This window comes from Pseudomonas sp. S3_E10, assembly GCF_054667615.1.
This window is the reverse complement of sequence record NZ_CP162743.1, coordinates 2,053,664-2,110,363: the sequence shown is the minus strand read 5'-3', so window position 1 is coordinate 2,110,363 and position 56,700 is coordinate 2,053,664. Positions and strand designations below refer to the sequence as shown.

Genomic DNA, 56,700 nt, shown 5'->3' with positions numbered 1-56,700 from the left:
GCAAAACAACGCACGTTGTGCCCCGGGCTGTGCGATCTCGATTAAGGATGGTGAACCGCCGATGGATTTCAAAGACTACTACAAGATATTGGGTGTCGAGCCGAGCGCCGATGACAAGGAAATCAAGGCCGCCTATCGCAAGCTCGCGCGCAAATATCACCCGGATGTCAGCAAGGAAAAAGACGCCGAAGCCAAGTTCAAGGACGCGTCCGAAGCCTATGAGGCGCTTAAAAGCGCCGACAAACGCGCCGAGTACGACGAACTGCGCAAGTACGGCCAGCATGGCCAGCCGTTCCAGGGGCCACCGGGCTGGCAGAGCCGTGGCGGCTTTGGCGGCGGCCAGGACGCGGGCGATTTCTCGGACTTTTTCAGTTCGATCTTCGGCTCGCGCGGCGATGCCTTTGGTGGCGGCCAGCGCCGGCCCACCGGGCGTAAAGGCCAGGACGTGGAAATGCAGCTGTCGGTGTTCCTGGAGGAGACGCTGTCCACCGAGTCCAAGCAGGTCACCTTCCAGGTGCCGCAATACGACGCCTCGGGCCGGCACGTCAGCAACACCACCAAGAGCCTGAACGTGAAGATCCCCGCCGGCGTGACCGACGGTGAGCGCATCCGCCTCAAAGCGCAGGGCGCGCCGGGTATCGGTGGCGGGGCCAATGGCGATCTGTACCTGATCATCAAGTTCGCGCCGCACCCCAAGTTCGAAGTGGACGGTGAAAACCTGATCATCGACCTGCCATTGGCGCCGTGGGAATTGGCGTTGGGCACCGAAGTCACCGTGCCCACCCTCACCGGCAAGATCAACCTCAAGGTGCCGGCCGGCAGCCAGAACGGCCAGCGCATGCGTGCCAAGGGCCACGGTTTGCTGAACAAGGCCGGGCAGCGCGGCTACCTGTTTGTGCAACTCAAGGCGGTCATGCCCAAACAGGCCGACGACGAGACCATCGCGCTGTGGCAGGCACTGGCGAAAAAGGCCAACTTCAACCCGCGCGAAAACTTCTAAGCCCCGGTGGCGAGGGAGCACGCTCCCTCGCCACCGGGGTAAGTCAGAACAGGAAGTAACGCTGCGCCATCGGCAGTACGTCAGCCGGTTCACACCACAGCAACACCCCATCCGCCTTGACCTGATACGTCTGTGGGTCGACCTCGATATCCGGCAGGTAATCGTTGTGGATCAGGTCGCTTTTCTGCACGTCGCGACACCCCTTCACCACCGCGATCTGTTTCTTCAAACCCAAGGCTTCCGGCAAGCCGGCCTCCAGTGCGGCCTGGCTGATGAACGTCAGGCTGGTGGCGTGCAGCGAGCTGCCGAAGCTGGCGAACATCGGGCGGTAGTGCACCGGTTGCGGCGTTGGGATCGAGGCATTGGCGTCGCCCATCAGGCTTGAGGCAATCGCGCCGCCCTTGAGGATCAGGGTCGGCTTGATGCCGAAAAACGCCGGGCGCCACAGCACCAGGTCGGCCCACTTGCCCACCTCGATGGAGCCGACGATGTGGCTGATGCCGTGGGTGATCGCCGGGTTGATGGTGTATTTGGCGATGTAGCGCTTGGCGCGGAAGTTGTCGTTACCCGCGCCGTCGCCGGGCAAGGCGCCGCGTTGCTTTTTCATCTTGTCGGCGGTCTGCCAGGTACGCGTGATCACCTCGCCGACGCGGCCCATGGCCTGGCTGTCGGAGCTGATCATCGAGAACGCGCCGAGGTCATGCAGGATATCTTCGGCGGCGATGGTCTCGCGGCGGATGCGGCTTTCGGCGAAGGCCACGTCCTCGGCGATGCTTGGGTCCAGGTGATGGCAGACCATCAACATGTCCAAGTGCTCGTCGATGGTGTTGCGCGTAAACGGTCGCGTTGGGTTGGTTGAGCTGGGCAACACGTTGGGGAAGCCGCAGGCCTTGATGATGTCTGGCGCGTGGCCGCCGCCGGCGCCCTCGGTGTGATAGGTGTGGATGGTGCGCCCCTTGAGCGCGGCGAGGGTGGTTTCGACGAAGCCGGATTCGTTGAGCGTGTCGCTGTGGATCGCCACCTGCACGTCGTACCTGTCGGCGACGCTCAGGCAGTTGTCGATGCTGGCGGGCGTGGTGCCCCAGTCTTCATGCAGCTTCAAGCCGATGGCGCCGGCCTTGACCTGCTCGACCAACGGCTCCGGCAGGCTGGCGTTGCCCTTGCCGGTAAAGCCGATGTTCATCGGGAACGAATCGCTGGCCTGCAGCATGCGCGCCAGGTGCCAGGGGCCCGAGGTGCAGGTGGTGGCGTTGGTACCGGTAGCCGGCCCCGTGCCGCCGCCGATCATGGTGGTCACGCCGCTGGTCAGTGCTTCTTCAATCTGCTGCGGGCAGATGAAATGCACGTGGCTGTCGATGCCGCCGGCGGTGAGGATCATGCCTTCGCCGGCAATCACTTCGGTGCTGGCGCCGATAGCCATGGTCACGCCTGGCTGGATGTCCGGGTTACCGGCTTTGCCGATCGCGTGAATACGCCCGTTTTTCAAGCCGACGTCGGCCTTGACGATGCCCCAGTGGTCGATGATCAGCGCGTTGGTGATCAGGGTGTCGACCACTTCATGGGCAAGCAACTGGCTTTGGCCCTGGCCGTCGCGGATCACCTTGCCGCCACCGAATTTGACTTCTTCGCCGTAGACGGTGAAGTCCTGTTCCACTTCGACGAACAATTCGGTGTCGGCCAGGCGCACCTTGTCACCGACGGTGGGGCCGTACATGTCGGCGTAGGCTTGGCGGCTGATTTTCATAGGGTTGTCCTGAAAAATGTGTGTTGAATATGAGGCCGCTATCGGGGGCTTGCTCCCGATGAGGCCCTAAAGGTCGCCCATGATCCGACCGGCAAACCCAAACACCCGCCGCCCACCACTCAAATCCACCAACTCCACCTCGCGGCTCTGCCCCGGCTCAAACCGCACCGCAGTCCCCGCCGGAATGTTCAAGCGCATGCCCCGGCTGGCGGCACGGTCAAACGTCAGCGCGTCATTGGTTTCGAAAAAATGGTAATGCGAACCCACCTGGATCGGCCGGTCGCCGCTGTTGGCCACGCTCAGGATGATGGTGCGGCGGCCGACGTTGAGTTCGATCTCGCCGGGCTGGATGCGGTATTGGCCAGGAATCATGCAGGTTGCCCCAGGGTCTTGAAGTAGATGGCGGTCGGGCTGTAGCGCCCGTCCGGGCTTTGGCAGTAATCGGGCAGTTCACCGATCTTGGTGTAGCGCAGCGCCTGGTAGAAGGCTTCCGCCGTAGAGCCGGCTTCGGTGTCCAGGTACAGCAGGCCGCGTTTGTGTTGGCGCGCGGCGAGTTCCAGCGCGTGCATCAATTGCTGGCCCAGGCCATGGCGCCGGGCGCTGCTGTGCACCAGCAGTTTTTGCACCTCGGCACGGTTCAGGCCATTGGCTTTCTGGCACAGCGCCAATTGCACGCTGGCCTGCACCTGTTCATCGCGCACCACCACCCACAACAGCAAGCCGGCGTCTTCGATACCGGCTTGCACGCCGCTCAAATAAGCGCGGGCCTGGGCGTCATCGAAGTCAGCCATGAAACCCACCGAGGCGCCATGCTTCACCGCGTCCAGCAACAGTTCGATCAAGCCCTGGCGGTAATGGGCAAAGCTTTCAGCATGGACTCGACGCAGTTGTGCAGCGCTCATCGATCTCACTCCTTGGGCGGTTCGGCGCCCGGGTTCAAGGCCAGTTGCATAAAGGTCAGGTCGAGCCAGCGGCCAAACTTGATGCCCACTCGCGGCATCTGCCCGGTGGTGACGAACCCCAGGCGCTCATGCAGGCGGATCGAGGCCTGGTTGCCGCTTTCGATGGCGGCGACCATCACGTACTTGCCGGCGGCGCGCGCGCGTTCGATCAAGACTTGCATCAGGCGCGGGCCCAGGCCTTTGCCGCGCTGGTCGTTACGCACGTACACCGAGTGCTCGACGCTGTAGCGGAAGCCTTCGAAGGGCCGCCAATCGCCGAACGAGGCGTAGCCGGTGACCTCATCGTTTTCCACCGCCACCAGAATCGGGTAGCCCTGGGCCTGGCGCGCGCTGAACCAGGCCTGGCGGTTGGCCAGGTCCACCGGTTGCTCGTTCCAGATCGCTGTGGTGTTGCACACCGCGTCGTTGTAGATGTCGCGAATGGCGGGAAGGTCCTTTTCGGTTGCATCACGAATCATGGCCGGGCCTCAGGCAATCGGTTGGTGGACGGTGACCAGCTTGGTGCCGTCCGGGAAGGTGGCTTCCACCTGGATATCCGGGATCATTTCCGGGATGCCTTCCATCACCTGTTCGCGGCTGAGCAGGGTGGTGCCGTAGTGCATCAGGTCGGCCACAGTGCGGCCATCGCGGGCACCTTCCATCAGCGCGGCGCTGATGTAGGCGATGGTTTCCGGGTAGTTGAGCTTCACACCGCGCGCCAGGCGACGCTCGGCCACCAGGCCTGCGGTGAAGATCAACAGCTTGTCTTTTTCCCGTGGGGTGAGGTCCATGGTTCAAGGTCCTTTAAATGCATTCTTAAATACAGTGGAGATCAAATGTGGGAGGGGCGGTGCGACGATTCGACTTGCTCCCGATGGCGATGGATCAGTGACAGATTTATTGCATGACACTCAGCTATCGGGAGCACGTCGAATCGTCGCACCGCCCCTCCCACATTTTGATCTTCATGTGCTCCAGATTCGTGGTGCGACGGCTTCGCGCCCAAGTGCCGCCGGACGCAACAGCCGCCATAAATCAATCAACCATCCCCGCGCCAGCAGCGCTTCACCGGCCAGGCAACGCGCCACCAGCAAGCCGGGCAGTTGGGTCAGGTCGCCGCGTACGGCGTTCGGCAGCGCGCGACATTGTTCAAGCAACTGAGCAGGGATGTCGCCGGTGACCAGCAATGTGGCGAACACCGGTTGCCCATCCAGTCCGATCGGTGAGTCGAGCAAGCCATCGCCGCCGACGATGCGCTGGCGTTCATGCCAGAGCAACCGACCGTCGCGGCGGATATCCAAATGGGCTTGAAAATGGCCCAGGTCGAAGCGCTCGCCACTGGCTGGGCGACCCAGGGCGACCACATCCCAGTAGAACAGGCGGGCGTCGCCTTGCAGGTCAATGCGCGTGGTGAGTTCGGCCTGGGCGGCGCTGAATACGATGGTTTCCTGGGGCAGCCATTCCAGCGTGGCGCCCGCTGCGACGCGCAGGTCGAGGTGCTGATACGCAGGGCCCTTGGCGCGATACCACTTGGCTGCGCCGGGGCTGGTCAATTGGGCCCAGGCACCTTCGGCGACATGGGCGCTGATAGCCAGGCGATCCCCGCCGGCAATGCCGCCGGGCGGGTGCACGATGATGTGCTGGCACACCTCGGGGCCTTCGGCATACAGGTGCTTTTGCACGCGCAGCGGGCCGAGGTGGCGGCGCATCACCGGGCGCGTGGTGTCGCCGAAACGCGCGTAGCCGAGTTCCAGCTCGGCGTGCCAGCTGGGGGTGAACAAGGCAGAGGAAACGGGCAGGTTCATGGTTGGGTGCTTATCGTCAGGACGCTACAGATTAGATCGTTACCAGGCCGCGCACACCGTCGCTTTGCATATTTTCGCCACGGCCCTGCTGCACGATTTCACCCCGCGACATCACCAGGTACTGGTCGGCCAGTTCGGCGGCGAAGTCATAGAACTGCTCCACCAACAGAATCGCCATGTCGCCGCGTGCCGCGAGCTGTTTGATCACTGCGCCGATCTCCTTGATCACCGACGGCTGGATGCCTTCGGTGGGTTCGTCGAGGATCAACAGGCGCGGGCGGCTGGCCAGGGCACGGCCGATGGCCAGCTGCTGTTGTTGCCCGCCGGACAAGTCACCGCCGCGCCGATGCTTCATCTGCAGCAGCACCGGGAACAGCTCGTAGATAAACGCCGGCACCTCTTTGGCCTCCGAGCCAGGGAAGCGCGACAGGCCCATCAGCAGGTTTTCTTCTACCGTCAGGCGCCCGAAAATCTCGCGACCCTGGGGCACGTAGGCGATCCCTGCATGCACGCGCTGGTGTGGCTTGAAACCGGTAATGGCGCGACCTTCCCAATTCACCGCGCCCTCTTTGGCCGGCAGCAACCCCATCAGGCACTTGAGCAGGGTGGTCTTGCCCACGCCGTTACGGCCGAGCAGGCAGGTCACTTCGCCGATCTTCACGTCAAACGACAGCCCGCGCAGGATGTGGCTACCGCCGTAGTACTGGTGCAATTTTTCGACTTGCAGCATACCCAAATTCTCCTCAAATCCTTTGTGGAAGGGGGCTGGCAAGCCCCCTTCCAGCAAGTCAGCGGCCGAGGTACACCTCGATCACCCGCTCGTTTTCCTGCACCTGTTCCAGCGACCCCTCGGCCAGCACGCTGCCCTGGTGCAACACCGTCACGTGGTCGGCAATCGAGCCGACAAAGCCCATGTCGTGTTCCACCACCATCAGCGAATGCTTGCCCGCCAGGCGTTTGAACAGCTCGGCGGTGAACTCGGTTTCGGCGTCGGTCATGCCCGCCACCGGTTCATCCAGCAGCAACAGCTGCGGGTCCTGCATCAACAGCATGCCGATTTCCAAAAACTGCTTCTGGCCGTGGGACAGCAGGCCGGCAGGGCGCTGTACCGATGCGGTGAGGCGAATGGTGTCGAGCACTTCTTCGATACGGTCTTTCTGTTCGCCGCTCAGGCGCGCGCGCAGGCTGGCCCACACCGACTTGTCGGTGTTCTGCGCCAGCTCCAGGTTTTCGAACACGCTGAGGGCTTCGAACACCGTGGGCTTCTGGAACTTGCGGCCGATGCCGGCCTGGGCGATCTGCACTTCACTCATGCCGGTGAGGTCCAGGGTTTCGCCGAACCAGGCGTTGCCGTGGCTGGGTCGGGTCTTGCCGGTGATCACGTCCATCAGCGTGGTCTTGCCCGCGCCGTTGGGGCCGATGATGCAGCGCAGTTCGCCGACGCCGATGTACAGGTTGAGGTCGTTGAGCGCCTTGAAACCATCGAAGCTGACGCTGATGTCTTCCAGGGTCAGGATCGTGCCATGGCGCGTGTTGAGGCCCTTGCCTGCAGCCTGGCCGATGCCGATCGCATCACGGCCGCTGCCTGCATCGAAAATAGGTTCAAGCATGACGTTCCTCATTTCTTCAGCAGGCCGATAACGCCCTTGGGCAGGTACAGGGTGACGATGATGAACAACGCCCCGAGGAAGAACAGCCAGTATTCCGGGAAGGCCACGGTGAACCAGCTCTTCATGCCATTGACCACCCCGGCGCCGAGCAAGGGGCCGATCAGCGTGCCGCGCCCGCCCAGGGCCACCCACACGGCGGCTTCGATGGAGTTGGTCGGCGACATTTCGCTGGGGTTGATGATGCCCACCTGCGGCACATACAAAGCCCCGGCCAAGCCGCACAACACGGCGCTCAACACCCACACGAACAGCTTGAAACCACGCGGGTCGTAGCCGCAGAACATCAGGCGGTTCTCGGCATCGCGCAGGGCAGTCAGCACGCGGCCGAACTTGCTTTGCGCCAGGCGCCAGCCGATGTACAGGCTCGCCACCAGCAGCAGCACCGTGGCGGTAAACAGCACGGCGCGCGTACCCGGCTCGGTGATGCCAAAGCCCAGAATGCTGCGAAAGTTGGTAAAGCCGTTATTGCCGCCAAACCCGGTCTCGTTGCGAAAGAACAGCAGCATCCCGGCAAAGGTCAGGGCCTGGGTCATGATCGAGAAATACACGCCCTTGATCCGCGAGCGGAAGGCGAAGAAGCCGAACACCAACGCCAGCAACCCCGGCGCCAATACCACCAGGCACAGGGCCCACAGGAAGTGGTCGGTGCCGGCCCAATACCAGGGCAGTTCGGTCCACGATAAAAACGTCATGAACGCCGGTAACTCACTGCCGGCGGCCTGGCGCATCAGGTACATGCCCATCGCATAACCGCCCAGGGCAAAAAACAGCCCGTGGCCCAGGGACAGCATCCCGGCATAACCCCACACCAGGTCCAGGGCCAGCGCGACGATGGCGTAGCAGAGGATCTTGCCCACCAGCGTCAGGGTGTACGCCGACACGTGCAGCGGGTTTTGCGGCGACAGCAGCGAGCACAACGGCAACGCCAGCAGCAGGATCAGCACGATCACACCGACGGCAATCGTCGCCTTGGGGCCGGCCTTTTGTGCGGCCGTAAGCATCAATGGCTGGTTCATCAGTCGATCACCCGTCCTTTCAGTGCGAAGAGTCCCTGCGGGCGTTTCTGGATAAACAGAATGATCAGCGCGAGGATCAGGATCTTGCCGAGCACGGCTCCGATCTGCGGCTCAAGAATTTTGTTGGCGATGCCCAACCCGAAGGCCGCCGTGACACTGCCGGCCAGTTGGCCGACACCGCCGAGCACCACCACCAGGAACGAGTCGATGATGTAGCTCTGGCCAAGGTCCGGCCCGACGTTGCCGATCTGGCTCAGCGCCACGCCGCCCAGGCCGGCGATGCCGGAGCCGAGGCCAAAGGCGAGCATGTCCACGCGCCCGGTGGGCACGCCGCAGCAGGCGGCCATGTTGCGGTTCTGGGTGACCGCGCGCACGTTCAGGCCCAGGCGGGTCTTGTTCAGCAGCAGCCACGTGAGTACCACCACAAACAACGCAAAGGCGATGATCACGATGCGGTTGTACGGCAGCACCAGGTTGGGCAGCACCTGGATGCCACCGGACAACCATTGCGGGTTGGCCACCTCGACGTTCTGCGCGCCGAACACCAGGCGCACCAGTTGGATCAGCATCAGGCTGATGCCCCAGGTGGCCAGCAGGGTTTCCAGGGGGCGGCCGTACAAATGGCGGATCACCGTGCGTTCCAGCGCCATACCGATGGCGGCGGTGACAAAGAACGCCACCGGCAGCGCGATCAACGGGTAGAACTCGATGGCTGCGGGTACGTAGCGCTGCATCAGTAACTGCACCACGTACGTGGAGTAGGCGCCGAGCATCAGCATCTCGCCGTGGGCCATGTTGATCACGCCGAGCAGTCCGAAGGTGATCGCCAGGCCCAGCGCGGCCAGCAGCAGGATCGACCCCAGGGACATGCCGCTGAACGCCTGGCCGAGGATCTCGCCCATCATCAGTTTGCGTTTGACCTGGGCCAGGCTGGTTTCGGCGGCGGTGTGCACGCCGGCATCGGTTTCGACGCCGGGCGCGAGCAGGGCTTCCAGGCGCGTGCGGGCCAGCGGGTCGCCGGTGCTGCCAAGCAAACGCACGGCGGCCAGGCGCACCACCGGGTCGGGGTCGACCAATTGCAGGTTGGCCAGCGCCAGGCTCAGGGCGGTATGCACGCCTTCATCGGTTTCGGCGGCGACGCGCTGGTCGAGGAATTTGAGCTGCGCCGGTTGTGCGCTTTTTTGCAGGGTTTGCGCGGCGGTCAAACGGACCTTGGGGTCGGCGGCGAGCAGTTGCTGACTGGCTTGCACGTTATCGATCAGGCCGCGCAGGCGGTTGTTCAGGCGCACGGTTTTGGTTTCGCCGTTGAGCGTGAGCTGGCCTTGCTCCAGGGCGTCCACCAGCTCGATGCGTGTCGGGTCGGGGTTGGCGGCCCAATCCTGGAGGAGTTTGGCTTGCTGCGCCGGGTTGGCGGCGAGGAAGTCTTCGGCGTCGCTTGCGTGTACCGCCAAAGGCAGTAACAGCAGCAGTGCCAGGAAATAGCGATGGAGGGCAGCGGGCATAAACAAATGTCCTAGTCGTGCCGGACAGTGTGGGAAGAGGATCGCCCCCTCCCACATTTGGCCTGGGGGGCTTTAGTTGCTCTTCACCGCATAGTCCGGCTTTTTGTCATTGCCAGGGATGTACGGGCTCCACGGCTGCGCGCGGATCGGCTCCTGGGTCTGCCACACCACCGAGAACTGCCCGTCGGCCTGGATCTCGCCGATCATCACCGGCTTGTGCAGGTGGTGGTTGGTCTTGTCCATGGTCAGGGTGAAGCCCGACGGTGCGGCGAAGGTCTGGCCGGCCAGCGCTTCACGCACTTTGTCGACGTCGGTGGACTTGGCTTTCTCGGCCGCCTGCGCCCACATGTGGATGCCCACGTAGGTGGCTTCCATCGGGTCGTTGGTCACGGCTTTGTCGGCGCCCGGCAGGTTGTGTTTCTTGGCGTAGGCCTTCCAGTCGGCGACGAACTTTTTGTTCACCGGGTTCTCCACCGACTGGAAGTAGTTCCAGGCGGCGAGGTTGCCTACCAGCGGCTTGGTGTCGATGCCGCGCAGTTCTTCTTCGCCGACGGAGAAGGCCACCACCGGCACGTCGGTGGCCTTCAAGCCTTGGTTGGCCAGTTCTTTGTAGAACGGCACGTTGGAGTCGCCGTTCACGGTGGAAATCACCGCGGTCTTGCCGCCGGCGGAGAATTTTTTGATGTTGGCGACGATGGTCTGGTAATCGGCGTGGCCGAACGGGGTGTAGACCTCTTCGATGTCTTTATCCGCCACGCCTTTGGAATGCAGGAACGAACGCAGGATCTTGTTGGTGGTGCGCGGGTACACGTAGTCGGTGCCCAACAGGAAGAAACGCTTGGCGCCGCCGCCTTCTTCGCTCATCAGGTATTCCACCGCCGGGATCGCCTGCTGGTTCGGCGCCGCGCCGGTGTAGAACACGTTCGGCGACATCTCTTCGCCTTCGTATTGCACCGGGTAGAACAACAGGCCGTTGAGTTCTTCGAACACCGGCAACACGGATTTGCGCGACACCGAGGTCCAGCAGCCGAACACCACGGCGACTTTATCCTGGGTCAGCAACTGCCGGCCTTTTTCGGCGAACAGCGGCCAGTTGGACGCAGGGTCGACGACTACGGGCTCGAGCATTTTTCCGTTCACGCCACCCTTGGCGTTGATTTCATCGATGGTCATCAACGCCATGTCTTTAAGCGACGTTTCGGAGATGGCCATGGTGCCGGACAGCGAGTGCAGGATGCCGACCTTGATGGTCTCGGCGGCCTGGATAGTCCAGGTCATGCCCATGGCGGCAATGGATGCCGACAAAGTGAAAGCCTTGATCAAGCTGCGACGCTTCATGGTGCGATCTCCGAGTGCCTGAGTGTTGTTGTGGGTCAGATACTGGAGTGATTGCAAAGGCTGTGCCCGCTCGGGCCAGCCCTTGAATCCGGTGCTGCGCACCGCGATGAGCGCCAGACCCTGCACCGATTCGGCGCCTGGATCCGGCGATGGTGCGCAGCGGGCACCGCGCTGGTGCGTTAGCGAGCGATTGGCGTTGCCTGGCTTATGCCTGATCGGTGGCGGGCGCGCGCTGGCCGAAAAAGCGCGCCAACACCAGGCGATCCAATGCCCACACCGCGATCAGCGAGGCGCCCACCAGCGGGAAAATAATCGCCAGGCCGAGCATGATCAGCATCGCGGTTTTCCACTTGGGCAGGTCATGGCGCAACGGCGGAACGCCCAGGCCGCCCTGGGGCCTGCGCTTCCACCAGATCACCACGCCGCTGACGGCGCTGAGCAGAATCATCAGGCAGATCAACAGCACGATCAGTTGGTTGACCCAGCCGAACATCTTGCCCTCGTGCAGCATCACGCCGGTTTCAGTGGCGCGGGCGACAAGGTTGTAGTGCGCCCAACGCACATCGGCCAGGACCTTGCCGGTGTACTGGTCCACATGCAGGGTGGCATCAAAGCGCGGGTCGTCGGCGAACACGGCGATGGTGAACACGCCTTCGGCGGTGGTGGGGAAGGTGATGCTGTAGCCGGGCTCGACTTTGTGCGCGGTGGCCAGGTCCACTACTTGTTGCAGTCGCAGGGTGGGGGCGGCGGGAGCGGAATGCATGGCGCCGTGGTTCATGTGCTCGGCGTGGTCGCCGGACATCGGCATCGGCGTGTTTTCCATGGCCCAGGGCACGGTCTGTTGCGTCGCGGTGTTGAGCACCCGCGCTTGCTGGTCGGACTGCGGCACGTTGTTCCACATGGCGGCTGGAAAGCGGTTCCACAGGTCGGCGTATTGCTTGCCCCACAAGCCGGTCCAGGTCATGCCGCTGAGCAGCATCACCAGCAAAAACGCAGCGCCCCAGAAGCCCGCGACCGCATGCATATCGCGCCAGAACACTCGGCCACGACTGTTAATGCGCGGCCACAATACCCCGGCCGACGACTTGCCGCGCGGCCACCACAGGTACAGGCCGGACACGACGAGCATCACGCCCCAGCCGGCGGCGAGTTCCACCAGGCGGTCGCCGGTGGTGCCGATCATCAGCTCGCCGTGCAGGGCGCGGGCGATGGCTTGCAGGTTGTATTTTGCGTCCTGTTCGCCGAGCACCGTGCCGCGATAGGGGTCGACGAATACGGTGATTTCCCGGCCGCCGTTGTGCATCACGAACTGCGCGCTGCGGGTGGCGTCCACCGGGGGCAGGTACTTGCTGATTGCGCCCTGAGGGTAGGCGGCCTTGGCGCGTTGCAGTTGTTCGTCGGCGCTCAATGTGTGTTCGGCGGCGGGGACGGTCAGCAGGTGGCCGTACATCAACGGGTCGAGTTGGGGTTTGAACAGGTAGATGATGCCGGTGATTGCCAGCAGCACCATGAAGGGGGCGACGAAGAGCCCGGCGTAGAAGTGCCAGCGCCAGGCCAGGTTGTAGAAGGAGATTTTTTGCTTGTTCATCATCGGGCTCCGCAAGGCTTTGAGTTTTTTGTGTCAGGTACACCGTCATCGGGGGCAAGCCCCCTCCCGCATTTGGGAGGTATTCCAATGTGGGAGCTGGCTTGCCGGCGATGCGTTTAGAAGCTCATGTCCACCTTGGTCCAAAGGGTTCGGCCGGGCTCCTTGATGGCCTGCGGATCGCTGGCCGGGTAGCCGAACCCGGCGTTGCCCGCCAGGTTCAGGTGCTCGGCATAGGCTTTGCCGAACAGGTTGTCGACGCCGGTGCTGACCTTGAAGTGTTTATTGAGGCGGTACGCGGCGTTCAGCGAAAACACGCCAAAGCCGCCGCTCTTGTCGTAGTCCTTGCCGACCACATTGCCCTTGTTCGGGTCGATGCGGTGTTGCGCGGCGACCACCCGCCAGAGGGCGCCGGCGCTCCAGTCGTCTTCGCTGTAGGTGAGGCCCAGGCGTGTGTCCAGCGGCGGCATTTGCGGCAGGGGCTTGCCGTCGCTGCTGTTCTTGCCCCAGGCGTAGGCGAGGCTGGCGTCGGCTTTCCAGTGGCGCGTCAGCTTGTATGCCGCACCCAGTTCGCCGCCCATGATGCGCGCGTCGACATTGCGCGCCTGGGAGGTGGTGCCCATCCTGCCGGCCCGGTAGTCGAACAGGATGAAGTCACGCACCTGGCCCACATAGCCCGAGGCCCAGGCTTCGAGGTCGGCGGCTTTGTATTGCGCGCCGAAGTCGAGTTGGGTGGTTTTCTCCGGTTTCACCCCGTCGAAGGCATTCACTGAGCCTGCCGCGCCGGTGTTGGGGGAGAACAGTTCCCAGTAGTCCGGGAACCGTTCGGCGTGGCCCAGGCCGGCGTAGAGCGTGGTGGGGGTGTCGGCCAGGTCGTGCTCGTAACGCATGAAGCCCGAGGGCAGGGTGTCTGCGCGGCTATTGTCGGCGGTCGGGTTTGGGCGGGTGCTCATGCCGGAGCCGAGGGTTTGGCGAAAATCCTTGGCCGAGGCGCGGTCCAGGCGCGCGCCGCTGATCAGGCGGTCGCGGTCGGCGGCGTACCAGGTCAGTTCACCGAACACGCCGTAGTTGTGGAAGTTGGCGTCCTTGGTGCGCGGCAGGTCTTTGTAGGTGTCGATGCCCATGCTGCTGCGTGCGCGGTGTTCATTGGTCTGTGCATCCAGGCCGCTGATCAACTGCAGATCGGCCCAGCGCCAGGTGGCTTTGACCCGCGCGCCGAGGGTGCGACGGTCAACGTTGGAGGCCATGGGCCCGGCCATCATCCCGGTGCCCGAGGGCGTGCGCAGGCTGTAGTTGTCCATCACGTGGTCGGCGTAGTTGTAGTAGACCTGGGCCTCGACCTTGTCCAGCACCTCGCCGATATTCGATTTTTCGAAGCGCAGGCCCAGGCTTTCGCGCAGGAACTGCGAGCCGTCCATGCCGCGCCCGGCGTAGCGTGCTTCGCCATCGCCACGGCCGGCGGTGAGTTCCAGCAGGGTGTCGGCGTCGGGGGTAAAACCCACGGCCACGTCGCCGTTCCATTTGTCGTAGCGTGAGGCGACGGTGTCGTGGTTGCCGTCCTTGTAATCGTCGGCGTGTGCCTGGTTGCCGATCACCCGTACGTAGCCCCGCGGCCCGCCGGCGGCGGCGTCGATGACCTTGTCGAAACGCCCGTTGGAACCGGCCAGCACACTGGCATTGAGCCGCGTGCCCAGCTCGCCGAAGTGTTCCGGCTCGCGCTCGAACAAAATGGTGCCGGCCGAAGCGCCTGGGCCCCAGAGCACGGTTTGCGGGCCCTTGATCACGGTTAGGGTGTCGTAGGTTTCCGGCGAAATGTACGAGGTGGGCGCATCCATGCGGCCGGGGCAGGCGCCGAGCATCATGCTGCCGTTGGTGAGGATGTTCAGGCGCGAGCCGAACATGCCGCGCAGCACCGGGTCGCCATTGGTGCCGCCGTTGCGCACCAGGGCGAAGCCGGGGATGGTCTTGAGGTAGTCGCCGCCATCGCTGGCGGGCACCGGTTGGCGCGGGTCTTTCGGGTCGGTGACCACGGTCAGCGGCGAGCTGGGTGCGATCGCGGTGATCACGGTGGGGCTCAGCTCATGCTCGTCGGCCTGAACCTGTGGCGCCAGGAATGCGCCGCATAAAATGGCGAGCGCAGTGGTACTTCCCAATCGGGTGTCAGCAGAAAACCTGGACATGACAAATTCCATCAATCATTCGTAAACAACACGGCCAGCAGCCTGCGGCTGTCTGTCTAAAGTCGGCCGGGGTGAAGTAACGGTGTCAGACGTTTACGAAACGACGGGCGGCGCACGGCTGCGGGCGCCGGGGAAGATGCTCTGCCGGGCATGGCCCAGGCGCGTGGCGGGGGTGAGGGCATTGGCCGGCGGCGGGGGACCGAGGGCCACGCATGACACGCTGCCGGGCAGGGCGGGGCAACTGAACAGCAGGTCGCAATAACCGCACTTGGCCCAGAGTGCGTGGTGTTCGCTGGGGGCTTTGGGATGATGGGATTCGCCGTGGTCGCCCGGCATCTCCATGGGCATTGCCATAGACATACCGGCGTGATGGTCCATCGGCATCGCTTGGGAAATCAGCGGGCCGATAAAGATCATCAACATGGCAAACAGGCAGACCCAACTGCCGCGCTTCACGCGGTGTGGAGAGAGCCTGGCGCGAGGGGCGCCCATCGAGTGTTGGCCTATTGAGCGTGCTTATGCCCGTGGTTGGCCATCGGCGGCACTTTTTGTACCGAGACTTGCACCTCGACCTTGCCGGCTTTTTCGAAGGTCAGGGTCAACGGAAATTGCTTGCCATCGGCCAACAGGCTGCGGTCTTTGAGGCCCAGCAGCATCACGTGATAAGCCATGGGCGCGAAGGTCAGCTCGCCCTTGGCCGGCACGGCCACGCTGGGCACTTGCTGCATCTTCATTAAATCGCCCTGCATCACATGCTCATGCAATTCGGCTTTCTGCGCCAAGGGCGTCTGAGCACTGAGCAGGCGATCCGGGGTGGCGCCGGTGTTATGAATGACAAAGTACGCCGCAACCGTCGGCGCGTTCGGCGGCAATTCCTGGGACCAGGGGTCGCTGACCAGCAGGTCGCCGGCCTTGTAGTCTTCGGCGTTGGCGGCACTGAACACCGGCAGCAGCAACGCGGCCAGAAGCAGGGAAGATTTAAGCATGGCAGTTCTCCAGAACGGTTCTAAACGCAGTTCACTTGCGAAGAAGCTCAGACCGTTGGAGAGGCGCGGGGGTTGAGGCTCGGCCATTGCTGGCGCGGGGTTGGGGTTTGCAACGAGGGGGGTGGCAGGCTCTGTACCGCGTCGAACCGCGTGACGTACAACTGCGACGCATGCCCCGGCAACGCCACCAAGGGCGCCCCGCCGGAGCAACACCAGCAATGCTGCATGGTGGAATGATCGTCCTGCTGCGGCGCCGGGATTTGCAGCTTGCCCAGGGCAATCGTCTTCAGGCTGGCGCCATTGGAAGAACAGAACCCGCCCCACATCAGCCGCTTGACCGGGTCATCCGTCTGCTGCATCGCACTGGCCATCGGCATGGCAAACGCATTGAACAGCACTGCAAGGCAGGCGATCCAGGCAATTGCAAAGCGTTGACGGGCCATGGCGGACAATCCGTAGGGTTAAAGGAGCAGGCGGGTATTTAGCCTGATCGGTGGGGAGAAGTAAAAAGGGGCGGTGTGGTTTGGTGTCGCAGTGCCATCAGATAGCGGTGGCGCGAAGTCTCAGGCCTAACGCCTTCATGACCTTCATGATAGTCGCGAACTCAGGATTGCCAGTGCTGGAGAGGGCTTTGTATAGACTTTCCCGTCCGAGGCCTGCGTCGCGGGCGATTTGGGTCATGCCTTGGGCGCGGGCGATGTTGTTGAGCGCTGAACGGATCAGCAGGCCGTCACCGGCGTCCTCCTCGAAAGAAGCTTCCAGATACCCCGCAATGTCCTGAGGGGTCGTCAGGTGTTCGGCTATGTCGAAATCGTTAAATTGAGTCATGGGTCACTCCTTTCTCTCAAATTCATCGGCAATTGCTTTAGCGCGCTCAATGTCGCGTTTTTGCGTTGATTTATCGCCACCTGTCAGCAATAGGTAAACCACCTCACCTACACGCTTGAAGTACACACGGTATCCAGGGCCATAGTGGATGCGCATTTCGGATATGCCATTTCCGACGTTTTCGCAGTCTCCAAAATTACCCATTCTTGCGTTATCCAATCTTGTTAGTACGCGTCCATGGGCGGGTTGACTGCGCAACGAATAAAGCCATTCCTGAAACTCATCAGACCTCTTGAAGTGAATCATCTCGGATCGTATTCCTTGGGATACACATTGGCAAGTTGCGACGCGCTGCAAAAGCAGGCATCCCCATCGCGGATGGCTGAGGCGAAACCGCGAGCGGGGAGGTTAGGGCGAGGGCTTTTGGCTGAGCCAGCCAGCTTGTTCAGAAGTGTTTGTAGGGGGATTCGACTTTCGGTGGTGAGGCCCGAGAGTTGGCTGTTCGGTTGGTTCCGAGAGGAATTGCTCGGCGTTGCGCAGACGGCAGCAGTAGCTGGATGACGCAGTTTTGAATGTGGGGGCTTGCTCCCGATAGCGGTGTGAAGTCAGTCAATCAGTGGCTGACACGCCGCCATCGGGAGCAAGCCCCCTCCCACAATGGATCGGTGGTGTTTAAAGAAGGGTGATTGCCTGTAAGGCCGACGCGACCGTTGGGAACTCCCGGTCCACGGTCGCCAACACCGGCCGCTTCAGCACCAGCACCGGCACCCCACGTTCCCGCGCCACTTCCAGCTTGGGCTCGGTGGCGGTGCTGCCGCTGTTCTTGCTGATCAGCACATCAATTGCGCGTCGCTCGAATAACTCGCGCTCGTCCTCGATCAGAAACGGTCCACGTGCGCCTATCACTTCACAGCGCTCATTTCCCGGGTATACCCCCAGCGCCCGTAACGTCCAGAACTGCCCGGGGGGAATTTCGTCGAGGTGCTGCAACGGCTCGCGCCCCAAGGTGAACAGCGGCCGGTTGAACGGTTTCAAGGCCTGGATCAGCCCGGCCCAGTCACTGACCTCACGCCAATCATCGCCCACCTGCGGTTGCCACGCCGGGCGCCGCAGTGCCCAGCAGGGCACGCCACTCAACTGTGCAGCCTCGGCGGCATTGCGGCTGATCTGCGCTGCATACGGATGGGTCGCGTCGAGGATCAGGCTAATGCCCTCATCACGAACGAACTGCGCCAACCCCTCGGCGCCGCCATAACCGCCGACACGCACCTGGCAGGTAAGGTCGGTCGGCACGCGACCGACACCGGCCAGGCTGTAGAGATGTTCCGGGCCCAGCGTGCGGGCAATGGCCAGCGCTTCAGTCACGCCGCCCAGCAGCAGAATCCGTTTCATAGCGGCTTGACCACGTCCAGCAGGGTGATCGGCAGCGCCTGGCGCCAGGTATCAAACTCCCCCAACGGCTGCGCCTGGGCCACGTGGATGCGGGTCAGTTCGCCGCCGTGCTCCGCGCGCCAGTTCATCAAGGTCATTTCGCTTTGCAGGGTCACGGCGTTGGCGACCAACCGCCCGCCGGGGCGCAGGTGGTGCCAGCAGGTGTCGAGTACGCCGTCGCGGGTGACGCCGCCACCGATGAAGATCGCGTCGGGTACCGGCAGGCCCTGCAATGCGTCCGGGGCTTTACCGCGCACCAGATGCAGGCCGGGCACACCGAGGGCGTCACGGTTGTGTTCGATCAGGCCTTGGCGACCTTCGTCGGCTTCAATCGCCAGCGCTCGGCAACTGGGGTGCGTGCGCATCCACTCGATACCGATGGAGCCGCTGCCCGCGCCCACGTCCCACAGCAGTTCGCCGGGCATCGGCGCGAGGCGGGCGAGGGTCATGGCGCGCACATCGCGCTTGGTCAGTTGGCCGTCGTGTTTGAAGGCCGCGTCCGGCAGGCCCGCCAGGCGTGACAACGGTGGTGTGTCGGCAGAGGCGATGCACTCGATGGCGACCAGGTTCAGATCGGCAGTGCTGAGGTGTTGCCAGCTTGCGGCCAGTCCATCGAGGCGCCGCTCGTGCGCGCCGCCCACCTGTTCAAACACCGTCAATCGGCTGGGCCCGAACCCTGCCTCGGTCAATAACGCCGCCATCAACGCAGGGCTGCCACCGTCATTGCTCAGCACTAACAAGCGCACGCCGCTGGCCAGGTGCGCATTGATTGCCGCAAAGGGCCGGGCCACCACGGATAACGTCACCACGTCCTGCAACGGCCAGCCCAAACGCGCGGCTGCCAGGGAAACCGACGACGGTGCCGGTAAAATCAGCAACTCTTCAGCCGCGATCTGCCGCGCCAGACTGGCCCCCACGCCATAGAACATCGGATCTCCGCTGGCCAGCACGCACACCGGTTCGCCACGTTTTGCCAGCACCGGTTCCAGGGAAAACGGGCTCGGCCACAGCTGGCGCTCGCCACGAATGCACACGGGCAACAGGTCCAACTGGCGCTGAGCACCTATAATCCGCGTGGCGCGCAACAGGGCATGCCGGGCATTCCTGCCCAGCCCCTTGAAGCCGTCTTCACCGATGCCTACAACCGTCAGCCAGGGCGACATATCCATTCCTTGAGCGACATCCGACGGGCAGGCTTTTCATGCCGCCGGACAAAGCAGGCATAATACCGCGCCTTTACCCGTGAACCGGTAGCTCCGTGAACCCAACGCCCGCTCTGAATACCTTGCGCCCCTCGGCTTGTCCGGGGTTGCTGCGTATCGTCCAGGCCTTGGACGGCGGCATTTGCCGGATCAAGTTGGCCGGTGGTTCGATCAGCGCCGCCCAGGCCAACGCCGTGGCGGACGCGGCCCAGGCCTATGCCGGTGGGGTGATCGAGGCAACCAACCGCGCCAACCTGCAGATCCGCGGGATCGGCGCCGAGCAGGATGCCTTGATCGCGAGGCTGCTCGCCGCTGGCCTTGGCCCGAACAACGCCGCTGGTGACGATGTACGCAACCTGATGCTCAGCCCCAGCGCCGGTATCGACCCGCAGATGCTGTTCGACACCCGCCCCCTGGCTGGGCAGATCCTTGCCACGCTGGAAAATAATCCGCGTTTTCACGGGTTGTCGGCCAAGTTCGCCGTGCAACTGGATGGCGGCGAGGCCCTGGCGATGCTCGAACATCATCATGACCTGTGGTTGTCGGCATTCGTGCGCGATGGCCAGACGTTGCTCGCGTTTGGCCTGGCGGGTTGCCCGGGCCTGGATGCGCCGCTGGCCGCCGTGCGATTGGACCAGGGGCACGCACTGGTGGTGGCCGTCCTCGAAGCGTTCCTTGCCCTCGCGGCCCCAGAGCAAACCCGCATGCGCCATTTGCCTGTGGATAACGTACTGAGCCACCTGAGCCTGCCTCTGCTGCCGGCAAGCGGTTTCAATCGCCCGGCCAGTGGCGCTTTGTTACACCTTGGGACTTATCCACAGCCTCAACAGAATCAGTTTTATGTCGCCGCCGTCGCGCCCTTGGGCCGCCTCGATTCAACGATGCTCAAGGGCGCCGCACAGCTTGCCGGCGATTACGGGGACGGCACTTTGCGCTTCACCCCTTGGCAGGGCGTGCTGCTGCCCAATGTCGAAAAACCTTACGCCGTGACCGAGCGCCTGGCACAGCTGGGCTTCCTTTGCTCGGCCGACCAGCCCCTGGCGCGCCTGGTCGCCTGCACCGGCTCCAGCGGTTGCGGCAAAGCCTTGGCCGACACCAAGGCCGATGCCATGCAACTGGCCGCGCAGGCACCCGGCGCCGAGGCGCATCTGTCCGGCTGCCCACGTTCCTGCGCCGCCGCGCACACCGCGCCGGTCACCTTGCTGGCAGTGAGCCCTGGCCACTACGACCTCTATTTTCGCGATGCAGCCCAGCCAGGTTTTGGCCGGCTGCACGCGCGCACTCTTTCCATTGAAGCGGCGGGCGCCCTGTTACGCGCTCGTCCACGGAGCAACACCGATGATTGATTACATCCGCGACGGTCAGGAGATCTATCGCAACTCCTTCGCCATTATTCGCGCGGAAGCCAGGTTGGAGCGTATCCCGGCCGACCTGGAAAAACTCGCGGTGCGGGTGATTCATGCGTGCGGCATGGTGGATGCCATCGACGGCCTGCAATTCTCCGCCGGTGCCGGCAAGGCCGGGCGCGACGCGCTGGCCGCCGGCGCGCCGATCTTGTGTGATGCGCGGATGGTTTCCGAGGGCGTGACCCGTGCGCGCCTGCCGGCCAATAACCCGGTGATCTGCACCCTGCGCGACGACAGCGTGCCTGAGTTGGCGCGGGAGTTGGGCAACACCCGTTCCGCTGCCGCCCTGGAGCTGTGGCGCCCGCATTTGGCAGGCAGCGTGGTGGTGATCGGCAATGCGCCGACCGCCTTGTTCTACTTGCTGGAAATGCTCGACGCCGGCGCGCCGAAACCGGCGTTGATCCTTGGCTTCCCGGTGGGTTTCGTCGGTGCTGCCGAATCCAAGGCGATGCTGGCGGCTGATAGCCGTGGCGTGCCGTTCGTGATCATGCAGGGCCGGCTGGGCGGCAGCGCCATGGCCGCCGCCGCGGTCAATGCACTCGCCACGGAGGTCGAATAATGCCCGTGCGCGGACGTTTGATCGGCCTGGGCGTAGGCCCCGGCGACCCGGAACTGATCACCCTCAAGGCCCTGCGCCTGCTGCGTGAATCGCCGGTGGTGGCGTACTTCGTGGCCAAGGGCAAGAAGGGCAATGCATTCGGCATCATCGAGGATCACCTGGTGCCGCAACAGACCCTGATGCCGCTGGTGTACCCGGTGACGACCGAGGCATTGCCGGCGCCGCTGTCGTACGAGCAAGTGATCAGCGATTTCTACGATACCGCCAGCGTCAATGTGGCTGCGCACCTGGATGCCGGGCGCGATGTGGCGGTGATCTGCGAAGGCGATCCATTCTTCTACGGCTCCTACATGTACCTGCACGACCGCTTGGCCGAACGTTACGACGCGCAGGTCATCCCCGGCGTGTGTTCGATGCTCGGTGGCGCCTCTGTGCTGGGCGCGCCGCTGGTGTATCGCAACCAGAGCCTGTCGGTGCTGTCGGGCGTGCTGCCCCATGACGACCTCAAGCGCCGCCTGGCGGATGCCGATGCCGCCGTGATCATGAAACTGGGTCGCAACTTCCCCAAGGTGCGCCAGGTACTGGAAGAACTCGGCCTGGCCGAGCGCGCGTTGTATGTGGAGCGCGCCACCATGGCTAACCAAAAGATCGTGCCGCTGGATCAGGTGGAGCCGATGTCGTCGCCGTATTTCTCGCTGATCATCGTGCCCGGTGAGCGGTGGCAAGGGTGATGACGCCAGCGATTGTCATACTGGGCCAGGGCAGCCTGGCCACGGCGCGCAGGATCCAGCAGCTGTACCCCGGCGCCTTGATCCATGGGCTGGCGGGGCGGGTTGAGGGCGCCGACCAGGCCTACGACGAATTCGGCGCCACCCTGCGCCGGCTGTATCAACACGGCACGCCGCTGATTGCGCTGTGCGCCGCCGGCATCGTGATCCGCACCCTGGCGCCGCTGCTGCTGGAAAAAGGTGACGAGCCCGCCGTGCTCGCCGTGGCCGAAGACGGCAGCGCCGTGGTGCCGCTGCTCGGTGGCCTGGGCGGGGTTAACGTGATGGCGCGGCACATCGGCGCCGCGCTGAATGTCGCCGCGGCGATCACCACCAGTGGCGAGTTGCGTTTCGGCACCTGCCTGCTCAACCCGCCCGCGGGTTATGAGCTGGCGGACCTGGAACTGGGCAAGCGCTTCGTCAGCGACTTGCTGGGCGGCGAAAGCGTACGTATCGAAGGCGCCGCGCCGTGGTTGGATCAAGCGCATCTGCCCCAGGACCCGCAAGCGCGTTTGGCGATCCATGTGAGCAGCGCCGAGCGCGTGCCCGTCGCCAACGAATTGTTGATCTACCCCAAGAATGTAAGCGTGACCTGCAAACCGGGCGCGCGATTGGCCGAGCGTGTGCGTGCTGCGTTGCATGACGCGGGCATTGCCGTGCAATCGCTGGCGTGCCTGCTCGCCAGCGATACGCAGATGGCCGAGGCGACGCTGCATGAAGCGGCCTCGGCATTGGCTGTGCCGCTGCGTTTCGCCAGCGTCAGCCAAGACGCCGACATCGTGATTCACGTTGCCGAGCAACCCCTGGACCTGTTCCAGGTAGGGCGTGCGCGTGGCCGTCTTGCCGTGATCGGCCTGGGCCCTGGCGCGGCCGAGTTGATGGTGCCGGCGGTCAAGGCTGAACTGGCCCGTTGCACCGACGTGCTGGGCTATGAAACCTACGTGCGCATGGCGGGGCCGTTCCGTGACGACCAGGTGCAGCACTGCACCGATAACCGTGAAGAAATGCAGCGTGCGCGCCACGCCTTCGAACTGGCCGCCCAAGGCCGTTCGGTGGTGGTGGTGTCGTCCGGTGACCCTGGCGTATTCGCCATGGCCGCTGCCGTGATCGAAGCGTTGCACGAGTCCGGCGACCCGGCCTGGCATCAGGTCGACCTGGAGATCCTGCCGGGCGTCTCGGCTTCGCTGGCCACCGCCGCCCAGGCAGGTGCGCCGCTGGGGCATGACTTCTGTGTGATGTCGCTGTCGGACAACCTCAAGCCCTGGTCGATCATCGAAAAACGCTTGGACCTTGCCTCCCAGGCCGACCTGGCCCTGGCGTTCTACAACCCGATCTCGCGGTCGCGGCCCTGGCAGTTGGGGCGCGCCCTGGAAATCGTCGCGCTGCACCGCACCCCGCAAACGCCGGTGGTGCTGGGCCGTGATGTCGGGCGCCCAGGCCAGACCTTGCGTGTCACCACGCTGGGGCAACTGACGCCGGAGCAGGTGGACATGCGCACCATGGTGCTGATCGGCTCGTCCACCACCTGCACATTCCCCAGGGCCGGTGGTGGTGAATGGGTCTATACGCCGCGTTGGTACGGCGAAAAACCCGTCGCCTGACGCTGCACGAAAGCTCCGATTGACGCTGGGTAACCACCTGCCGTTATTCGGAGCTTTTTCTTTTTTTATCGAGGAAAACCGCAAGGGCGACGGCTGCCCCCTACGATTGCTGGGCGGCGTTTTCCGGCGCGCTCGCGCAAGCGATGTTTGTGGCCTGGAAAGTCCACCGGGCGCTGGACTAGTGTGCGAGCAAGCCCCATGTGGGGCGCTTGTGGAGAACGAAAATGGAGCGACATCACAAAAGGATCAACAGTACAAAGCGGCGCAAGTTGATTGCCGCCTACACGCTGCCCGGCGCGCGAGGCCAGCAGGTCGTTGCTGAGCCGGTCGACGACGACAGCAATGCAGCGGTGGTCAACAACGGCGTGATTTCATTTGCCGAGGGGCTGTCGGGGATTAACCGCGAGTACATTCGCAAAAGCTACCTGCTGGCCAGCAGCTACGTCAGCGATGTGTTGAACATCCAGCGCGGCGGCCAAGCCTGGTATGACGAATTTATCAAGGTGATGATCAGCCTGGGCTGGCTGCCGGTGCGCAGCCGGTTCGAGCGCGTCTCAAGCACCAGCAAAGGCCTGACGGTACAACTGGCGGCGCTGAACATCATCGCCACGTTATGGGCCTCGACATCGCTGGCCGGGCCGCTGCTGGCCGCGCTGCCGAAGCTGGCCGCTGATGCGTTGGAGGCCTTGAAGCGCCAGCCGGCGTCTTTCGAACTGTTCAAACGCAACAGCACGGTGCACCAGGGCGGTGATTTTGGCTTGGCGTCCTGTGCCGAAACAGACGGGGAATTGATGATGGTGCTGGTGACCTACAGCACCCAGGGAGTGAGCAAACAGGTGGGGCTGCCGTTCCTTGAGTGGGACAGTTCCTCGTTCGAGGCCTTCAGCGGGCAGACCTGCCTGGTGCTCAATACCTCGGTGGTCAACGAAAAAACCATCCGGCTGATGCGCGAGAGCGCGGGCGACAAGGTGCAATTGGCGATCGCCAAGTACCGCATCTAAGGCACCAGATAACCGCGCACGCCGGTGAAGATGATTTGCGCGGCGAGGGCGCACACGAACAGGCCCATCAGCCGGCTGACAATCTGTAAACCCTGGTCACCGAGGATGCGTTCGATACGGTTGGACAGATACAGCACCACGCCGACCGTGAGGCTGGCCAGGGCGATGCTGAGGATGGCGGTGAGTTTGTCATCCCAGTGCGGCTGGCTGACGCCCATCACCAGCAAGGCGCCGATGGTACCGGGGCCGACGGTGAGGGGGATGGTGAGCGGCACGATGGTCACGTCTTGCTGCACGTTGTCGGTCTGCACCGCCGACTTGCCCTGGGCCATGCCCAGGGCAGAGATGAACAACACACTGCCGGCGCCGATGCGGAAGGCATCCACGGTGATGCCGAACACACTGAAAATGACGCGGCCGAACAGGTAGAGCAGCACGCTCGACACCAGGGTCGCCAGCGCCACTTTCCAGGCCAGGCGCCGCCGTTCTTTGCTGGAATAGCCACGGGTCAGGCTGATAAAGCAGGACAGCACGAAGAACGGGCTGTAGAGCACCAGCATCTTCAGGTAAACGCTGAATAACACGTGGAGCATAAGGGCGGCTCGCGGCAGGAGAAGTGTTGGGAGTCTATCAGGCGACACAGATCAAATGTGGGAGGGGGCTTGCTCCCGATAGCGGTATATCAATCCCTAAGTGGTCGGCTGACAGACCGCCATCGGGGCAAGCTCCCTCCCACTGTATTTGCGGTCAGGAGGGTTCGTGCTCGGGGCGTTGTTGGCGCTGCGCCACCCAGAACGCCACCAGTTCGCGCAATTGCGACAACTCCACCGGCTTGGCCATGTGCCCGTCCATGCCGGCCTGGCGCGCGCGTTCCTTATGTTCCGAAAGGATATGCGCCGTGAGCGCCACCACCGGCGTGCGAATGCGTTGATGGCTGACTTCCCAGGCGCGCAATTGCTGGGTGGCCGAGAAGCCATCGAGGATTGGCATTTCACAGTCCATCAACACCAGGTCATAGCGCTGGGCTTTCATTGCCTCCAATGCTTCTTCGCCGTTGCTGGCGGTGTCCGGGTTGAGGTTGAGCTTGCCGAGCATGCCGCGAATCACTTTGGTGGAGATGCTGTTGTCCTCGGCCACCAGGATCTTGAAATCGCTGGGCACGGCCACCTCCGCCGGCGGGCTGAGGACCGCGCGGGGCGGCACGCCGCCTTTGCTGCGTTGGGTCAGTTCATCGGCCAGGGTCGTCTTGAGGGTGTAACCGGCCACCGGCTTGGCGAGGATGCGCTTGATCCCGCTGTTACGCGCGATGATCTTGCTCGGCGCATTGCTGATGCCCGTGAGCATGATCAGCAGGATGTCGTGGTTCAGGCTTGGGTCTTCCTTGATTTTTGCCGCCAGTTGCATGCCGGTCATGCCGGGCATGTTCTGGTCCAGCAGCACCACGTCGAAGTAGTCACGCAGGTGCGCCTTGGTGCGCAGCAAGGCCAGGGCTTCTTTGCCCGAAGGTACCGCGCTGACGTTCAGGCCCCAGGCCGTGCATTGCTGCACCAGCACTTTGCGGCAGGTGTCGTTGTCGTCCACCACCAGTACGCGCGCATCCCTGAGCGGGCCGTCGAGGTCGGAGGTCGGGTGCTCCAGGCGTTCCGGGTCAAGCGGCAGGGTCAGCCACAGGGTGCTGCCCTGATGGCTGCCGCTCTTGATGCCGAACTCACCGTTCATCAACAGGATCAGTTGACGCGCGATGACCAGGCCCAGGTGCCCGCTCAAGCGGGTGGCCGAGAGGAAGTTCTTGCTGTGCAGTTCGCTGTGCAGCAGTGCCTCGCGCTCGGCGGGTTCCATCGGCAGGCCGCTGTCTTGCACGGCAATGCGCAGGCGCGGCTTGGTGCTGCGGTCGTCCAGGGCGACGACGATGAGGACTTCGCCTTCATCGGTTTTTTGCAGGGCGTTTTCCAGCAGGCTCAACAGCGCCTGGCGCAGGCGGGTCGGGTCGCCGCTGATGACGCGCGGCACCTGGGGCTGGATAAAGCTGATCAACTCGACGTTCTGTTGTTCGGCCTTGGCGCGGAAGATGCTCAGGCAGTCGTCGATCAGCGCGTTGAGGTCGAACTGCACGTCGTCCAGCTCGATCTGCCCGGATTCGAGTTTGGAGATGTCGAGGATTTCGTTGATCAGGGTAAGGAGTTCGTTGCCGGCGCTGTGGATGGTCTGCACGTAGTCGCGCTGCTTTACCGACAGCGGGGTGCCCAGCAGCAGTTCGGTCATGCCCAGCACGCCGTTCATGGGGGTGCGGATTTCGTGGCTGATCTTGGCCAGGAACTCGGCCTTTGCGGCGATTTCGGCGTTGCTCGCGGCGAGGTCGCGGCTGAGGCTGAAGCGCGCTTCCACGAGGGCGCGCTGGCGTTCACCCAGGGCCAGGCTCATCAACAGGCCGCTGAGGCAGATAAACGCGAGGAGCGTGACGATCAGCCCCTGTGGCGACACCATCGTAAGGCCCAGCAACGCCGGGAGGATGATCAGCGTGCCGATGTTGAACACCACCATGCCCGCCACGAACAAACGCGCCGGGCCATAGCCTCTCTGCCAGTGATACGCCGAGACAAACAGCATGCTCAGGCCTGCCAGGGCCACCAGCGCATAGGTGATGATGTTCAGCGGCAGGGTGCTGACAAACAACAGCAGCAGGCCGCACAGCACGATAAACAGGATATCGGCCATCAACAGCTTGTTCAGCGGGTGCGGGCCCAGGGGCATGAAGAAGCGGTAGGCGAACATCAGCCCGCACGGCGCGGTCAGCAGCAGCGCCAGGTACGCGCCTGGGGTCTGGATAGCGTGCCAGTTCGGCAGCCATGGGCCCGTTAGGTTGAGCAGCAGCGCCAGGCTGAGCATCAACAGTATTTCGCACGCCGCCAGCCACAGGCTGCTGCGCGAGCGGTGGTAAGCAAAGCGTGAAAGGTTGTGCAGGATCAGCATCAACAGGCAACCGAAGAGCAGGCCGTAGACCAGCGTCTGGGTCTGGTCGGCGGCGGCCAGTACGGCCGGCTCCAGGGTGATATAGGGGCGCAGCTCATGTTCCGAGACCAGGCGCAGGTAGACCTCAAGCGGCTTCTGGCTCTGGGGCATCGGTAGCATGAAGTCGCTGCTGGGTAACGGGCGTTCCGTCTGGGGCTGGCGGGTGCCGGTGTTCTGTTGCTCGATCAGGGTGTCGCCGTCCAGCACGTAGAGGCTCAGGTAGGACAGGTCCGGGGCGAATACCCGCAGCACTTGCTCGTGCTTGCCGGGTTGCAGCTTGAAACGTACCCACAACGCACCGTCCGGTTGCGCGGCGGTAATGCGGTCCAGTTCGATGGGGCTGAATTGGTTGGTGTAGCGCGAGGAACGAATGTCGCTCAGTTGCAGGTCGGCCTGTTCATCAAGCAATACTGCCCAGCCACTGCCTTGCGCGGCGGCCTGGGCCGGGAACAAGCAGAGCAGCGTCAGCAGACTGACAGTGAAACCTATGGCGATCCTGAGCCAGCGCACGGCGAAATCCCTTCGTAGGTTGATGCACGGGTTAACTATGCGCGGGGTGGCCGGTGTACGGCAAGGGCCAGAGGCCCTTGCCTGACCGAACGGATAGCTAGTGACGAGGCTTGCGACGTCTGCGCCTTAGTGCGTTTCGCCACGTTCACGGGCAATGGCGCGGTAACCGATGTCGGTGCGGTAGAAGCAGCCTTTCCAATCGATTTTTGCGGCCAGTTTGTACGCCTGTTGTTGCGCGGCGTCGACACTGGCGCCCATGGCGGTAGCGCACAGCACACGGCCACCGGCGGTTACCACCTTGCCATCCTTGAGCGCGGTGCCCGCATGGAACACTTTGCCTTCCAGCGTAGCCGCCGCATCCAGGCCTTCAATCACATCGCCCTTGGCGTAGTCGGCAGGGTAACCGCCGGCCGCCAGTACGATGCCGACACTCGGGCGTGGGTCCCACTGGGCTTCGACCTTGTCCAGGGCCTGGGCCAGGGCGGCTTCCACCAGTAATACCAGGCTCGATTGCAGGCGCAGCATCACCGGTTGGGTTTCCGGGTCGCCGAAGCGGCAGTTGAACTCGATGACCTTCGGGTTGCCGGCCTTGTCGATCATCAGGCCGGCATAGAGGAAACCGGTGTACACATTGCCTTCGTCGGCCATGCCGCGCACGGTTGGCCAGATCACCAGGTCCATGACGCGCTGGTGCACTTCGCGGGTGACCACCGGGGCAGGGGAGTAGGCACCCATGCCGCCGGTGTTGGGGCCGCTGTCGCCGTTGCCGACGCGCTTGTGGTCCTGGCTGGTGGCCATCGGCAATACGTTCTTGCCGTCGACCATCACGATGAAGCTGGCTTCTTCGCCGTCGAGGAACTCCTCGATCACCACGCGCGAGCCTGCGTCGCCAAAGGCATTGCCGGCGAGCATGTCACGCACGGCGTCTTCGGCTTCCTGCAAGGTCATCGCCACGATCACGCCTTTACCGGCGGCCAGGCCATCGGCCTTGATCACGATCGGTGCGCCTTTCTCACGCAGGTAAGCCAGGGCCGGCTCGATCTCGGTGAAGTTCTGGTAGTCGGCGGTCGGGATCTTGTGGCGCGCCAGGAAGTCCTTGGTGAACGCCTTGGAACCTTCCAGCTGCGCGGCGCCGGCGGTTGGGCCGAAGCAATCCAGGCCGCGGCTGCGGAACAGGTCGACCACGCCGGCCACCAACGGTACTTCCGGACCGACGATGGTCAGGGAGACGTTTTGCTCGGCGAAATCGGCGAGTTGCTCAAGCGCCAGCACGTCGATAGCGACGTTTTCGCACTTGGCTTCAATGGCGGTGCCGGCGTTGCCGGGCGCGACGAAAACTTTCTGGACGCGGGGGTCCTGGGCAACTTTCCAGGCCAGGGCGTGTTCACGGCCACCGCTGCCAATGATCAAAACATTCATTTCAAAACCTCAAATTCTGTAGGCGCCAGAGGAGCGCTTTTAAATGTGGGAGGGGGCTTGCCCCCTCCCACACAAGCCCGCTCCTACATTTCAATCGGGTTGGATCAGTGGCGGAAGTGGCGCATGCCGGTGAAGACCATCGCTATGCCAGCTTCATCAGCGGCGGCGATAACTTCAGCATCGCGCATCGAACCGCCCGGTTGGATCACGGCGGTCACGCCCGCTTTCGCGGCGTTGTCCAGGCCGTCACGGAACGGGAAGAAAGCGTCGGACGCCATCACCGAGCCCACCACCTGCAAACCGGCGTGTTCAGCCTTGATCGCGGCGATACGCGCCGAGTTCACGCGGCTCATCTGGCCGGCGCCGACACCGATGGTCTGGCGGTTCTTGGCGTAGACGATGGCGTTGGATTTAACGTACTTGGCCACTTTCCAGGCGAAGATCAGGTCGTTGATCTCTTGCTCGGTGGGAGCACGCTGGGTTACCACTTTCAGGTCGGCGCTGCCGATCATGCCGATGTCGCGGCTCTGTACCAGCAAGCCGCCATTGACGCGCTTGTAGTCCCAGGCAGCGGCGCGGTCAGCCGACCATTCGCCGCAGGCCAGCAGGCGCACGTTGGCTTTCGCTGCAACGATGGCGCGCGCTTCTTCGCTGACGCTTGGCGCGATGATCACTTCAACGAACTGACGCTCGACGATGGCCTTGGCGGTCTCGGCGTCCAGCTCACGGTTGAAGGCAATGATGCCGCCGAAGGCCGACTCGGTGTCGGTGGCGTAGGCCAGTTCGTAGGCCTGGCGAATACCGCCTTCGGCGTCCGGGCTCACGGCCACGCCACACGGGTTGGCGTGCTTGACGATCACGCAGGCCGGCTTGACGAAGCTTTTCACGCATTCGAGCGCGGCATCGGTGTCGGCCACGTTGTTGTAGGACAGTTCTTTGCCTTGCAGTTGGGTCGCGGTGGCAATGCCGACTTCGGCCGGTTTTGCCTCCACGTAGAACGCCGCGCTCTGGTGCGGGTTCTCGCCGTAGCGCATTTCCTGGGCCTTGATGAACTGGCTGTTGAAGGTGCGCGGGAACTGGCTGCGGCCTTCTGTGCTCAGGGTGTCGGCGGCCTGGTTCACGGTGCCCATGTAGTTGGCGATCATGCCGTCGTAGGCCGCGGTGTGTTCGAACGCCTTGAGCATCAGGTCAAAACGCTGGGCGTAGGTCAGGCCGCCGGCTTTCAGGCTTTCGAGCACCTGGCTGTAGTCGCCGGCATTGACCACGATGGCCACGTCTTTGTGGTTCTTGGCTGCCGAGCGCACCATGGTCGGGCCGCCGATATCGATGTTTTCGATGGCGGTCGGCAGGTCGCAGCCGGGCTTGTTGATGGTGGCTTCGAAGGGGTAGAGGTTGACGGCCACCAGGTCGATCGGCTTGATGCCGTGCTCGTTCATGATGGCGTCGTCGATACCGCGACGGCCGAGGATGCCGCCGTGGATTTTCGGGTGCAGGGTCTTGACCCGACCGTCCATCATTTCCGCGAAACCGGTGTAGTCCGCGACTTCTACTGCGGCCACGCCGTTGTCCTGCAGCAGTTTGAAGGTCCCGCCCGTGGAGAGGATTTCCACGCCCAGGGCTTCCAGCTCCCGGGCAAATTCGAGGATGCCGGTCTTGTCGGAAACGCTGATCAAGGCGCGGCGGATCGGCAGGCGGGTAGTCTGGTCGGTCATTTCAATTTCCATCAAAAGCAAAGGAGTCAGCAAAAAAGGCGACCGGTTTTACGCGGGCGCCTTTCTGGTTTGATTGAATGCTTACAGCAAATCGTATTGCTTGAGCTTTTTGCGCAAGGTGCCACGGTTGAGGCCCAGCAGCTCACTGGCTTTGGTCTGGTTGCCCTTGACGTAGTTCATCACGCTTTCGAGCAAGGGCGCCTCGACTTCGGAGAGCACCAGGTTGTACACGTCCGTGACTGAAGCGCCCTCAAGGTGGGCGAAATAATTGTGCAGCGCCTTTTCAACGCTCCCGCGAAGGGTCTGGCCTTCTTCGCTCGGCGTGTTGAGGTGCTGTTTCAAATTGACGTTGTCGCTCACGGGTGTTGTTCCACTCACTAAAGTCTCGGTCATGATCGTCATGCGGCCACCCCCTCTCCGTCCCCTGCTCTCAGGCTCTTGTCTCGTTCGGCAAAAAACTCACGAACGGCGGTGACCTGTGCTTGCGTTTCATCCAAACGATTGAACCCGGCGCGAAACTCCCTGGCGCCCGGCAGGGTTGCGAGATACCAACCCACATGCTTGCGAGCAATGCGTACGCCCATCACATCCCCATAGAAAGTGTGAAGGGCAGCCAGATGCTCTAGCAGAATACGTTCCACCTCGACCAACTCCGGTGCCGGCAGGACTTCGCCGGTACGCAGAAAGTGTTCGATCTCACGAAAAATCCACGGGCGCCCCTGGGCGGCCCGGCCTATCAACAAACCATCGGCACCGGTTGCGTGCAGCACGCGCCGGGCTTTCTCGGCTGAGTCGATATCGCCATTGGCAAATACCGGCATCGACACCGCCTGCTTGATCGCGGCGATGGTGTCGTACTCGGCTTCACCGGTATAAAGGTCGGCGCGGGTGCGGCCATGCACCGCCAGCGCTGTAATGCCCGCCTGTTCGGCGATCTTCGCCACCGTCAGGCCATTCTTGTTGTCCCGGTCCCAGCCGGTACGAATCTTCAGGGTCACCGGCACATCCACGGCGGCGACAACGGCCTGCAGGATCTCGGCAACCAACTGCTCATCTTTCAACAGGGCGGAACCGGCAGCCTTGTTACAGACCTTCTTGGCCGGGCAGCCCATGTTGATATCGATGATCTGTGCGCCCAGCTCCACGTTGGCTCGGGCCGCATCCGCCAGCATCTGCGCGTCACCACCGGCGATCTGTACCGAGCGGGGCTCGGGATCACCTTCGTGGATCATGCGCATCCGCGATTTGCGGGTGTTCCACAAACTCATGTCACTGGTGACCATTTCCGAGACTACAAGACCCGCGCCCAAACGTTTGCAGAGCTGACGAAAGGGCTGGTCGGTGACGCCCGCCATCGGGGCGAGAATCAAGCCGTTCTGCAATGTATATGGGCCGATGCGTACCGCCGACATAGGACTTCCCTGTTGTGGGGCCGGATCATTAGAGTTCGAAAAAGGGTTGGCATGATACCCGCTCTCGATGACTGGATAAAGGCTGAATTGGATAAAATCTGAACAGTTAATTCTTTATCGCTACCGGTTTGGTTGCGCGGCGTGAAGTCAATATTCCACCGTCAAGCTTCGGTGCATCCGCCGATTCACTCTGGAGAATGGAAGCTCAAGCTGTAATTCACGGCTTTATTGCCTGGGTCGAGGATATCCAGGGAGATATGAATCGGGGTTTGCGATGGCATTTCGCTCACACCGGCCAGTTCGCCGCTCAGGTATTCGGCGGGTTTGAAGCGACGACTGGCGATCAGGTTGCCATTGAGGTCGGCAAACCGCAGCTCCAGCAGGGGGAAGGGCTGGGAGAATGTCGCGCGGTTGTAGATGATCGCATCCACCACCAGCGCGCCGGCGAACTCCGGATGGCTGCGCACCACCAGGTTGCTGCTCTTGATATGGGCGATATCAACCCGTGATGGCACCGTGCAGCCCAGTGTGGGGCACAGTTGCTGGAACCATGGGCGGTAGGCGTCCTGGCGGGCCAGGTCGTCGAATTGGTAAGCAATGTATTGGACGGCCAGGCCGGCGGCGGCGATCAGCACCAGCAGTATCCAGATCAGGCGACGGCCCCAGCCCTGCGGGCGTTTTTGCGCATACAGGTGCAGCGGGTCGTCTTCCAGGTCCTGAAGCAGCTCGTCGTGGATTCCGGCTTCGGGGCGCGGACGCTTGCGGCGGGGTTGCGGGCGCTCTTCGGGCTCCGGTTCCTGTGCCGCGGCTGTCAGGGGAGTGAACGGCGGGTCGCGCTCGTCATCGTCTGGGGTTGAGTGCAGCGGTGGTTCGTCGTCGATCTCGTCAGTGTGCGGCGACATGGACGGTTCGGTGCGCTGCTTGGTCGCAGGGCCTTTAATCGGCTCGGGCTCGTCTTCAGCGTGAGTGGCGCGTTCTTCAGGCGGTTCGCTGAACAGGCTGGCGGCCCATTTTTCTTCATCGGCCTTGACGGTTTCGCGAGTGGCGCTGAGGGCGTCGTCTTTTTGCCGACGCTCGGCGCCGGGCTGACGGCGTTCCGCGCCCACGGGCAGGGTGTGCTGAATCTCGCGGCGTTCCAGCTTGGCCAGTTCTTTATCCAGGTCCAGGTTGTCCAGGTCCAGCTCTTCGGCGGTCCACTGTTTCTGGCTGATTGCCCGCTGTGGCTCGGGCACCGCTTCGGGCGTTGGCTCGGCCGCGGTCGGCTGCCCCGGCGCCGGCGCATGGGCGCGCTGCTCGAGCAACTGGCGAGCGGCGTTGAACACTTGCAGGCACGAGCCGCAACGTACCACGCCACGGGCCACGCTCAACTGGGCGTGGTTGACGCGGAAACGGGCTTGGCAATGCGGGCACTGGGTGACGAAACTGTCGGTCATGCGGCCATCCGATTCAGGCAAGCGCTCATTCTAGCGCCGACGCCCGCTGATGCGTACCCAGCCGTCACGGTTGGCGATCGGGTCCAACTCGAAATCCTTGGCATACGCGGCGGCTACATCTTCGCCCTGTTCTGCGAGGATGCCCGACAACGCCAGGCGCCCGCCGGACTTGACCAGGCTCGACAGCTGCGGCGCCAGGGAAACCAGCGGCCCGGCGAGGATGTTCGCCACCAGCACATCGGCCTGCACCTGGGGCAGATCTTCAGGCAGGTAGAGTGGGAATTTGCCTTCAGGGATATTGTTGCGCCCGGCGTTATCGCGGGAGGCTTCCAGCGCCTGCACGTCGATATCGGTACCCACGGCATCCTTGGCGCCCAACAGCAGGGCGGCAATCGCCAGGATCCCCGAGCCGCAGCCGAAGTCCAGCACGTGGCTGTCGGTCAGGTCCTGGCCGTCCAGCCATTCCAGGCACAGCGCGGTGGTGGGGTGGGTGCCGGTGCCGAAGGCCAGGCCCGGGTCCAGCAGCAGGTTGACCGCCTCGGGTTCCGGTGCGGCGTGCCAGCTTGGCACGATCCACAGGCGTTGGCCGAAACGCATCGGCTGGAAGTTGTCCATCCAGCTGCGTTCCCAGTCCTGGTCTTCGATCACTTCGCTGTGGTGCTCCGGCAACGGGCTGCCGGTAAGCAGCTCCATATGGGCCAGCACGGCGGCGGCATCGGTGCCGTCTTCGAACAGGGCCAGCAAGTGGGTGTGGGACCACAGTGGGGTCGTGTTCAGCTCGGGTTCGAAGATCGGCTGGTCTTCGGCGTCCATGAAAGTCACCGACACAGCGCCCACTTCGAGGAAAGCGTCTTCGTAGGTTTCGGCTTGTTCTGGGCTGATGGCGAGACGGACTTGCAGCCAAGGCATGGCGGGCACCTTTGAAAAAATGAGTGTGCGACCGCAGAGTCGCGAAAGCGCGCAAGTTTACGCGAGCTCACGGCAGAAGACGACTGTACTGACTGAACACATTTGCAGGGTGTACATCTTCAAGATCGAGCGCGCAGAAACAACAAAACCGCCCGAAGGCGGTTTTGTTGGGTGGAGCACTTACTGGTTGGCCAGTTTGTGTTCCAGGTAGTGAATGTTCACACCACCTTCGCAGAAGCCTTCATCGCGGACCAGGTCCCGGTGCAGCGGGACGTTGGTCTTGATGCCGTCGACCACGATTTCGTCCAGGGCGTTACGCATGCGGGCCATGGCCTCGTCGCGGGTGGCGCCCCAGGTGATCAGCTTGCCGATCAACGAGTCGTAGTTGGACGGAACCTTGTAGCCGCTGTACAGGTGCGAATCCACACGTACGCCGTTGCCGCCGGGCGCGTGGAAATGCTTGACCAGGCCTGGGCTCGGCATAAAGGTTTTCGGGTCTTCGGCGTTGATCCGGCATTCCAGGGAGTGGCCGTGAATCTTCACGTCAGCCTGGGTGAAGGACAGCACGTTACCGGCGGCGATGCTCAGCATCTCCTTGACGATGTCGATACCGGTGACCATCTCCGACACCGGGTGCTCTACCTGCACGCGAGTGTTCATCTCGATGAAGTAGAAACGACCGTTCTCGTAGAGGAACTCGAAGGTGCCGGCGCCACGGTAGTTGATGTCGATGCACGCCTTGACGCAGCGAGCCAGCACTTCCTGGCGGGCTTTCTCGTCCAGGCCCGGTGCCGGCGCTTCTTCCAACACCTTCTGGTGACGGCGTTGCAGCGAGCAATCACGGTCGCCCAGGTGGATGGCATGGCCCTGGCCGTCGGACAGTACCTGGACTTCCACGTGACGTGGGTTGGTCAGGTACTTTTCCAGGTAGACCATCGGGTTGCCGAACCAGGCGCCGGCTTCCGCACGGGTCTGCTTGGCGGCTTCGATCAGGTCTTCTTCCTTGTGCACCACACGCATGCCGCGACCACCACCGCCACCGGCGGCCTTGATGATCACCGGGTAACCGACTTCGCGACCAATGCGCAGGGCGGTTTCCTCGTCTTCAGGCAGTGGGCCGTCGGAGCCTGGAACGGTTGGCACGCCGGCTGCGATCATGGCGTCCTTGGCCGAGACCTTGTCGCCCATCAGGCGAATGGTTTCGGCTTTAGGGCCGATGAACGCGAACCCGGATTTTTCCACCTGTTCGGCGAAATCGGCGTTTTCCGCGAGGAAGCCGTAACCAGGGTGGATGCCATCAGCGCCGGTCACTTCTGCCGCGGCGATGATGTTCGGGATGTTCAGGTACGAGTTCGAGGCCAGTGGCGGGCCGATGCAGAGGCTTTCGTCCGCCAGTTTCACGTGCATCAATTCGGTATCGGCCGTCGAGTAAACAGCGACGGTCTTGATGCCCTCTTCCTTACAGGCGCGCAGGATCCGCAGCGCGATCTCGCCGCGGTTGGCGATCAGGACTTTTTGCAGTTTCTTCGCAGGTTTCAACATCGAAGGCGCTCCGCGGTTCAAACGATGGTGAACAGCGGCTGGTCGTACTCAACCGGCTGACCGTTTTCTACCAGGATGGATTCGATGACGCCGGCTTTTTCGGCCGTGATGTGGTTCATCATCTTCATCGCTTCAACGATGCAGAGGGTGTCGCCCACTTTCACGGTTTTGCCGACTTCAACGAAGGCTGGCGAGCCCGGCGCGGGGGTGCGGTAGAAGGTACCGACCATTGGCGACTTGGCCACGAAACCGTTCAGCACAGGCGCGGCTGGGGCGGCAGGTGCAGCGGCGGCAGGCGCGGCAGCCGGAGCAGCAGCGGCGGGAGCCGGTGCTTGCATCTGCGGTGCGTAGAACTGTTGGGCCGGGGTTTTGCTGTGGCGGCTGATCCGTACGGACTCTTCGCCTTCCTTGATTTCCAGCTCGTCGATACCGGATTCTTCCAGCAGTTCGATCAATTTCTTAACTTTACGGATATCCATGAATCATCAACTCCCAAGGGTCGGTCAGGGGCGTTTAGCCTGTTCTTCAAGCTGTTCCAGGGCGGCCTCCAGGGCCAGTCGGTAACCGCTGGCGCCAAGGCCGCAGATCACTCCTACTGCTACGTCGGAGAAGTAAGAGTGATGGCGGAAAGGTTCGCGTTTGTGCACGTTCGATAAATGCACTTCGATGAATGGGATGCTCACCGCCAGCAGCGCGTCACGTAATGCAACGCTTGTATGCGTAAAAGCGGCGGGATTGATCAGGATAAAGTCCACGCCTTCGCCGCGCGCGGCATGGATGCGATCAATCAATTCATACTCGGCATTGCTTTGCAGGTAGAGCAGATGGTGGCCGGCTTCACGGGCCCGTCGTTCCAGATCGAGGTTGATCTGATCCAGGGTCACTGCCCCGTAGACGCCCGGTTCACGGGTGCCGAGCAGGTTCAGGTTGGGTCCGTGAAGAACCAGTAAGGTCGCCATCGGCTGTTCCTTGTTATTGAGGGGAGTACGGCAGAACCCGGCGACTATGCCGCAAAGCCTTTGTGACTGTCCAGTTCTATGCAGTAGGCCGCACGATTAGCGAGGATTGCGAAAAATATGTGACCCAGTTCTCCAGTCTGGTCATTGCCAACACGGTTTTGAACCCCCAGGAGATCAAATGTGGGAGGGGGCTTGCCCCCCGATTGCAGTGTGTCAGTCTCACTATCTGTAACTGATCCACCGCTATCGAGAGCAAGCCCCCTCCCACATGTTGAACTGTATTTGGCATGAGGTCGGTTCAAACGCGGAAGGCCTGCACCGCCGTATTGAGCTGCCCACCCAGCGCCAACAGGTGTTCGCCCTGGCGGCGGCCCTGGCCGATACGCAGCAAATTATCCTCACCCAACTGGTGAATTCTTTCGCTGTTGTCGCGAATTTCGCTCACGGCGCCGCTCTGCTGCGCGGTCACATCGGCAATGCGTACCGCCGTGTCGGAAATTGTCTGGATCGCCCCGACGATTTCATCCAGCGCGCCGTCGGCCGCCTGGGCCTGCTGGGCGGTGGCTTCGGCATGTTCGACCTGCGCGCGCATGCCTTCCACCGACTGGTGGGCGGCGGTTTGCAGGCCGCTGATCAAACCCTGGATTTCAGCGGTGGCGCCCGCCGTGCGTTGGGCCAGTGTGCGCACTTCATCGGCGACTACCGCAAACCCACGGCCTGCTTCCCCGGCGCGGGCGGCCTCGATCGCGGCATTGAGTGCCAGCAGGTTGGTCTGGTCGGCAATCGAGCGAATCACGGTGAGCACGCCGCCGATGGTGGCGGACTCGGCGGCGAGTTTTTCGATCATCTGCGCGTTTTGCTGCACTTCTCCCACCAGCGCGTGCAGGCCGGTGAGGCTCAGGCCTATCACCCGTTGGCCTTGCTCTACGGCCTGGCCCGCACTGCGGCTGGCGCCGGCGGCCTGGCTGGCATCGCCGGCCACTTGCTGGATGGTGGCCTCCAGTTCGCCCAGCGAGTCACGAATCTGCGCGGTGTCCCCGGCCTGGCGCTCGGCGCCGTCGTGCAAGCCGCTGCTCAGTTCGGCGAGGGCGCGACTGCTGCCGGCCACTTCCTGGGCATTGCCGCGAATAGTGCCCACCAGGTCCGCCAGGTAGGCGCGCAAGCGGTTCAGTGAGGCTTCGATATCGTGCAGTTCGCGATTGGTCTTGCCCAGGGCGATCGGCTGGCTGAAGTCGCCTTCGCCCCAGGTCGACAGGGCCGGCGCCAGGTTGGTCAGCACGCGCGCCAGGCGCCGTTGCAAGGTGTCGATCAGCAGCGCAATCAGCAGGATCAAGCCGATCATCACGCCCTGCATCACGCGCACTTCGCCCTGGATAATGGCGTGTTGTGCGCGCACCACCGGCTCAAGACCGGCGATGGCCTGTTGCACCGCGCTGATTTTCAGATGGGTGGCGGCGGCCAGGTCGGCGCGTTTCTGGATCTGCTCGCGGGTGCGCTGGAGTTCGGCGGGGTAGCGGGTCAGCAAGCTGTTGAGTTCGCGCTTGAGGTCGACGCCGGTGTCCTGGGCTTCGGTTTTTTCGCTGTTTTGCAGGCCCATCAGGGCGGAAAAATCGTCGGTGTTGGATTCGGTACTGGTTTTGACGCCGAGCAAGGGCAGTTGCTCCAGCAGGTCAGCCTGGCTGCGGATACTGCCGACTTCGCGCTCCACGTCAGCGGCCAGTTCCGCGCGTCCGCTGCTCACCAGTTTGTCGCGCGCCAGGGACAGTTTGCCCAGATGCTGGGATGCGGCCAGCAGCGGCGGCAGATAACGCGCTGCTTCGGGGGCGTTCACGCCCATGGCGTACTGGCCCAATTGCTCCAGGTTCGCGCCCAGTTCGCGTTCGGCTTGCAGCAACAGGGCTTGCGGGTCGCCGGCCAACTTGCCGGCGGCGAGCAGGTCGGTTTTGCTGAAGGCGTCCAGCTCTACCAGGCTGGGGCGCAGATTTTGCGCCAGCTCGGCGGGCAATTCATTCAGGTCCCGCAGCAGGTTTTCCAGGCTCTGGCTGGCGCTGCTCAAGCGCAGGGCGTCGCCGCTGGCCAGGTAGTCGTCGATATTGCGCGCGGCCTGGTTCTGAAAGCTCTGCGACAGCCCCAGGTAGCGTTCCATCAATAGATACGGGCGTTCCAGCGCGCGTTGCGACCACCACAGCGTCGCCCCGAGTGCCAGGCACACGGCCACCAGAAGAAGGGTATTGAGATTGGTCAGCAGCTTCAGGCGCATGCGGGGTTTCAACCGACAGCAAAAGGTAAGTGCCTGAAGTTATTGCATTTACATTACAAAGTTATGACGGAATCAGTGGATTCCGGTGAAAAGGTGGCACTTTGCTTTGATGTGCGCGCGGCCTGTACACGATTGCGTCCTGCGCCCTTGGCGCGGTACAGCGCTTCGTCCGCCTGAGCGGCCATCATCAAGCTGTCGGAGTCATCGCACAGCTCCACCAGCCCGGCGCTGAAGGTGCACCATAAGTCCTGGGGCTGGGCCGGATAATGGATTTCGGCAAAGCGCCCACGGATCTCGTCCAGCACTTTGCAGGCCGACTCCAGGTCGGTGTCGGGCATCACAATGGCAAATTCTTCACCGCCGTAGCGCCCGATATAGTCGGTCTTGCGCAACCGCTGCTTGAGAAACAGCGCCAGGCTCTTGATCACGCGGTCGCCCATGGGGTGGCCATGGCTGTCATTGACGCGCTTGAAGTGGTCGATATCGAGCATGGCAAAGCTCAGCGGCTTGTTCTCGCGGCGTGCGCGGAAGCTGCAGTCTTCGAGCAGTTGCAGGATATGGGTGTGGTTGTACAGGCCGGTCAGGCTGTCGCGCACCATCCGCGCCTTGAGGTGGCGTGCGCGGGCCGCGCGGTTACGCACGGTGGTGATCAGGTGGCGTGGCTTGATCGGCTTGGTGAGGAAGTCGTCGCCGCCTTCACTCATGGCATCCAGCTGTTTATCCAGGTCATCTTCGGCCGACAGGTAGATGATCGGCACGCTCACATAGCGGTCGTTGTGGCGGATCACCTTGGCCAGCTCGGTACCGGTGCACGCGGGCATATACATGTCGAGGATGATCAGGTCGGGCTGGAAATCCGCCAGCTCGGCCATGGCCTGGATCGGCTCGATCAGGGTGCGGGTGACGATGCCGGCGCTGTTGAGCAGACGCTCGGTGTGCAGCGCCTGGGCCCGTGAGTCGTCGATGATTAGCACTTTGTAGGGTTCGTACTGAGCGACGCAGGTCAGCACTTCGATCTTTTCCAGCAGGCTGGAGGCTTCCAGGGTGCCGGTGAGGAACTCCTGGCCACCGGCGCGCACGGCCGCCAGTCGGGTTGGGGTGTCGGTTTCGTGCAGGCTGAAAAACAGCAGCGGCAGCTTGTGCTCCAGGCCTTCCTGGGCTTCGGCGGCGAGCTTGAGGCCCAGGCCTGCGCCGCAGAAATCCACGTCCATCACAATCGCCGACGGCAAGCGCTCGGCCATCGATGCACGAAATGCCGCCACGCTGTCCAGCGACTGCGCGCTCAGGCCAAAAAATTCCAGCTGCTTGGCCAGGCGCTCGGCGCGGTCGTGATCGGCCAGCATCACGTAGATCGGCTTGCGCATCGGCGGCAGGAGCGTCTGTTCCAACTGGTCGCCTTGACGCAGGCCGGTGCGGGACAGGCGCTGCATCAGGCGGTTGAGTTCGGTGATCAGTTGGCTGCTCAGGCGCCCGCGGTTTTCGTCCACGGCCTTCAGCGACTCGCCAATATGGCGCGCCAGCTGGCCGTGCTCCGGTTGTTCAAAGCGCTCGGCAAAGCGCAGCAGGCGCAGGTTGGCTTCGCTGAGTTCGCTGAAGTCGGCGTTCGACCATTCGCTGCGTTGCAGGCGCTGCCAGATCTCAAGAATTTGACGTGCCTGATGAATTACCCGCTGGGCAAAGTGCTGCTTGAGACGCTCACGGCTGGGGTCTTCTGACTCGGTCATATCCTGACTGCTAGTAAGGGTGCATGCTGAGATCGAAAATGATGGCTCTATGCTAGCACCTCTTTCGAATCGCATCAGTGTCATACATCAATTAACTGCGCATATCCCGACATTCAGTTGATGACCGGCCGGTCGCGCAGCGTAAAAAGCGTGCATCCTTTATAGTCCAACTCCCCAGGCGCGCCAGTTTGACGAAAAGCCCCGCATTGGCTGGCACGATGGGGTAGGGTTGCTGTCGGAGTGTGTGAACGCACGCCGCCTTTTAAAGTGCATGAACTCAAGTGATTGAAAGGATATCGCCATGCTGGACTGGAAAAACCGTGCAGGCAGTGCCAAAGGCCCCGCCCCTGAGCCCAAGTCGGCCAACCGCAGCTATTTTCGTACTCTGCTGATGAGCCGAGCGGTGCTCAGCGTGCTCGGCCTGTACCTGTTGGTCACCGGCGCCCTGGGCTGGTACTGGAGCGAAGAGCCGGCGCTGTTCCCGGTCCAGCAAAACGCCCAGCTTGCCGCCGAGAAGGAAGGCAAGCAGATGGTGGTGGGCTACACCACCGTTGAAACCCTCAAGACCGTGGTCGGCACCTTGCTGAACAAGCCCGGCGGCTATATTTCCAACGACCGTTTCCCGCCAGGCCTGTGGATGGACAACATGCCCAGCTGGGAATACGGCGTGCTGGTGCAGGTGCGTGACCTGACCCGCGCCCTGCGCAAGGACTTTGCCCGCTCCCAGTCGCAATCGGCTGAAGACGCCGACCTGGCCAAGGCCGAGCCGCGTTTCAACTTTGACAACAAGAGTTGGGTGCTGCCGTCCAGCGAGTCCGAATACCAGGAAGGCATCAACTCCCTGAACCGTTATGAAGCGCGCCTGTCCGACCCGAACCAGCGCGGCGCGCTGTTTTATGCGCGTGCCGACAACCTGAACAACTGGCTGGGCGATGTCGCCACCCGTCTGGGCTCATTGTCGCAACGCCTGTCGGCCAGCGTCGGTCGGGTCAAGTTGAACACCGCACTGAAAACCGAAGCCCTGGCGCCGGGTGAAGTGCCGCAGGTCGATGAAGAAGTGGTGGAGACGCCATGGATGCAGATCGACAACGTGTTCTACGAAGCCCGTGGCCAGGCGTGGGCGTTGTCTCACCTGCTGCGCGCCATCGAAGTCGACTTTGCCGACGTACTCGCCAAGAAAAACGCCACCGTCAGCGTGCGCCAGATCATTCGTGAACTGGAGGCCTCGCAGGAACCGGTGTGGAGCCCCATGATTCTGAATGGCAGCGGCTTCGGTGTGCTGGCGAACCACTCGCTGGTGATGGCCAACTACATTTCCAGGGCCAACGCTGCAGTGATCGATTTGCGTCAGCTCCTCAACCAGGGTTGATGATGGACGCCGCTCAGAAGGAGGCCGCCCACCGCGCGGCCTCCGATGCCGAACTGATCTGCTGGGTCGACGAGCAGGACAACCTGCTCGGTCACCTTGTCCGGTCTGACCTTCGCCAGCGCGGCCTGATCGGCCGCTGCACCTTTATCTTCCTGTTCAACACCCGAGGTGAGCTGTGTGTGCATCGGCGCACCTTGAGCAAGGCGCTGTACCCAGGTTTCTGGGACACGGCGGCCGGTGGCATGGTGGCGGCGGGGGAGAGTTATGCCCAGTCGGCGCAGCGGGAATTGGCTGAAGAACTCGGCGTGAGCGGGGTGGAGCTGGTCGAGCACGACCACTTTTATTTTGAGGATGGCGATAGCCGCCTGTGGTGCATGTCCTACTCCGCCGTGTGGGATGGCCCCCTGCACTTGCAGCCTGAAGAAGTCATGGAGGCGCGCTTTTTACCCATCGAAACGGTGCTGCAAGAGGCTGCGCAAAAGCCTTACTGCCCGGATGCTCAAGAGGGCTTGCGGCGCTATCTGGCCTTGCGTCGCTAAACTTGCATGAATTGGCGCCATTTGGCTCTTAGCAACTTCGCTTTTTGCCGTTACACTGCGCGACTTTTCACCCGAGCCGCCTTGGCGACTCGGTAGCGCTGCCCCTGCCTGAGTGGGGCTTCGCGGTCGGTGACGCTTGGCGCGCCGATCAGTCTTCATCCTCCCAAGAGGATTGCCGGTGGCCAAAAAAGCCGCATCCTTCGCCGCCCTTGGTGGCCTGGTATTTTCCACCGATGCAGGTCGACACTGCCCGGACTGTCGTCAGCCCGTGGGTTCGTGCACCTGCAAACAGACCCTGATCCCTGAAGGCGACGGTATTGCCCGCGTGCGACGCGAGAGCAAGGGCCGTGGCGGCAAGACGGTGACCACCATCACCGGCGTGCCGCTGGCTGAAGAGGCGCTGAAGGAACTGGCCACCGCGCTGAAAAAGCGTTGCGGCACCGGTGGCGCGTTGAAAGACGGGGTCATCGAGATCCAGGGCGATCACGTCGAACTGCTGTTGGCCGAGCTGATCAAGCTGGGTTACAAGGCCAAGAAGTCCGGCGGCTGACAGCCGCTTCCCAACCTGTGTCTAAACTCTGTCCTGCGAGTGGGGTCTGACCTTCTTACAGGCAAATCGTCATTTTCATTCTTTAGACTGCGCCAGCCTCCACGAGGGGTGGCGCCTTCGCCTTCATTTATAGGGGACTTCGATGTCCGTACGACGCACACGCAAAGACGATGGCAGCCAATGGACAGTTGCGGACAGCCGCAGTGTTTACGGGATTCGCCATTGGGGGGCCGGATATTTCGCGATCAACGACGCCGGTCGCGTTGAAGTCCGTCCGAACGGCCCGAACAGCACGCCCGTCGACCTGTACGAGCAAGTCGACCAGTTGCGCAAAAGCGGCCTGTCGTTGCCATTGCTGGTGCGCTTTCCCGATATCCTGCAAGACCGCGTGCGCCAACTGACCGGCGCCTTCGATGCCAACATCGAGCGCCTGGAATACCAGAGCAAGTACACCGCGCTGTACCCGATCAAGGTGAACCAGCAGGAAGCGGTGATCGAAAACATCATCGCCACCCAGAACGTGTCCATCGGCCTGGAAGCCGGTTCCAAGCCCGAGTTGCTGGCCGTGCTGGCCCTGGCGCCGAAGGGCGGCACCATCGTCTGCAACGGTTACAAGGACCGTGAATTCATCCGCCTCGCGCTGATGGGCCAGAAGCTCGGCCACAACGTGTTTATCGTGATCGAGAAGGAATCCGAAGTCGGCCTGGTGATCGAAGAGGCCGCCAGCCTCAAGGTCAAGCCGCAGGTCGGCCTGCGTGTGCGCTTGTCGTCGCTGGCGTCGAGCAAGTGGGCGGACACCGGTGGCGAGAAGTCCAAGTTCGGCCTGTCGGCGGCGCAATTGCTGTCGGTGGTCGAGCGTTTCCGCGCGGCCGGCCTGGACCAGGGCATCCGCCTGTTGCACTTCCACATGGGCTCGCAGATCGCCAACCTGGCCGACTACCAGCACGGCTTCAAGGAAGCCATTCGTTACTACGGCGAACTGCGCAACCTCGGCCTGCCGGTGGATCACATCGACGTCGGCGGTGGCCTGGGCGTGGATTACGACGGCACCCACTCGCGCAATGCCAGCTCGATCAACTACGACATGGACGACTACGCCGGTGTGGTCGTGGGCATGCTCAAGGAATTCTGCGACGCGCAGAGCCTGCCGCACCCGCACATTTTCTCCGAAAGCGGCCGCTCCCTGACCGCGCACCACGCCATGCTGGTGGTGCAGGTCACCGACGTGGAGAAACACAACGACGAAATCCCAAAGATCGAGAACAAGGAAAGCCTGCCGGAAACCGTGCAATGGCTGGTGGACCTGCTCGGCCCCACCGATATCGAGATGGTCACCGAAACCTACTGGCGCGCTACCCACTACATGAGCGACGTGGCCACCCAGTACGCCGACGGCAAGCTGACCCTGGCCGAGAAAGCCCTGGCCGAGCAATGCTACTTCGCCGTGTGCCGCCGCCTGCACAACTCGCTCAAGGCTCGCCAGCGCTCGCACCGCCAAGTGCTGGACGAACTCAACGACAAGCTGGCCGACAAGTACATCTGTAACTTCTCGGTGTTCCAGAGCCTGCCGGACACCTGGGCGATCGGCCAGGTGCTGCCGATCCTGCCGCTGCATCGCCTCGACGAAGAACCACTGCGCCGTGCCGTGCTGCAAGACCTGACCTGCGACTCCGACGGCAAGATCAAGCAATACGTCGACGAGCAGAGCATCGAGACCAGCCTGCCGGTACATGCCTTGAATGAAGGCGAGGACTACCTGCTGGGCATCTTCCTGGTGGGTGCCTACCAGGAGATTCTGGGCGACATGCATAACCTGTTCGGTGACACCGACTCGGTGAACATCTACCAGCGTGAAGACGGTTCGGTGTACAGCGCCGGGATCGAGACCCACGACACCATCGAAGACATGCTGCGCTACGTGCACTTGTCGCCGGAGGAATTGATGACGCATTACCGTGACAAGTGTGCGAGTGCGAAGATCTCGGCGTCTGAGCGCACCCAGTTCCTGGATGCGCTGCGTCTTGGCTTGACCCGCTCCTCCTACCTGTCCTCGTAACATCAACTGATACAGATTTAAAAATGTGGGAGGGGGCTTGCTCCCGATAACGGTATATCAGCAACAATTTAGTTGCCTGACACTCTGCTATCGGGAGCAAGCCCCCTCCCACATTTGGATTGTATTTCTTCAGTTAGCTCCCAGCCAAAGCCCTTGGCGATTCAGCCGCCAGGCAATCGCCCACAGCGTCAAACTGCGCACCGCCATGAACAGCAGGAAAGTTATCCACAGCCCGTGGTTGCCCAGCCCCTGCAACGCCCAGGCAATCGGCAGCACCAACAACACCGTCAGCACCATCCCATTGCGCATTTCGCGCGCGCGCGTTGCGCCGATAAACAAGCCATCGAGCAAATAACTCCACACCGCAATCAACGGCAGTACCGCCAGGTAAGGCAGGTAGAGGTCAGCCGTTTCGCGCACGCTGGGGATATCGGTTTGCATGGCGATAAACACGTGCCCGGCCAAGGTAAACAACAGCGCAAAGCCAACGCTGGCGATCAGCGACCAACCGCCGGCCACTACCAGCGAGCGGCGCAGGGCTTGGCGGTCTCGGGCGCCGATGGCGTGCCCGCACAGGGCTTCGACGGCGTGAGCCAGGCCGTCCAGGGCATGCGCGGTCAGCAACAGCCCATTGAGCAGCAAGGCATTGGCGGCCACCGTGGCATCCCCCAGGCGTGCGCCTTGTACGGTGATCATAAAGAACACCGACTGCAGCGCCAGGCTGCGGATAAAGATGTCGCGGTTTACCGCCAGCAGTGGGCGCCAGCTGTGCCACCGCTTCAACGCGGCCCAGGCGATATGGCCGGGGTAGGCGCGCAGGGCTTTTTGCGTGAGCGCCAGGCCGAGCAGGGCGCCGGTCCATTCGGCGATCACCGAGGCGCGGGCGGAGCCGACCACGCCCCAGTCCAGGCCGAGGACAAACCACAGGTTCAGCGCAATATTCACCAGGTTGGTGGTCAGCAGGATCGCCAGCGGTGCGCGGGCGTTCTGCGTGCCGAGGAACCAGCCGACCAAGGCATAGCTGGCCAGCGCGGCGGGCAGGCCGAACAGACGCGTGTGGAAGAAGTCGCGGGTCAGTTGGTTCAATTCGGGCGAGGGCTGCATCCATTCCAGGGCCAGGTGGCTCAGCGGAATGCCCACGGTGCCGAGCAGCATCGCCAGGCCCAGCGCCAGCAGCAAACCTTGCAACAGGATCTGCCGCAGTGCCGCGCCATCATTGCGCCCGGCGGCCTGGGCGGCGAACCCGGTAGAGCCCATGCGCAAAAAGCCCATGGCCCAGGCAAGGAAGGTATACAGGCTGGCCCCGACGGCCACCGCGCCCAGTTGATGGGCGTGGGGCAAGTGGCCGATGACCATGCTGTCCACCAGCGCCACCAGCGGCACGGAGATATTCGACAGAATCATCGGCGCGGCCAAAGCCCATACACGGTGATGCGTAGGGCGGTCGCGCCAGTCAGTCAGTAAGGTGGGCATGCGGGCTCCTTGGGGGAGCGGCATTGTACCCGGCCATCAGCCGCGCAGCAGGGCGAATGTGGGAGGGGGCCTCCCACATTTTGATCTTCGCAGGCTGTGGGATTTGGCTTGGCTTCAGGCTCCTCCAGAACAAACCCACCCTCCGTCGGTCAATGTGACCAGCGCCACATCGGCCTTACCCCGGCTGATATATAGTTCACCCCCCGGTTCCCTCTGACGATGAGTGCCCCATGCTTAACAAAGGACTGTTTCTCGCTTGCGCGCTGGCCCTGCTGAGCGCCTGCGATTCCTCCGACAAACCCGCCGCTCCCACCGCTCCTGCGGCGGCGGCGACCACCGCGCCGAAACCGGTCAAGGCCGCGGTGGATGTGGCGGCGTTGAAGCAGCGTTATGCCGGGCGTGAGTTGAGCGTGGTGGACGTGTCCGAGGTGCAGTTGGACGGGGCCAGCACGCTGTCGGTGAGTTTCTCGATCCCGCTGGACCCCGATCAGAAGTTCGCCGACAAACTCCATCTGGTGGACAGCAAGTCCGGCAAGGTCGACGGCGCCTGGGAGCTGTCCGACAACCTGATGGAGCTGCGCCTGCGCCATCTGGAACCCCAGCGCAAATTGGTGTTGACGGTGGATGCCGGGGTCGAGGCAGTCAATCAAAACAAGCTCGCCGCCGAATACACCTCCCGCCTGGAAACCCGCGACCTGCAAGCCACTGTCGGCTTCGCCAGCCGTGGCACGCTGTTGCCGACGCGCCTGGCCGAGGGCCTGCCGGTGATTGCGTTGAACGTCGACAAGATCGACGTCGAATTCTTCCGTATCAAGCCCGAATCGCTGCCCTCGTTCCTGGCGCAGTGGGGGCGCAATACCAGCCTGCAAAGTTATGAGTCCCGCGAATTGCTGCCGCTGGCCGACCTGGTCTATGGCGGCCGCTTCGACCTGAAACCTGCACGCAACACCCGCGAAACGCTGTTGCTGCCGATCGCCGGCCTCAAACAATTGCAGCAGCCGGGGGTGTACCTGGCGGTGATGCGCGCGTCGGGCACCTACAACTATTCGCAGCCGGCCACGCTATTTACCTTGAGTGACATCGGCCTGTCGGTGCATCGCTACGCCAATCGTCTGGATGTGTTCACCCAGGCTCTGGACGGCGGCAAGGCGCTGGACGACGTGGCCCTGGAAGTGCTCGACGCCGACGGCCGAGTGGTCGGCCAGGGCAAGACCGAAAAGGGCGGCCACGCGCAGCTGCCGTTGCCGAAAAAAGCCCAGGTGCTGCTGGCCAAGCAGGGCGAGCAAACCAGCCTGTTGCGCCTGGACAGCGCGGCGCTGGACCTGGCGGAGTTCGATATTGGCGGCCAACCGTCGCACCCACTGCAGTTTTTTGTGTTCGGCCCGCGCGACCTGTACCGCCCCGGCGAAACCGTGCTGCTCAATGCGCTGCTGCGCGACAAGGACGGCAATGCAGTCAAGCCGCAACCGGTGAGTGTCGAGGTGCGCCGCCCCGACGAACAGGTCAGCCGCAAGTTTGTGTGGGACGCCGACGCTTCCGGCCTCTATCAATATCAATTGCAACTGGCCGGCGAAGCACCGACCGGGCGCTGGCAGTTGGTGTTCGACCTGGGCGATGGCAAACCGCAATTGTATGAATTCCTCGTCGAAGACTTCCTGCCCGAGCGCCTGGCGCTCGAACTCAAGGGCAGCGACACGCCGCTGAACCCAGCGCAGACCGCAGTGATTCAGCTCGACGGGCGCTACCTCTACGGCGCGCCGGCCGCCGGCAATCGGGTCAGCGGGCAAGTGTATGTGCGGCCCTTGCGTGAAGCGGTCAAGGCGCTGCCGGGCTATCAATTCGGCTCCGTCACCGAAGAAGAACTGAGCCAGGATTTCGAACTGGACGAGGGCGTGCTGGATGCCAAGGGCCAGGAAAAAATCATCCTGGAAAGCAAATGGGCCGAGGCCAAGTCGCCGCTGCAACTGATCGTGCAGGCCAGCCTGCAGGAGTCGGGCGGACGCCCGATTACCCGACGCCTGGTGCAACCGATCTGGCCGGCGGAGCAGATGCCGGGCCTGCGTGGGCTGTTTGACGGCACCGAAACCAATGGCGATGGCCCGGCGGAATTCGAAGTGCTGCTGGCCAACCCGGACGGGCAGAAACTCGCCGCGCAGAACCTTAAGGTGCGCCTGGTGCGCGAGCGCCGCGACTACTACTGGAACTACTCGGACAACGACGGCTGGAGCTACCACTACAACGAGAAATTCCTCAACCTCGACGAACAGAGCCTGAACATCAAGGCCGGCGACACCGCCAAGGTCAGCTTCCAGGTGGAGTGGGGGCCGTACCGCGTCGAGGTCGAAGACCCGCAGACCGGCCTGGTCAGCAGCCTGCGCTTCTGGGCCGGTTACCAGGCCCAGGACAACACCGAAGGCGGCGCCGTGCGCCCCGACCAGGTCAAGCTGGCGCTGGATAAACCGGCGTATGGCGACGGCGATACCGCCAACGTCACCGTTACGCCGCCGGCCGCCGGTAAAGGCTACCTGTTGGTGGAGTCCGCCGAAGGGCCATTGTGGTGGCAGGAAATCGAGGTGCCGGCCGAAGGCAAAAGCTTCGCGGTGAAGCTCGACCCGAAATGGTCGCGCCATGACCTGTACGTGAGTGCGTTGGTGATTCGTCCCGGCGAGCGCAAAGCCAATATCACCCCCAAACGGGCGGTTGGCTTGCTGCACCTGCCGTTGGATCGCACCCAGCGCAAACTGGGCGTTACCCTCACCGCGCCGGAAAAAATGCGTCCCAAGCAGCCGTTGACGGTGAAAGTCGCGGCCAAGAATGCCGATGGCAGCGTCCCCAAACAGGTGCATGTGCTGGTAGCGGCAGTGGACGTGGGCATCCTCAATATCACCCAATACCCGACGCCCGATCCCTACGCCAGCCTGTTCGGCCGCAAGGCCTATGGCGTGGACCAGTTCGACATCTACGGCCAACTGATCGAAGCCGGCCAGGGCCGTCTGGCCAGCCTGGCCTTTGGCGGTGATGCCGCGCTGGCCAAGGGCGGCAAGCGCCCGGACACCAGCGTGACCATCGTCGCCCTGCAAAGCGCGCCGGTAGCCCTGAATGACAAGGGCGAGGGCGAAGTCAGCGTCAATATCCCCGACTTCAACGGCGAACTGCGCCTGATGGCCCAGGCCTGGAGCGAAGATCGCTACGGCATGGCTGAAGCCAGGACGGTGATTGCCGCGCCGCTGATCGCCGAGCTGTCGGCGCCGCGCTTCCTCGCGGGTGGAGACCAGACCAGCCTGGCGCTGGACCTGTCCAACCTGTCGGGCAAGGCGCAGAAACTCGACGTGCAACTGAGCGCAGACGGCCAGTTGGAGCTCGTCAACGGTGGCGCGCAAACCGTCGAACTCAAGCAGGGCCAGCGCACGACGCTGCGTATTCCGGTCAAAGCCTGGGGCGGTTTGGGCCAGGGCAAGGTGAAAGTGACGGTCAACGGGCTGGACCTGCCGGGTGAAAGCCTGCCGCCGTTCAGCCGGGAGTGGGCCCTGGGTGTGCGTCCTGCGTACCCCGCGTTGCTCAAGCAGTATCGCGCGGTGCTGAAAAGCGAACCCTGGAGCTTGCCTGCCGCCACCCTTGAGCAATTCGATACCTCGGGGCGCGAAGCGCTGCTGAGCCTGTCGAGCCGGCCGCCGTTGAATCTCGGGGCGCAGATCAAGGCGCTCAAGGCCTACCCATACGGTTGCCTGGAGCAAACCGCCAGCGGCCTGTACCCGTCGCTGTATGCCGACGATGCGTTGCTCAAGCGCCTGAGCATCAAGGGCGAGCCGGATGCCGAGCGCAAACGCAAGATCGAACTGGGCATCGAACGCCTGCTGGGCATGCAGCGCTACAACGGCAGCTTTGGCTTGTGGGGCGCCGATGGCGAGGAAGAATATTGGCTGACCGCCTACGTCACCGACTTCTTGCTGCGTGCCCGCGACCAGGGTTTTGCCGTGCCGGGCGACGCGCTGAAAAAGGCCAGCGAGCGCCTGTTGCGGTATGTGCAGGAGCGCAACCTGATCGAGGTCGATTACAGCGACAATGCCGAACACACGCGCTTTGCCGTGCAAGCGTATGCAGGCATGGTGTTGGCGCGCAGTCAGCAGGCGCCGCTGGGGGCGTTGCGCAGTATTTTCGAGCGCCGCAGCGATGCGCGTTCCGGGTTGCCGCTGGTGCAGTTGGCCGTCGCCCTGCAAAAAATGGGCGATCAGCCGCGTGCGGACCAGGCCTTGCAGGCCGGCTTGGCGGCGCAGCGCAGCGCCAAGGAATGGCTGGCCGACTATGGCAGCCCGCTGCGTGACCAAGCGATGATCTTGGCCTTGCTTGAAGAAAACGATCTGGCCAAGGGCAAGCGTGAAGAGCGCCTGTTTACGCTGTCGGACCAATTGGCGGCCAGCCCGTATTTGTCGACCCAGGAGCGTAATTCGCTGTTCCTGGCCGGGCGGCTTGGGTTCGCCCGGCCTGAGGCAAACTGGCAAGTATCCCTGACCGGCAGTGGCGGCGTACGCGAGTTGAATAACCAACAATCGACGCTGCAACTGGACGACAAATTGCTCTCCGACGACCTGAGCCTGAGCAATCAGAGTGACACGCCGGTGTATCAGCAACTGACCATTTCGGGTTACCCCCAGGTGCCACCGGCGCCGGGTGGCGAGAACCTGAGCATCCGCCGCGAATACCTGGGCATGAATGGCCAGCCGCTGAACCTGCGCAACCTCAATAGCGGCGACCTGGTACTGGTGCATTTGGCGGTCAGCGCCAAGCAGCGTGTGCCGGATGCCTTGGTGGTCGACCTGCTGCCCGCCGGCCTGGAGCTGGAAAACCAGAACCTGGCGCAAAGCGCCGCCAGCCTGGAAAACGCCAGCAGCCAAGTGAAGGAGTGGCGTGAGTCGATGCAGAACGCGGCGCTCAAGCATCAGGAATTCCGTGATGATCGCTACGTGGTGGCGATCAACCTGGACAGCGATGGCACCACGCACCTGCTGTACCTGGCGCGTGCGGTGACACCGGGCACTTACCGCGTGCCGCCGCCGCAGGTGGAGTCGATGTACCGGCCGAACTGGCAGGCGGTGGGAGAGACCCCGGCGGATCTGGTGATCAAGGGCCGCTGATACTTCAGCTTGGAATGAAGATGAATGTGGGAGGGGCGGTGCGACGATTCGACTGGCTCCCTCCCACAGGGGGCTGTGGCAGTTTCAGGGTCAGTGCACGACCCAACTGAGCAGCCACAGGCCCAGCATCAACCAGATAATCCCCATGATGATCGATGCCCGCATGAATGCGCGTACCGCCGAATACAACAACATCAGGCCGATGATCAGCGTGAGAATGCTGATGATCGAGGTGTCCATGCCCAACGTGCGCGACAGGCCTTCGATAAAGTTGCCGCCGGCATGGGTCAGCGCACCGAACAGCCCACTGAGGCCATCGACGATAAACCGGATGACGGAACCGAGCGCCTGGCCCAACCATTCGAAGAAGCTTTCTACCTGCATGTGTGTGTCCTGATGAGAAGGTGGGCGTATCTGTGCATTGGTTGTTATTGCGACAGGCTAGTTCCCTACAAGCATAGAGGTTTGCCGGTTTGAGGTTTCGATTAATCCTTCAAGGGCGTACACGGGGCCCACAGGGTTTACTGCGCTGGGCTCTTGGGTCTGTGCTGCTGGTGATTGCCCTGTTATGGCTGGCCGACCGCATCTGGCCCTTGCCCTTGCCCCAGGATGACCTGGCACGGGTGGTTCTGGCCGAGGATGGCACACCGTTGTGGCGGTTCGCCGATGCCAATGGCGTGTGGCGCTACCCGGTGCAGACCAACGAAGTGTCGCCGTATTACCTGGATGCGTTGCTCACCTACGAAGACCGCTGGTTCTTCCAGCACCCGGGCGTAAACCCGCTGGCACTGGCGCGGGCGACCTGGCAGAACCTGACCGGTGCGCGGGTGGTGTCCGGCGGCAGCACCTTGTCGATGCAGGTGGCGCGCTTGCTCGATCCGCATTCGCGCACCTTCCAGGGAAAGTTGCGTCAACTGTGGCGTACGGCGCAGCTGGAATGGCACTTGTCCAAGGATGAAATTCTCACCCTTTACCTCAACCGCGCGCCGTTTGGCGGCACCTTGCAAGGCGTGGCGGCGGCCAGTTGGGCCTACCTGGGCAAGTCCCCGTCACAGTTGACCCATGCCGAAGCGGCGCTGCTCGCGGTGTTGCCCCAGGCGCCGAGCCGTTTGCGCCCGGACCGTCACGCGCAACGCGCCCAGGCTGCCCGCGACAAGGTGCTGCGCCGCCTGGGCGAGTTCAAGGTATGGCCGCAATCAGCCGTCGATGAAGCCCTGCAAGAGCCGCTGTTGCTCGCCCCGCGCCTGGAGCCAAGCCTTGCCCCGTTGCTCGCCCGGCGTCTGAACCGCCCCGACAGCCCGCCGCTTATTCGCACCACCGTGGACGCCAACCTGCAACGCCGCCTCGAAGACCTGCTGCTGGGATGGCGTGCGCGGTTGCCGGAGCACACCTCGGCCGCGATCCTGGTGGTCGAGGCAGAAAGCATGGCGGTGCGCGCCTACCTGGGCTCGGTGGACATCAACGACGCCAAGCGTTTCGGTCATGTGGACATGATCAGCGCGTTGCGTTCGCCCGGCTCCACCCTCAAACCCTTTTTGTACGGCATGGCGTTGGATGAAGGCTTGATCCACTCCGAATCGCTGTTGCAAGACGTGCCCCGGCGCTACGGCGATTACCGGCCGGGCAACTTCTCCATGGGGTTTACCGGCGCGGTGCCGGCGAGCACGGCGCTGTCCAGTTCGCTCAACCTGCCGGCGGTGCAGTTGCTGGAAGCGTACGGGCCCAAGCGCTTTGCCGCCCAGATGCGTATCGGCGGCGTGCCCCTGGCATTGCCGGCGTTGGCCGAGCCCAACCTGGCGCTGATCCTGGGCGGCGCGGGTAGCCGACTGGAAGACCTGGTGAGCGGCTACAGCGCCTTCGCCCGCGACGGCAAGAGCGCCACCTTGCGATTGCAGCCGGACGACACGCTTAGAGAACGGCCGTTGCTGTCGCCAGGGGCTGCCTGGATTGTGCGGCGCATCCTCAGCGGCCAGGCACGGCCGGACCGCGACCCGCGCGCCGAACTGGTCCAGCGCCCGGTGCTGGCCTGGAAAACCGGCACCAGCTACGGTTTTCGCGACGCCTGGGCGATCGGCGTGGGGCCGCGCTATTTGATCGGCGTGTGGATCGGCCGACCGGACGGCACGCCGGTGCCGGGGCAGTTCGGCCTGGCTTCGGCTGCGCCGTTGATGCTGCAAGTACACGACGTGCTGACCAACCGCGACAGCCAGCGCGGCATCAGCGCCCCGGTTAAACCGGTGCCGGCGAACGTGGGTGTGGCGGCGATCTGTTGGCCGCTCGGCCAGCCCATGAGCCGCGGCGACCCCAATTGCCGGCGCCAGCGCTTCGCCTGGACACTGGACAACACCACGCCGCCGACCTTGCAGGCCTTGGACCAACCGCTGAGTGTGGGCTTGATGGAAAGTATCTGGGTCAACGCCAGGGGGCTGCGGGTGGATGCCCATTGCCCGGGCGCGGTCGCCAGGCGTATCGCCCTGTGGCCCGCGCCGCTGGAACCGTGGCTGCCGAGGGCGGAACGCCGTGAAGCGCGCATCCCGGCGGCCGACCCGGAGTGCCCGCCACCGGCACTGGCGGCGTCCTCGCCGCTGTCAATCGTCGGCGTGCGCGAAGGCGACCAACTGCGCCTGCCCGCCGGCAGCCAACAAACCTTGCGCCTGAAACTTTCCGCCCTGGGCGGCAGTGGCCGACGCTGGTGGTTCCTCAACGGCGAGCCGCTGGGCGACAGTGCCAATCAGGACTTCATCAATGCCAGTTTCGAGCGGTTGGGGCGTTATCAGCTCAGTGTCCTTGATGAGGCTGGCCAAACGGCACGCCTTGAATTCAGCGTTGTTGATTAAATTGCCATCGGGAGCAAGCCCCGATGGCGGCCTTGAGCACAACGCACCTATTCACTTGCCTTCATCCCTGATCCCCCCGAAGCTACACACCTTCAGGAGCCCAGCATGAACCTCGAACACCTCACCGAACGCCTGCACCGCATCCGCGATACCAACCACTGGAAGCAGTTCCACAGCCCGAAAAACCTGGCCATGGCCGCCAGTGTGGAAATGTCCGAACTGGTGGAGATTTTCCAATGGCTCACCGAAGACCAATCGCGCCAGTTGCCTGCCGATAAACTTGCCCACGCCGGGCAGGAAGTCGGCGATATCGTGCTGTACCTGCTGTTGTTGTGCAGCGAGTTGGGCCTGGACATGAACGAAGTGGTACGCGCCAAACTGGCCGACAGCGAACGGCGGTTTAGCCATGAGTGATCGCCATTTCGACCAGTTGGCCACGCGCTTTGCCGAGAAGATCTACGGTGGCGCCAAAGGTGCGATCCGTCTGGCGGTGTTGCAGGCCGACCTGGCCGAAGCGCTGCCGGATCGGCCCTTGCGCGTGCTGGATATTGGCGCAGGCCTGGGGCATATGTCGCTGTGGCTGGCCGAGCGCGGGCATCAGGTAACCCTGGCCGAACCCGCCGAGCCGATGCTCGACGGCGCGCGCCAACGGTTTGCCGAAGCAGGGCAGGCCGCGACCTTTATCCATGCGCCCTGGCAAGACCTGCTCGGCCAACTCACCGAACCCTACGACCTGGTGCTGTGCCACGCCGTGCTGGAATGGCTGGCCGAACCCCATGCGATCCTGCCGGTGCTGCATCAGTTGACGGTGCCCGGCGGCTGGCTGTCCCTGGCGTTCTACAACCGTGATGCGCTGATTTACCGCAACCTGCTCAAAGGCCACTTTCGCAAAATGCGCAAGAACGACATGGCCGGCGAGAAGCAGAGCCTTACCCCGCAGCAGCCCCTCGACCCACGCGAATTGGCGGCGCAACTCCAGGGGTTGTGGCAGGTCGAAAGCCAAAGTGGGGTGCGGGTGTTCCACGACTACATGCCGGTGGAATTCCAGGCCCGCGCCCATCTTCAGGACCTTGTAGAGATGGAACTCGCTCACCGTCGTCACCCAAGCTTTGCCGGACTTGGGCGTTATTTGCACTGGATCTGCCGTCCGGTTTAAGCGGCCCAGTCTGCGGAGGTCGAAATGCGTCGTCTCTGTTTGATCCTGTTATCCCTCGGCCTGAGCGCTTGCTCAAGCCCCAACCCCTACGTCGCAGCCTCGGCCCCGATGCCGCCGGCACCGGCCCAGGCGGCCAC

General features: G+C 63.0%; 49 protein-coding genes and 1 pseudogene (1 of these 50 running past the window's edge). 15 read left to right on the top strand and 35 right to left on the bottom strand.

Translation table 11 applies throughout. The features are described 5' to 3' along the window. Window positions 1-61 precede the first annotated feature (61 nt). Window positions 62-1,000, top strand: a complete 939-nt coding sequence (locus AB4N98_RS09555; protein WP_017526374.1) for a DnaJ C-terminal domain-containing protein — start codon at window positions 62-64, stop codon at window positions 998-1,000. 43 nt (window positions 1,001-1,043) lie between these two features. On the opposite strand, the gene ureC is transcribed toward AB4N98_RS09555, so the two are convergent. The 20 genes from ureC to AB4N98_RS09455 all read right to left on the bottom strand — a co-directional run bounded on the left by ureC (window position 1,044) and on the right by AB4N98_RS09455 (window position 19,189). Further along, window positions 1,044-2,744 (bottom strand): urease subunit alpha, encoded by a 1,701-nt coding sequence (ureC, locus tag AB4N98_RS09550; RefSeq protein WP_017526373.1) that lies wholly within the window; start codon window positions 2,742-2,744, stop codon window positions 1,044-1,046. A gap of 66 nt (window positions 2,745-2,810) precedes the next feature. After that, the gene (locus tag AB4N98_RS09545) at window positions 2,811-3,116 is read right to left on the bottom strand and encodes an urease subunit beta (protein WP_017526372.1); all 306 of its coding nucleotides are present in this window, start codon (window positions 3,114-3,116) and stop codon (window positions 2,811-2,813) included. Then, a complete protein-coding gene (locus AB4N98_RS09540; protein ID WP_068936064.1) occupies window positions 3,113-3,646 on the bottom strand; it encodes a GNAT family N-acetyltransferase in 534 nt (177 codons plus the stop codon). The genes AB4N98_RS09545 and AB4N98_RS09540 overlap by 4 nt, the downstream gene beginning before the upstream one ends. 5 nt (window positions 3,647-3,651) lie before the next feature. Then, window positions 3,652-4,164 carry a GNAT family N-acetyltransferase gene (locus AB4N98_RS09535; RefSeq protein WP_017527909.1) on the bottom strand — a complete coding sequence of 171 codons (513 nt, stop codon included), beginning with the start codon at window positions 4,162-4,164 and terminating at the stop codon, window positions 3,652-3,654. A gap of 9 nt (window positions 4,165-4,173) precedes the next feature. After that, a complete protein-coding gene (gene ureA, locus AB4N98_RS09530) occupies window positions 4,174-4,476 on the bottom strand; it encodes an urease subunit gamma (protein WP_003171437.1) in 303 nt (100 codons plus the stop codon). Between the two features lie 174 nt (window positions 4,477-4,650). After that, complete coding sequence (locus AB4N98_RS09525; protein ID WP_017527908.1) at window positions 4,651-5,490, bottom strand: urease accessory protein UreD; 840 nt, start codon at window positions 5,488-5,490, stop codon at window positions 4,651-4,653. 31 nt (window positions 5,491-5,521) lie between these two features. Continuing rightward, window positions 5,522-6,220, bottom strand: coding sequence for an urea ABC transporter ATP-binding subunit UrtE (gene urtE, locus AB4N98_RS09520; protein ID WP_017527907.1), 699 nt, complete (start codon window positions 6,218-6,220; stop codon window positions 5,522-5,524). Between the two features lie 58 nt (window positions 6,221-6,278). Continuing rightward, entirely contained in the window at window positions 6,279-7,112 is an 834-nt protein-coding gene (gene urtD / locus AB4N98_RS09515; RefSeq protein ID WP_017527906.1) for an urea ABC transporter ATP-binding protein UrtD, read from the bottom strand. Next, entirely contained in the window at window positions 7,109-8,176 is a 1,068-nt protein-coding gene (gene urtC, locus AB4N98_RS09510) for an urea ABC transporter permease subunit UrtC (RefSeq protein WP_065879429.1), read from the bottom strand. Before urtC ends, urtD begins: the two co-directional genes overlap by 4 nt. Beyond that, window positions 8,176-9,678, bottom strand: a complete 1,503-nt coding sequence (urtB, locus tag AB4N98_RS09505; protein ID WP_065879428.1) for an urea ABC transporter permease subunit UrtB — start codon at window positions 9,676-9,678, stop codon at window positions 8,176-8,178. The genes urtC and urtB overlap by 1 nt, the downstream gene beginning before the upstream one ends. A gap of 72 nt (window positions 9,679-9,750) precedes the next feature. Continuing rightward, the gene (gene urtA, locus AB4N98_RS09500; RefSeq protein ID WP_026067266.1) at window positions 9,751-11,016 is read right to left on the bottom strand and encodes an urea ABC transporter substrate-binding protein; all 1,266 of its coding nucleotides are present in this window, start codon (window positions 11,014-11,016) and stop codon (window positions 9,751-9,753) included. Between the two features lie 205 nt (window positions 11,017-11,221). Next, entirely contained in the window at window positions 11,222-12,604 is a 1,383-nt protein-coding gene (locus AB4N98_RS09495) for a PepSY-associated TM helix domain-containing protein (RefSeq protein ID WP_460149389.1), read from the bottom strand. A gap of 116 nt (window positions 12,605-12,720) precedes the next feature. Continuing rightward, entirely contained in the window at window positions 12,721-14,781 is a 2,061-nt protein-coding gene (locus tag AB4N98_RS09490; RefSeq protein WP_065879426.1) for a TonB-dependent copper receptor, read from the bottom strand. A gap of 93 nt (window positions 14,782-14,874) precedes the next feature. Beyond that, on the bottom strand, window positions 14,875-15,273 hold the full coding sequence (locus AB4N98_RS09485) for a DUF2946 domain-containing protein (RefSeq protein WP_065879425.1): 399 nt from the start codon (window positions 15,271-15,273) through the stop codon (window positions 14,875-14,877). A gap of 11 nt (window positions 15,274-15,284) precedes the next feature. Beyond that, the gene (locus AB4N98_RS09480; protein ID WP_017527899.1) at window positions 15,285-15,767 is read right to left on the bottom strand and encodes a copper chaperone PCu(A)C; all 483 of its coding nucleotides are present in this window, start codon (window positions 15,765-15,767) and stop codon (window positions 15,285-15,287) included. A gap of 47 nt (window positions 15,768-15,814) precedes the next feature. Then, entirely contained in the window at window positions 15,815-16,210 is a 396-nt protein-coding gene (locus tag AB4N98_RS09475) for a DUF2946 domain-containing protein (protein WP_017527898.1), read from the bottom strand. Between the two features lie 97 nt (window positions 16,211-16,307). Next, window positions 16,308-16,595: an addiction module antidote protein gene (locus AB4N98_RS09470; RefSeq protein ID WP_065879424.1), complete on the bottom strand. Its 288-nt coding sequence runs from the start codon at window positions 16,593-16,595 to the stop codon at window positions 16,308-16,310. Window positions 16,596-16,598: 3 nt separating this feature from the next. Further along, entirely contained in the window at window positions 16,599-16,901 is a 303-nt protein-coding gene (locus AB4N98_RS09465; protein WP_017527896.1) for a type II toxin-antitoxin system RelE/ParE family toxin, read from the bottom strand. A 366-nt stretch (window positions 16,902-17,267) separates the two neighbouring features. Beyond that, entirely contained in the window at window positions 17,268-17,987 is a 720-nt protein-coding gene (locus AB4N98_RS09460; protein WP_065879422.1) for a cobalt-precorrin-6A reductase, read from the bottom strand. Continuing rightward, window positions 17,984-19,189 (bottom strand): bifunctional cobalt-precorrin-7 (C(5))-methyltransferase/cobalt-precorrin-6B (C(15))-methyltransferase, encoded by a 1,206-nt coding sequence (locus AB4N98_RS09455; protein WP_065879421.1) that lies wholly within the window; start codon window positions 19,187-19,189, stop codon window positions 17,984-17,986. The genes AB4N98_RS09460 and AB4N98_RS09455 overlap by 4 nt, the downstream gene beginning before the upstream one ends. 95 nt (window positions 19,190-19,284) lie before the next feature. On the opposite strand from AB4N98_RS09455, the gene cobG reads away from it, so the two are divergent. From cobG to AB4N98_RS09430, 5 genes are all read left to right on the top strand, one after another. Continuing rightward, window positions 19,285-20,574 carry a precorrin-3B synthase gene (gene cobG, locus AB4N98_RS09450; protein WP_223271431.1) on the top strand — a complete coding sequence of 430 codons (1,290 nt, stop codon included), beginning with the start codon at window positions 19,285-19,287 and terminating at the stop codon, window positions 20,572-20,574. Then, entirely contained in the window at window positions 20,567-21,193 is a 627-nt protein-coding gene (locus AB4N98_RS09445; RefSeq protein WP_017527892.1) for a precorrin-8X methylmutase, read from the top strand. Before cobG ends, AB4N98_RS09445 begins: the two co-directional genes overlap by 8 nt. Then, complete coding sequence (locus AB4N98_RS09440) at window positions 21,193-21,924, top strand: precorrin-2 C(20)-methyltransferase (protein ID WP_017527891.1); 732 nt, start codon at window positions 21,193-21,195, stop codon at window positions 21,922-21,924. Before AB4N98_RS09445 ends, AB4N98_RS09440 begins: the two co-directional genes overlap by 1 nt. Next, window positions 21,924-23,561, top strand: a complete 1,638-nt coding sequence (cobJ, locus tag AB4N98_RS09435; protein ID WP_068936054.1) for a precorrin-3B C(17)-methyltransferase — start codon at window positions 21,924-21,926, stop codon at window positions 23,559-23,561. The genes AB4N98_RS09440 and cobJ overlap by 1 nt, the downstream gene beginning before the upstream one ends. Window positions 23,562-23,785: 224 nt before the next feature. Then, entirely contained in the window at window positions 23,786-24,562 is a 777-nt protein-coding gene (locus AB4N98_RS09430) for a hypothetical protein (protein WP_017527889.1), read from the top strand. On the opposite strand, the gene AB4N98_RS09425 is transcribed toward AB4N98_RS09430, so the two are convergent. From AB4N98_RS09425 to AB4N98_RS09365, 13 genes and pseudogenes are all read right to left on the bottom strand, one after another. After that, window positions 24,559-25,155: a MarC family protein gene (locus AB4N98_RS09425; protein ID WP_003171467.1), complete on the bottom strand. Its 597-nt coding sequence runs from the start codon at window positions 25,153-25,155 to the stop codon at window positions 24,559-24,561. The two genes, AB4N98_RS09430 and AB4N98_RS09425, sit on opposite strands and share 4 nt — an antisense overlap. Window positions 25,156-25,309: 154 nt before the next feature. Beyond that, window positions 25,310-28,081, bottom strand: a complete 2,772-nt coding sequence (locus AB4N98_RS09420) for a hybrid sensor histidine kinase/response regulator (RefSeq protein ID WP_065879418.1) — start codon at window positions 28,079-28,081, stop codon at window positions 25,310-25,312. 126 nt (window positions 28,082-28,207) lie between these two features. Then, window positions 28,208-29,500, bottom strand: coding sequence for a phosphoribosylamine--glycine ligase (purD, locus tag AB4N98_RS09415; protein WP_065879417.1), 1,293 nt, complete (start codon window positions 29,498-29,500; stop codon window positions 28,208-28,210). 104 nt (window positions 29,501-29,604) lie between these two features. Further along, window positions 29,605-31,212: a bifunctional phosphoribosylaminoimidazolecarboxamide formyltransferase/IMP cyclohydrolase gene (gene purH / locus AB4N98_RS09410; protein ID WP_065879416.1), complete on the bottom strand. Its 1,608-nt coding sequence runs from the start codon at window positions 31,210-31,212 to the stop codon at window positions 29,605-29,607. Between the two features lie 81 nt (window positions 31,213-31,293). Next, window positions 31,294-31,614: a DNA-binding transcriptional regulator Fis gene (gene fis, locus AB4N98_RS09405; RefSeq protein ID WP_017527885.1), complete on the bottom strand. Its 321-nt coding sequence runs from the start codon at window positions 31,612-31,614 to the stop codon at window positions 31,294-31,296. Then, entirely contained in the window at window positions 31,611-32,624 is a 1,014-nt protein-coding gene (dusB, locus tag AB4N98_RS09400; RefSeq protein ID WP_017527884.1) for a tRNA dihydrouridine synthase DusB, read from the bottom strand. The genes fis and dusB overlap by 4 nt, the downstream gene beginning before the upstream one ends. 185 nt (window positions 32,625-32,809) lie before the next feature. Next, window positions 32,810-34,057 carry a DUF3426 domain-containing protein gene (locus AB4N98_RS09395; RefSeq protein ID WP_017527883.1) on the bottom strand — a complete coding sequence of 416 codons (1,248 nt, stop codon included), beginning with the start codon at window positions 34,055-34,057 and terminating at the stop codon, window positions 32,810-32,812. A 30-nt stretch (window positions 34,058-34,087) separates the two neighbouring features. Next, window positions 34,088-34,966: a 50S ribosomal protein L11 methyltransferase gene (gene prmA / locus AB4N98_RS09390; RefSeq protein ID WP_068937848.1), complete on the bottom strand. Its 879-nt coding sequence runs from the start codon at window positions 34,964-34,966 to the stop codon at window positions 34,088-34,090. Window positions 34,967-35,146: 180 nt separating this feature from the next. Then, window positions 35,147-36,508: an acetyl-CoA carboxylase biotin carboxylase subunit gene (gene accC, locus AB4N98_RS09385; protein ID WP_017527881.1), complete on the bottom strand. Its 1,362-nt coding sequence runs from the start codon at window positions 36,506-36,508 to the stop codon at window positions 35,147-35,149. A 17-nt stretch (window positions 36,509-36,525) separates the two neighbouring features. After that, a complete protein-coding gene (gene accB, locus AB4N98_RS09380) occupies window positions 36,526-36,987 on the bottom strand; it encodes an acetyl-CoA carboxylase biotin carboxyl carrier protein (protein WP_065879415.1) in 462 nt (153 codons plus the stop codon). A 24-nt stretch (window positions 36,988-37,011) separates the two neighbouring features. Next, window positions 37,012-37,467: a type II 3-dehydroquinate dehydratase gene (aroQ, locus tag AB4N98_RS09375; protein WP_003171482.1), complete on the bottom strand. Its 456-nt coding sequence runs from the start codon at window positions 37,465-37,467 to the stop codon at window positions 37,012-37,014. A 298-nt stretch (window positions 37,468-37,765) separates the two neighbouring features. Beyond that, window positions 37,766-38,281: pseudogene (locus AB4N98_RS09370) on the bottom strand (methyl-accepting chemotaxis protein); the annotation flags it as partial. Between the two features lie 1,499 nt (window positions 38,282-39,780). Next, window positions 39,781-41,451 (bottom strand): response regulator, encoded by a 1,671-nt coding sequence (locus AB4N98_RS09365; RefSeq protein WP_017527878.1) that lies wholly within the window; start codon window positions 41,449-41,451, stop codon window positions 39,781-39,783. Between the two features lie 391 nt (window positions 41,452-41,842). Between AB4N98_RS09365 and AB4N98_RS09360 the strand changes: the two genes are divergently transcribed. The 4 genes from AB4N98_RS09360 to speA all read left to right on the top strand — a co-directional run bounded on the left by AB4N98_RS09360 (window position 41,843) and on the right by speA (window position 45,965). Beyond that, window positions 41,843-42,820 carry a DUF2333 family protein gene (locus tag AB4N98_RS09360; protein WP_370671257.1) on the top strand — a complete coding sequence of 326 codons (978 nt, stop codon included), beginning with the start codon at window positions 41,843-41,845 and terminating at the stop codon, window positions 42,818-42,820. Window positions 42,821-42,822: 2 nt separating this feature from the next. Continuing rightward, the gene (locus AB4N98_RS09355; RefSeq protein ID WP_065879411.1) at window positions 42,823-43,359 is read left to right on the top strand and encodes an NUDIX hydrolase; all 537 of its coding nucleotides are present in this window, start codon (window positions 42,823-42,825) and stop codon (window positions 43,357-43,359) included. 178 nt (window positions 43,360-43,537) lie between these two features. Beyond that, window positions 43,538-43,909 carry a translation initiation factor Sui1 gene (locus AB4N98_RS09350; RefSeq protein ID WP_017527875.1) on the top strand — a complete coding sequence of 124 codons (372 nt, stop codon included), beginning with the start codon at window positions 43,538-43,540 and terminating at the stop codon, window positions 43,907-43,909. A gap of 142 nt (window positions 43,910-44,051) precedes the next feature. Continuing rightward, entirely contained in the window at window positions 44,052-45,965 is a 1,914-nt protein-coding gene (gene speA, locus AB4N98_RS09345) for an arginine decarboxylase (RefSeq protein WP_017527874.1), read from the top strand. A 129-nt stretch (window positions 45,966-46,094) separates the two neighbouring features. On the opposite strand, the gene AB4N98_RS09340 is transcribed toward speA, so the two are convergent. Next, complete coding sequence (locus tag AB4N98_RS09340; RefSeq protein WP_017527873.1) at window positions 46,095-47,438, bottom strand: MATE family efflux transporter; 1,344 nt, start codon at window positions 47,436-47,438, stop codon at window positions 46,095-46,097. 230 nt (window positions 47,439-47,668) lie between these two features. On the opposite strand from AB4N98_RS09340, the gene AB4N98_RS09335 reads away from it, so the two are divergent. Next, window positions 47,669-52,570 carry an alpha-2-macroglobulin family protein gene (locus AB4N98_RS09335; protein WP_460149387.1) on the top strand — a complete coding sequence of 1,634 codons (4,902 nt, stop codon included), beginning with the start codon at window positions 47,669-47,671 and terminating at the stop codon, window positions 52,568-52,570. 90 nt (window positions 52,571-52,660) lie between these two features. Here the strand turns inward: AB4N98_RS09335 and AB4N98_RS09330 are convergent, their stop codons facing one another. Next, entirely contained in the window at window positions 52,661-52,954 is a 294-nt protein-coding gene (locus tag AB4N98_RS09330) for a hypothetical protein (RefSeq protein WP_017527871.1), read from the bottom strand. A gap of 161 nt (window positions 52,955-53,115) precedes the next feature. Here AB4N98_RS09330 and pbpC point away from each other — a divergent pair, with 161 nt between their 5' ends. The 4 genes from pbpC to AB4N98_RS09310 form a co-directional block, all read left to right on the top strand. Then, on the top strand, window positions 53,116-55,407 hold the full coding sequence (pbpC, locus tag AB4N98_RS09325; protein ID WP_068937851.1) for a peptidoglycan glycosyltransferase PbpC: 2,292 nt from the start codon (window positions 53,116-53,118) through the stop codon (window positions 55,405-55,407). 105 nt (window positions 55,408-55,512) lie between these two features. Continuing rightward, complete coding sequence (locus tag AB4N98_RS09320; protein WP_017527869.1) at window positions 55,513-55,821, top strand: MazG-like family protein; 309 nt, start codon at window positions 55,513-55,515, stop codon at window positions 55,819-55,821. Then, complete coding sequence (locus AB4N98_RS09315) at window positions 55,814-56,563, top strand: methyltransferase (RefSeq protein ID WP_017527868.1); 750 nt, start codon at window positions 55,814-55,816, stop codon at window positions 56,561-56,563. The genes AB4N98_RS09320 and AB4N98_RS09315 overlap by 8 nt, the downstream gene beginning before the upstream one ends. Before the next feature lie 24 nt (window positions 56,564-56,587). Beyond that, window positions 56,588-56,700, top strand: the 5' portion of a protein-coding gene (locus AB4N98_RS09310; RefSeq protein ID WP_017527867.1) for a DUF4136 domain-containing protein. 490 nt of this gene lie beyond the right edge of the window; 113 of the gene's 603 nt are visible here — the first part of the coding sequence; it begins with the start codon at window positions 56,588-56,590; its stop codon lies off the right edge, out of view.

What these genes read in the sequence shown, in the direction of transcription:
- AB4N98_RS09555 (WP_017526374.1), top strand. Translation starts at nt 62, where the DNA reads ATGGATTTCAAAGACTACTACAAGATATTGGGTGTCGAGCCGAGCGCC.
- ureC (WP_017526373.1), bottom strand. Translation starts at nt 2,744, where the DNA reads ATGAAAATCAGCCGCCAAGCCTACGCCGACATGTACGGCCCCACCGTC.
- AB4N98_RS09545 (WP_017526372.1), bottom strand. Translation starts at nt 3,116, where the DNA reads ATGATTCCTGGCCAATACCGCATCCAGCCCGGCGAGATCGAACTCAAC.
- AB4N98_RS09540 (WP_068936064.1), bottom strand. Translation starts at nt 3,646, where the DNA reads ATGAGCGCTGCACAACTGCGTCGAGTCCATGCTGAAAGCTTTGCCCAT.
- AB4N98_RS09535 (WP_017527909.1), bottom strand. Translation starts at nt 4,164, where the DNA reads ATGATTCGTGATGCAACCGAAAAGGACCTTCCCGCCATTCGCGACATC.
- ureA (WP_003171437.1), bottom strand. Translation starts at nt 4,476, where the DNA reads ATGGACCTCACCCCACGGGAAAAAGACAAGCTGTTGATCTTCACCGCA.
- AB4N98_RS09525 (WP_017527908.1), bottom strand. Translation starts at nt 5,490, where the DNA reads ATGAACCTGCCCGTTTCCTCTGCCTTGTTCACCCCCAGCTGGCACGCC.
- urtE (WP_017527907.1), bottom strand. Translation starts at nt 6,220, where the DNA reads ATGCTGCAAGTCGAAAAATTGCACCAGTACTACGGCGGTAGCCACATC.
- urtD (WP_017527906.1), bottom strand. Translation starts at nt 7,112, where the DNA reads ATGAGGAACGTCATGCTTGAACCTATTTTCGATGCAGGCAGCGGCCGT.
- urtC (WP_065879429.1), bottom strand. Translation starts at nt 8,176, where the DNA reads ATGAACCAGCCATTGATGCTTACGGCCGCACAAAAGGCCGGCCCCAAG.
- urtB (WP_065879428.1), bottom strand. Translation starts at nt 9,678, where the DNA reads ATGCCCGCTGCCCTCCATCGCTATTTCCTGGCACTGCTGCTGTTACTG.
- urtA (WP_026067266.1), bottom strand. Translation starts at nt 11,016, where the DNA reads ATGAAGCGTCGCAGCTTGATCAAGGCTTTCACTTTGTCGGCATCCATT.
- AB4N98_RS09495 (WP_460149389.1), bottom strand. Translation starts at nt 12,604, where the DNA reads ATGAACAAGCAAAAAATCTCCTTCTACAACCTGGCCTGGCGCTGGCAC.
- AB4N98_RS09490 (WP_065879426.1), bottom strand. Translation starts at nt 14,781, where the DNA reads ATGTCCAGGTTTTCTGCTGACACCCGATTGGGAAGTACCACTGCGCTC.
- AB4N98_RS09485 (WP_065879425.1), bottom strand. Translation starts at nt 15,273, where the DNA reads ATGGGCGCCCCTCGCGCCAGGCTCTCTCCACACCGCGTGAAGCGCGGC.
- AB4N98_RS09480 (WP_017527899.1), bottom strand. Translation starts at nt 15,767, where the DNA reads ATGCTTAAATCTTCCCTGCTTCTGGCCGCGTTGCTGCTGCCGGTGTTC.
- AB4N98_RS09475 (WP_017527898.1), bottom strand. Translation starts at nt 16,210, where the DNA reads ATGGCCCGTCAACGCTTTGCAATTGCCTGGATCGCCTGCCTTGCAGTG.
- AB4N98_RS09470 (WP_065879424.1), bottom strand. Translation starts at nt 16,595, where the DNA reads ATGACTCAATTTAACGATTTCGACATAGCCGAACACCTGACGACCCCT.
- AB4N98_RS09465 (WP_017527896.1), bottom strand. Translation starts at nt 16,901, where the DNA reads ATGATTCACTTCAAGAGGTCTGATGAGTTTCAGGAATGGCTTTATTCG.
- AB4N98_RS09460 (WP_065879422.1), bottom strand. Translation starts at nt 17,987, where the DNA reads ATGAAACGGATTCTGCTGCTGGGCGGCGTGACTGAAGCGCTGGCCATT.
- AB4N98_RS09455 (WP_065879421.1), bottom strand. Translation starts at nt 19,189, where the DNA reads ATGTCGCCCTGGCTGACGGTTGTAGGCATCGGTGAAGACGGCTTCAAG.
- AB4N98_RS09445 (WP_017527892.1), top strand. Translation starts at nt 20,567, where the DNA reads ATGATTGATTACATCCGCGACGGTCAGGAGATCTATCGCAACTCCTTC.
- AB4N98_RS09440 (WP_017527891.1), top strand. Translation starts at nt 21,193, where the DNA reads ATGCCCGTGCGCGGACGTTTGATCGGCCTGGGCGTAGGCCCCGGCGAC.
- cobJ (WP_068936054.1), top strand. Translation starts at nt 21,924, where the DNA reads ATGACGCCAGCGATTGTCATACTGGGCCAGGGCAGCCTGGCCACGGCG.
- AB4N98_RS09430 (WP_017527889.1), top strand. Translation starts at nt 23,786, where the DNA reads ATGGAGCGACATCACAAAAGGATCAACAGTACAAAGCGGCGCAAGTTG.
- AB4N98_RS09425 (WP_003171467.1), bottom strand. Translation starts at nt 25,155, where the DNA reads ATGCTCCACGTGTTATTCAGCGTTTACCTGAAGATGCTGGTGCTCTAC.
- purD (WP_065879417.1), bottom strand. Translation starts at nt 29,500, where the DNA reads ATGAATGTTTTGATCATTGGCAGCGGTGGCCGTGAACACGCCCTGGCC.
- purH (WP_065879416.1), bottom strand. Translation starts at nt 31,212, where the DNA reads ATGACCGACCAGACTACCCGCCTGCCGATCCGCCGCGCCTTGATCAGC.
- fis (WP_017527885.1), bottom strand. Translation starts at nt 31,614, where the DNA reads ATGACGATCATGACCGAGACTTTAGTGAGTGGAACAACACCCGTGAGC.
- dusB (WP_017527884.1), bottom strand. Translation starts at nt 32,624, where the DNA reads ATGTCGGCGGTACGCATCGGCCCATATACATTGCAGAACGGCTTGATT.
- AB4N98_RS09395 (WP_017527883.1), bottom strand. Translation starts at nt 34,057, where the DNA reads ATGACCGACAGTTTCGTCACCCAGTGCCCGCATTGCCAAGCCCGTTTC.
- prmA (WP_068937848.1), bottom strand. Translation starts at nt 34,966, where the DNA reads ATGCCTTGGCTGCAAGTCCGTCTCGCCATCAGCCCAGAACAAGCCGAA.
- accC (WP_017527881.1), bottom strand. Translation starts at nt 36,508, where the DNA reads ATGTTGAAACCTGCGAAGAAACTGCAAAAAGTCCTGATCGCCAACCGC.
- accB (WP_065879415.1), bottom strand. Translation starts at nt 36,987, where the DNA reads ATGGATATCCGTAAAGTTAAGAAATTGATCGAACTGCTGGAAGAATCC.
- aroQ (WP_003171482.1), bottom strand. Translation starts at nt 37,467, where the DNA reads ATGGCGACCTTACTGGTTCTTCACGGACCCAACCTGAACCTGCTCGGC.
- AB4N98_RS09365 (WP_017527878.1), bottom strand. Translation starts at nt 41,451, where the DNA reads ATGACCGAGTCAGAAGACCCCAGCCGTGAGCGTCTCAAGCAGCACTTT.
- AB4N98_RS09360 (WP_370671257.1), top strand. Translation starts at nt 41,843, where the DNA reads ATGAGCCGAGCGGTGCTCAGCGTGCTCGGCCTGTACCTGTTGGTCACC.
- AB4N98_RS09355 (WP_065879411.1), top strand. Translation starts at nt 42,823, where the DNA reads ATGGACGCCGCTCAGAAGGAGGCCGCCCACCGCGCGGCCTCCGATGCC.
- speA (WP_017527874.1), top strand. Translation starts at nt 44,052, where the DNA reads ATGTCCGTACGACGCACACGCAAAGACGATGGCAGCCAATGGACAGTT.
- AB4N98_RS09340 (WP_017527873.1), bottom strand. Translation starts at nt 47,438, where the DNA reads ATGCCCACCTTACTGACTGACTGGCGCGACCGCCCTACGCATCACCGT.
- AB4N98_RS09335 (WP_460149387.1), top strand. Translation starts at nt 47,669, where the DNA reads ATGCTTAACAAAGGACTGTTTCTCGCTTGCGCGCTGGCCCTGCTGAGC.
- AB4N98_RS09330 (WP_017527871.1), bottom strand. Translation starts at nt 52,954, where the DNA reads ATGCAGGTAGAAAGCTTCTTCGAATGGTTGGGCCAGGCGCTCGGTTCC.
- AB4N98_RS09320 (WP_017527869.1), top strand. Translation starts at nt 55,513, where the DNA reads ATGAACCTCGAACACCTCACCGAACGCCTGCACCGCATCCGCGATACC.
- AB4N98_RS09315 (WP_017527868.1), top strand. Translation starts at nt 55,814, where the DNA reads ATGAGTGATCGCCATTTCGACCAGTTGGCCACGCGCTTTGCCGAGAAG.